Source organism: Paenibacillus sp. FSL H8-0048, assembly GCF_038002825.1.
In the GTDB taxonomy this organism is placed as follows: domain Bacteria; phylum Bacillota; class Bacilli; order Paenibacillales; family Paenibacillaceae; genus Paenibacillus_AQ.
This window is the reverse complement of sequence record NZ_JBBODF010000001.1, coordinates 4379032-4436702: the sequence shown is the minus strand read 5'-3', so window position 1 is coordinate 4436702 and position 57671 is coordinate 4379032. Positions and strand designations below refer to the sequence as shown.

The window sequence follows — 57671 nt, the reverse complement described above, 5'->3', positions numbered from 1 at the left end:
AGACGCGGGCACACGGTTCCGCAGCCGCGAGGACCTGGGGCCTGACGGGCGCGGCGCAGCGCCCGAGGGCAAGAGCCGCCGCAAGAAGAAGAAAGGCGGCGTGTTCATTGGGCCTTCCGTGACGCCAGGCACTGATAAGGCCGCGGATACGCAGAAAGTTAAGCGCAAGAAAAGAAAAAAGAACGTGGACTAGAAGAGCTAGAGGTATTCTTCCTCGCATCGCGGAGCGTCCTCACCAAGCACAAACGTCCATCCAACTCCAAAAAAGGGGTGTCCCAGCCATTTCATGGCTTATGGGACACCCCTTTTTTTAAAATAGTCAATAAATAATTGTAAAGGGAGCTTTACATTTGAAAAAAAATGGTACTATGATAAAAATGTAAACTAATTCAAGAGGATGGTAAATATGGGGGTAGATGATCAGAATTTAAAACATCATATTATTGAGTTGCGTGCAGAGAGGGGTTGGACACAGCAGCAGTTGGCAGATGCCCTTCGGGTTAGCCGTCAGACGGTCATCTCGATTGAAAGGAACAAATATATGCCATCCCTCAAGCTGGCTTTCCGCATTGCTGATGTCTTTCAGAAAAGCATCTACGAAGTGTTTGATTATGTGGGGGGAGATTAATGTGGACGTTTTTTCTCGTGTGAATTCTATTTTTGCAGTACTGGGTTTTTTGTCCTTTATAGGGATACTGCTTCTCTGTTTGTCTAATATCCGGGACGAACGGGGAATCTATATTCTCAACAAGTTTTTCAGGAGTATGTTTGTCGTCTTGAGCACCAGCTTTTCACTAATTATCCTGATTAGCTCATGGATCGATCCGGGCTACGAGCTGTATCGAAATATGGTGACAATCTTATTTTCATTATCTTTTATAATAGGTCTTTTTATCTGGGTAGGCTTGTGGAGACGGAACTGAGCAGTGTTGGCCAGCAGGTACTAGGGGGGGATGAAATTGGACTAAATGAGCCTAACGGGGCTGGAAGGAGGGCTTTGGGTATGCGGAAATACAGACGGAGGAAACATCTTTGATCTGCTGAGTGCTATTGTAAGAGCTACTAATGACGATAATCAAGTTATTAATATCAGTGCCGGCAGTTACATTCAAATGGATGATGCGGGACAAATTCTATTAGATGCTTATCAGCGTGCGGCAGATTATGCAAACAAAAATCAAGTTATGATTGTGGCTTCTGCTGGAAATCGTGGTCTCGACGGTTCTGATAGTGCATACAATGAAATTCATGTTCCCAGTATGCTTGAACATGTTATTAGTGTGGGTGCGGTAACGAAGAGTAATCGCTTGGCTCCTTATTCCAATTTCGGTTCTTACATTGATTTTGTGGCATACGGCGGTTATTTAGGCGACGACTTTGATACAACGGGAGAGGTGGAGGTAACAGATTTGATGCTTACCAGTTTTCCTAGGCTGCTTCCGAATTCGCCGCTCGATAGTATATTAAATATACCACAAGGCTTTTCACTGTCCTACGGAACAAGTCTGGCTGCTCCTCAGGTATCGGCAGCAGCTGGGCTGCTCATTTCGAATTATTATGATAAGCATCATCAATATCCCCCAAAAAATAAAATCATTAAATTTATGGAACAAAAAGCTGTTGACCTCGGTGACCCGGGCCGGGACAATCAATTCGGTTATGGAGAAGTGCTTGTGCAGCAAATGATCCAATAGAGAAGCTGAACTTACAGGGAGGTTAAATAATGTCCAAATATGAATACAATTATGTATCAATTGCGGTGGGAACGATAAGCGGAAAATTAAAGGAGGATTACAAGCAGGTAATCGATCGATACGCTGCCGATGGTTGGAAGCTGCACAGCCTTGTGCCCATGCCATTTCTGGCCGGTGGACAGGCTTCTGTGCTGGATCTTATTTTTGAACGTATAAAAGAATAATCTCTTCAATCCTCAAGCAACCTGTTAGTAAGCTGCGGAGTCATCATAAAGCACCAGCTATGGCCGACAGCTTGCTTGCGTGAACAATACCGGCTTTGTTACAATATAAGTTGAGTCCTGATGTTCTGCTGTTTTCTGATTGAACTAACAGGAGTTAGATCCAAAGATCTTTTGATACGATGTAAGGAGTGACGCTCATGGGTAAAAAAGCAGACGGAAAAGTGCTTGCCCAGAACAAAAAAGCTTCCCATGACTATTTTATTGAGGACACCTACGAAGCGGGGATGGTACTGACCGGTACCGAGATTAAGTCGCTGCGCAATGGACGGGCGAACATCGGCGATGCTTTTGCCACCATCCGTAACGGTGAGATTCAAGTACACAACATGCACATTAGCCCGTTTGAACAGGGGAACCGCAGTAATCCATTGGACCCGACCCGCACACGCAAGCTGCTGATGCATAAGGCGCAGATTCACAAGCTGCTCGGGCAGTCCAAGCAGGAAGGCTATTCAATTGTGCCGCTGAAGGTCTATGTACGCAATGGTTATGCGAAGCTGCTGATCGGCCTCGGTAAGGGGAAGAAGCAATACGACAAACGCGACTCCGCTGCCAAAAAAGACGCTCAACGTGACATCCAGCGTGCCCTGCGCGAGAAGCAGAAGGTCGCGAGATAACCGGCCCGGCCAGCCGTTCCAGATTCAACCTTCATTTCCGTTAACCCACGTATTAAAGTGATGATAAATGTGCTATACTGGGTAAGTAGATTTTGAAGCTTCTGAACAGCCATCTTATGTCAGATCGCTGTGTACCGGATCGGCATTTGTGCTTGTCATTGATCCGTTAATCCGAAGCGCCCTTTCTAATGAGGGGCCGTTCTTGGATTCGACGGGGATAGTTCGAGCATGAGTAGCGAGTAGTGGGGACGCGTCCGCTTCATCAACGCTAAAGCCTATTAAACGGCAAACAACAAAACAACTACGCTTTCGCAGCTTAATAACCTGTGTGCGTGCTTCTACCCTGCATCGCCCATGTGACAGGGATAGGGGCTAACAAGTAGTGGGATACGCTGTCTGGTCTCCGCCTGGGGTCAGCAGAAGAAGATAATCAGGCTGACCCGAAGGGGACCCGGTTACGGGGGGCTTCTAGGGTGACATCAAAACTGTAACTACACTCGTAGAAGCTTATGTGCCGTTATCTTCGGACAGGGGTTCGACTCCCCTCGGCTCCATCCTGTAAATCCACAACATTCAGTTTAAAGATGACATCTACATGTTCTTTGTAGATGACGACCTTCTTCACGTAACTGCCGATGAACTTTTTGATCTCCGGTATGTTGCGGTCAGCAATTTCATCTTTGAACCGGGAAAGCAGTTGTCGCAGAGTATCCTCTGTGATGGCTGCTTTTTCTTTTATAGGAGGTTTGATCTTTGAGAGCTGCTGCTCGATTTCTTCTCTTTGTTCCTCCAATGCATTCATTTTCTCCAGAAGGGCGGAATTCGCAAATCCATCCGCCACTGCTTTGACGATGTTCTCCACTTGCCGGGTAATCCCATCCAAGGCTTTGTTCAAACGTACTTGCTCGCCTTTTTGCTTTTGATCTTTCGAGGCTTGGAAATCATTTAGCTGCTTTACGAGAATCGGAATCGCCTGATCGTTGAATATGTTCTCCTCGAGTTGTGCCAAGACGTAGTTTTCAATGTATTCTCTTCTTAGTTCCGGGTTTTTGCATTCCTTGGTCCGATCTCTGTTGCCGCAGCGATACGTTACATACTTGAGCTTATTCCTCCCGCTGTACTTGACGTTTCCGGCCATTGAATACAAAGTGCCGAGTTGTTTAAGGCACTCTCCGCAATAGCACAATCCGCTCAGCAAATACATTTCTTTTGCCTTATAGGAACCAGGACGCCCTTGATTATTTTTTATTTTTTCCTGAGCGGCCCAGAAGTCTTCTTTGGATATAATCACAGGCATACCACCCTCAATCCGAATGACGTCTTCATCCTCCTTTTTGCGGTTGCTATTTCGTTTGCCAGCGGCATCCTTGCTGTCTGTCAGGTTGTAGATATATACTCCAGTATACTTTTCATTGTTAAGAATGACGGGAAGACTGCCTTTGCTAATAGGCCGTCCATAGCGGGAGCGGTATCCTTTCTCTGCAAGCTCCCTGACAATCTGATTGTAGCCGTGTCCGGCCAAAAACATGGAGAACGTCGTCTCTACAATCCCCCGCTCCTCTTCATTAATAAGATAACGCTTCGTTACTGGGTCAACAGAGTATCCTATAGGAGGAAGTCCGCCTGTATGCTTACATTGGTATGCCGTTTCCTTCATGCCTTTCATTACTTCACGGGCAAGGTTTCTGGAGTAATACTCAGCCATTCCCTCAATCACTGATTCCAGGATACCACTCTCGGGGGAATCGTCCAGGTTCTCGGTGACACTGAGGAGTCTTACTCCGTTCAAATTTAATTTTCGTTTATAAAAGGCGCTGTCATAACGATTTCTGCTGAAACGATCTAGCTTGTGCACAATAATATAATCGAACTTGTTATTCCCGCTGTCGGCTATCATTCTCTGAAATTCGGGGCGCTTATCTGATGTGGCAGATTTGGCTCTGTCAATATAAGTCTCTACTATGACATATCCTTTCTGCTTGCAATAAGCTTCAATAGCCCGCAGTTGCGCGTCAATAGATTCCTCCCGCTGGTTATCTCCAGAGAACCGTCCGTAGCTGCCTACTTTTTTAATCATTGCTTTCTCTCCCCTTGAGGTATGATTTGCAACAGTTCCCTTTCGGGAACCATTGCAATAGTAAGGAATTTAACGAGGGCGCTTTAAGATTTTATCCAGTAACTCAATTGCAGGTTCGTAATAATTTTCGGGTTTCTCCCGGGTTTTATCGGACTTCTTCCAGGAGAAGGAGTCAGGTTGTGTGGCATATTGATTCAAATTCTGACGCGAGACGCGAGTAGTGTATAACATATGCCTATCACCTCTTACTCTTTTTGTTTGCGATGGTCAATAATTTCAAAGACAAGCTGAGTAACGGCAGTTATGAGGGCGAGGATCGCTTTCTTCATTACATCAGCCCCCGTTCTTTCAAGCTGACAAAACTGCCGTCACCGATGATGATATGATCTAATAGCTCGACTCCAAGAATTTGCCCACTGTGAACCAGCCTATTGTTCATCTCAACGTCCTGAGGACTTGGATCAGGTACACCAGAAGGATGATTGTGGCCAGCGATAATAGCTGCTGAGTTAGCCAGGATTGCCAGCTTAAAGGTCTCCCTTGGGTGGACCAGAGAGGCATTCAGAGTACCGCAGGAGACTTGGTGTAATGCAGTAGGCTCATTCTTGGTGTTCAGGCAAAGGATACAGAAGCATTCGCGGTCACAATCCTCAATGAACTGACGGAACAACTCGGCAGCATCTTCAGGCTTGCGAATGGCCCTTTGAGAATAGAGTAGCGAAGGCTTCTCCCGTACCATGCGAAGCGACACAATTTGAATGCGCTTGGCGATTTCTTTTTTATTCATGTTCAGGTGTTCTCCCTGCCTGTTCAGTCAGCCAGTCCAGTGTCTCGCTGTCCATAATGGAAGCCGGAACGATATACTGAGCCAGCCAGTCGTTGTCCAGCAGGATACCCACTCTAAAAGCCAGGGTTTCTGTAATTCCAATAGTCTCGGCGTACTCCAGTCCCATAGAATGCACTTGCAGCAGTATCCTCAGAGAGTCACCGGGTTCACACAAAATGAGAGGATTCCGAAGCAAATGATCTTGCTCATCTCCTGGTTCTGCCTCTGACTGCAAGCTTGTAAACAGTTCAGAAACAAAGTTGCAGAGGTCCTTCGGGTAGATTTCCGGCATTAGAGCATTTAATTCATTCAATTCTTGGATGATAATCATAATCTTGATGTTGCCCCTTTCAATAATTAATTTGGCATCAAGATCATGATATTTATATCAAAATACAGTAAATACAATTTAGAATATTTGGATAAACAAGTCGCGCTCCAGCTGTAGTAAGCGAAAGAAGCGAAAGTTGCGACAGCAGGGTTGCGAATAGATGGAGAAACTAACTTTCTCTTTTTTCGATTTCGATCACCTTCGCAAAGCCTTTATTCCGAATATCATAATAGATACCGTATTCCTCCAGATTGGACCGGATCTGCTGCAAACGGATGCTCAAAACATGTGCTGCCCTGGGCCATAAGCGAGAGCGAGTATTGATTTTCTTGCTCAGGGCAATCTGCTCCAAGACATCTAGAAGCTTGGATACAGAGCCTTCCCATAGACTTTGCTCCTCCATCAAGAAACAGATTGCCGTGGCAACGGGATTTGAACTCATGACTTCTTCGTTTATCCGGCTGCGATTCTTCTCGTAGGCTTGGAGGAATAAGTCGCCATCAACGTTGGCAGCTTGAGCAATGGCATATCCCCAACGGGTGAAATCCGCCATACGACTTAAGGCTGACAAGTGAACTTTAGGATAAGTCACCATTGCCTTGCTTATGAGCTCGAATATAGCACCCAGAATAAGAGGCTTATCCGCTTCGAACGCTCTCCAAATCTCCGCCTCTTCCATCCGGTCATGTTCGTCTATACGATCCAACTCGAGAAGGATGGAACGATCCAGAAAATCCGAACGGTTGGCTACAACACCGATACCGTTAAGTGTCAGACAGCCTTTGAAGGAAAGAACGGTTTCATCATCATCCGTAAACAACTTTCGTTTTGAAATGCTGCCGCCGGTTACTGCCATGCAGAGAAGATCACTGGTCTCTGGCCGTAAAGTATCCATATTGTCGAGTGAGAGCATGAACTGCCTGGATAAAGATAAGGCCAGGTTTGTCGTCCCTTTGGGCATGAAAGCTATGTCTTGGTGAGAGGGATCAACAATCGAACGAATCATTCTTGCAGTAGTTGTTTTAGCAGCACCCTTCTCCCCGGAAAGTATAAGAGCAGGATGTGAGATGTTAGGAATGAAGCAGGTGACCAAGTAGATCATGAACAACAGGCCGTCCAAATCATTTTTAATTCGCAGATGATTGAGAATGTTGCTCAGTTTACCTCCGTTTTCGGGAGTCACCTGTGTTTTTGTTAAAGTGTTTCGTTGAAATAACAGAGGATGCTCCCTTGTGATTTGGTATCCTTGCTGGGTAATCTGCACATGCTGCCATTCTGAGTCAGCCAGGTCGTAGTATATAATACCCTCTGCCTCGGCAACACGGAAGAATAAGGGATGTACTTGATTCCTCATATGAGCCTGTGCCTCAAGTAACTGTAAGGTCTGTCTGATAGCCTCAGCAGAAGGGGGAGTTCCTTTCTCTTCAAAATAGCGAATGAACAGCCACTGTTTAAAAGATTTACCTCCAACTTTATGAACTACCTTTGAACCGTTTGATTCAATTGAGGCGTAAGGTTCATGATGCTGGTCCAAAAAAAGATTGGCTACCGAGGCCATGCGGATGAGAGCATCGGTTGGATTTTCTTTGGTATCCTCTCGGCCCACCTGAGTAGACTTATCGTCGGGTTGACTGTGAATGTCTAGCATGATGCCCCTCCTTTACATATTGCTCCACGGATGTGATTCCGGCGGAACAGGCCCAGTTGGCTTTCTCGGACGATTTGGTGGCGCTATACCTCTAGATTTCGGGACTTTTTTAATCATGGGAGAGGGCTGCACAATTGCAGTTACGCTATTCTCAACAATTTCTTCTACCATTGACGGAGCAGCACTTTGTTGCCTTTCCTGCTCGTTGGTCCGAATAAGTAGTTCCACGTTTACTGGACATTGGAGTGGGCGGAGATTGGCTATAGTACTGTAAATCCTGCCCTCTCGTTCTTCCTCTTCAACAATGATTTCCGCAGTTCGTCCGACGAAGCATTGGCAGTCAAAATCTTCCCCTATCTCCGGAAGAACATCGAATTGCGAACATAGATTATACATAGGGTCGCCTATATCCCAAAGTAGTAGAGTTTGTTTTTCGGTTGTTATATGCTGTTTCCCGATCTGAAATTTTACCTTCAGCATCAGAATCCCTTCAGTTTCAGAAGCATCCGGTGCAGATCCGTCAAGGATATCCCAGTCATAAATTAATCCGGAATACGCTCCAGCAGGTGGTCTGTTTATAGTGCGCGTAATTATCTTCTTCATTTTTGATTCCTCGCCCCTCATCATTTAAAGTATGTTATATTAAGGGCGAGTCCAGGATGCGACCCTGGACCCGCAGTGATTGTGAGCGGCCCGGCATTACGCCGGGCTTTTAATCTTGATCCCAGTCGTTTTCCGGGTATCTAATTCTGGATAATTGAAGTTCATCAGCGTAGATCTCTTCAGTTGATCTGATGGCAAAGGTACCGTAATCCATTTGGCTGAAATACAGGGTGAGATCAGCCTTTGGCAACCCGTGTGCTTCCAGCAAATCAGAGATTTTATTCTCTCTTAAGGCCACAACGTTGAGCATATCGGCGAATTGAACCATTGGGTCACGCTCGATGTCGTTCAAGCAGGTGATGCTCACACGTTCGGTTCCGAGGTGCACCGTTGCAGCATAGTAGGGATAGAGGCTGAGCAAGAAAGGACGCAACTTTTCGATATCGCATTTGAATTCGGTAGGAAAAGTAATTCGAATTCCTTCTTCTAGTGGTGCGTTGTTTTCTTTGAATAAGTTTTCGTACTCGGTTTCGTATGACATTGATATCACTCCTAATCATTTTTTTATTAATTTTCAAACAGTGCAGTCGCAAAGTTTATTTAATTATCAAGGAGCAGAGGCGGTGCGAAAGAGCGACGATGACTAGCTTAACTGGAGTTCATATATTGCATTTCCATTCTCCTTTTTGATGATGAATTGTTGTTGCACGTTTATCATAAAACAAGATGCACCCTTTAGGAATTAAAGGTGCATCTCGTAAAAGTCTTAATTGACATATTTCTAGACTGTGGTATTATTTTCTGTTAGGATTTTTATTTTTGGTTCAAGATGAGTTGCTACCCAATAGTCCAACCCTTCATTGATATCTTTATAAACCTCAATCAAATCTTCATATTTCAGTACATTGAATTTAATTCCAATATCTTTAATTTTATTTATAACATCAATATGTAGCTCCTCTGCCTGTACTTTGGTGATTAACTGTAAGGTTAATTTCCATTCTTCTCGTAGTTCAATATCTTTGATGTCCTTAACGATTGAATTCATTCTAGAGAGGAATTCTTTTGTGTTTTGATAAATTTCCTCTACAGATTTTCCAGTAGGCCTTTTTGAAGTGAGGGCTACTAAATACGATTCCCCCATTTCTTTTAATAACTCAATAATAATTACCTTTTCCGACTTGAAAAATACAATTTTATTATCATCTGTTTTAAATGTCTTAATATCAGCACCTATATACATAAGGAATTTTCTTAGTCTTAAATACGCTGCTTCATAAGTGATATGAAGGTCCTTTGATATAGTCTGTAGAGAGACAATCCCTTCTTTTTCTTGTTTTTTTTCCAGTGTCAGTATCTCTGTCTCTTTCTGTTTCTTTTTTTTCAATTTTGATAACTCCTCGCCTTCGTATAGTTGTAACAAAGTGCATACTACCATTTCTTGAATGGAAATGTCGATGAAGGAAGGCGCAACCAAAGGGATAGAATAAAAAAACAATCTGTGTTTAATTGTTGGTTACATCTAGGGAAACACACAGAGGCAACCACAACTTTAGGAAGTGTGAAGGTTAACATATCTAAACCAATAAAGTCAGCCCGTAACTAAAAAAACGAAGCAGCGCATTCTTTAGGAAGGCACCACTTCGAATTTAATCAAATATTCCATGGTCTTACAGTTAGGAGTATAAATCTATTAACTTGGCCGTCTCTCCTTTATCGGTAACTATTCTGATAAAGTAAGAACCTGGGATTTCCACAAATGACTCTCCCTCATTATTCGTAAATGAAGAAAGTGGAATTAGTAATCCCTCGTATCCATTATTAGAAATGATGGTTTTAGAATTCGGTGTAAACGTGTAATCCTGAATCTGCACGCTCTTGATCTCCATGCCGGTCAAATAAGGATCAAAGATTTTCAGTCCATCGGGACTGAGGGTTAGTTGCAGGCTGTCCATCTTCTTCTGCATTTCTGCTTGCAGTTCGGGAATAACCACCGTGCCACCCTGAGAACGAGTCGAGCGGATGTCATACTCCTGAGACGAACTGAGCAGATTTCCCGCGATCAGGAAAGTCATGGATTCAGTCTGCTTACGACCTAAGGTATCCACCGTGTCTACGCTTCCACTACCCACCGGAATCCCGTTCACGGTGATATTATCCCCAGCCTTGAGCGCAGCCGTTCCAGGGTAGAAGATCTGAAAGTACACGCTGTCCTCCCAACTCTCCGTGGTCTCCCGATACTTGCCGCCAGCGTGGGCAATGACTCCGGTTACGGCCTTGCCGTTGCTCAGGCTGATTTGCTGAATACTGTCGATCTTTAGAAAAGTGAAGTTGACAATCGTGGAGCCGTACTTGGCCCAATCGCGGGCAATGTCGTTCACGGAAACAGCCTTAGCTACCTTATCAAGCGACAAAGGATCAGTGGCCGAACCGAAGAAAGCTGCCTGGTTATTAGAGATCGTCTGTTTGGCACCGGTACTGAGCTTAATTCCTCCAGCATATTGATTAAGGGCCAGTGACAACGTGGCAATCCCGTCCGTTGATGTGGAAGCAACAGTGGCAGTTCCGTTTGCAAGGACCACCGTGTTATTTTTGAAGCTCACACTGTACCCGAAAGCTTCGGCCACCGCCCGGGCTGGAAGATACACCTTATTTTGAATGGACTGAGCGGGCACCTCCAACTCTTTAAACAGCTTCCCGTTCTTGTAAACTTGCTTTTTGCCGACAGTCACACTCACCGTGGTATCTCCCTTGATTGCTGTGACGGTCTGCGTCTTGGCATCCCACTTGATTTGGCCGACACCCAGGGCGTTGAGCAGCTCCCGCAGGCCGAAGAATGTGGTGCCTTGACGGATGAAGGACTGGCTTGTGACTACCGTTCCGTTGACGTTGAGCTTGACCGAAGCTGCGGAGACTGTGCCACTTAGAAGAGTTAGAGCGGCGATGGAGGCAATAAACAATGGTTTGAGTTTTTTCATGAAATGATATGCTCCTTTGGTATTTGATATGCTTTGAACAATAGCCGAGTGAAACTCGAACTATTGCTCAGCCTTGACTATTGAACTGAATTGAAAAACTCCTTGATCGACCTGGAGGGCGGTGTAAGTCCATACGTTGTCAGTCGTTTTCTCAGTACCATCCGCTGAAATGACCTTGATCTGCTCGCGGACCTTCATCGTGAGCGTGCCAGTCTCCTCATCGTAGGATGTTGATTGTATCTCGTATTCTGCCAGTTTTTCACGGGTGCCCTTCTCGCTGAGTGTTTGAACAAGTTTTTGCTGCTGGATGTAGAGTTCACTGTCGTACAGCAAATGAATCTCCACCAAGGAAAAATCTCCGGTGTTAACAGCTTCAATTTGGGAGTTTAGGTATCCCAGGTAGTTGTCCTCAAAGATGAAGTCGTCAGACTTGCCGTTGCCGCCTTCGATGGCTGGAGTGTTCTCCACAGGTTTAGGTTCAGCCGCTGGGGGAACAACGGTTACGTTCTGAGAGGCTGACAATCCGCCTTCAAATGATGTAATCCGGTATACGGCGTTTTGTCCCACATTGAAAATGAGTTCGCTCACTTCCTGGGGTTGGACGACGAAGCCAACGCGGAGTGTTCGCTGACCGCCTGAAAGGACAGAAGCTGTCTGATTGTCAGCGGTCTCTACGGTTTCAGCTGTCGGATCGTACTCTAGAAGCTCCTTATTAACCGTAAGCAGGTTAAATGCTCGTCCCGAAACGTCCAAAGGCTGGTCAGTTCCGTTTTGCAGCGTAATGTCAAACACCAAGTATTCATGATCAAAGACGTCCTTGGTAATCTCGGCCCTGTTAATGCTAATGGCAAGACCCTTATACCCATCTTTCCAGTAATGTCCAGTGTTTGCCGATTGTGTTGTAGAAGTTGTGGTATCAGGCGAAGGCGGGATGTTGGATGTTGCTAGTGGTGTGTTGGCCTGATTCGGAGAATTCGTTGCTGCTGGGATGGAAGCAGGGCTTTCTTTCTGTCCACAGCCAGACAAGAGAAGCAGGGATATCAATAGAGTTAAAGGTAATAGCTTCATAATTAGATGTCTCCTTAAAAATGGTATGGAAAATTAGTCCAAACAAGATCAATCACATTATAACATCAGTAGTTCTTTTGGGGTATATTTTTAAATAAAATACCCTATCGTCCCTTGGTGCCTTTTCTTTACTGAAATAAGGTTGGCATAGGGTGATGATCTTGAGCGAAATCATGAAAAAGGTCGGACAAGGAATTCGACATTTCCGCAAACAACGCAAAATGAGCCAAGAAGAACTTGCACATTTGGCTCAAGTACATGAAAGTTACATGGGGAAAATAGAAAGATCAGAGAAGGTTTGTTCTATTGAAGTGCTCGAAAGAGTCACAGGTGCTCTTGGCATTTCATTAGAAGCGTTTTTTCGTTATGTCCAACCTCTTGATAGTGTCAGACAAGAAGAATTTACAATGGAAGAGATTGTTGATCAATTACGAGGGCGTAATGAAGAGGAGCAAAAAAGGGTTTTGAGAGTAATTAAAGCACTATTTGAGGATGATCGTAAGGAATGAGTTAAAGTTAGGGTTGTGATATATACCTCTGATTAATTTGTAGCTTCTCTCCCTCATGAAGTAGGTAGAAACGCATGTCTCTTGTGGACTGGTTGGCCTGTTCAGTAAAGGCGCGGCTGATCTCAGGCTTGTCAAACACCCAAAAGTCTCTTTGCCGTTGCTGGCTAAAGAGGCTTATAAGTGCGTAATTGAAGCTGGCCTCGTTGCAGATTCCGGCGGTTCCCACAGGCAGCATACCAACAACCTGGCCCACAGTGAACTCTGTCGCGGAATTACTCATTACCTCCAACGAAAGAAGGAAGCAGGCGAACAGTACATCGCAGTTGGCGCGCCCGATGATCTGTTCCGTCCTGAAGCGCTCAGAAGTAAGTCCATCCCATGTAAAAGTGCGAATGGTGGGTTCTGTGGTCCTGAAGTCCGGCGACACCAACTTGTAGGCATGCCTGTTGCCGTAGGCCTTCAAGAAACGATCAAGCTTGATTCGTGAATAGTCTTTATAAGGCAGTTTGGGGAGGATAGATCGAAAAAAGATTTTGTAATCCTCTAGATTGGTGTATTCAAGCCCCGTACTTCCCGCTTGTTCGGAATGACTTATTTCCTGAAGTAGCTCCCGCATAGCTTCCATTCGGTGGCGGTCTACAAGTTCGAAATCTTCCGGACGTTGAAGGTGCAGTAAAAATGCTACTGCAGAAAAGCCAGTGTTCCAATCTGGAAGATGATCCTGCCAGAAGCGAAATATCTCCTGTGACTCTGCCGAAGCTATTGGCAAGAACTCCTCCCAAATTTTAAGAATTGCAGAGATTGTACGCGACACGGAAGAAGGTAGGCTCTGGCGTTGCCAGCATCCGAAATGCCATCCCAGAGCCTTTTTGAGAAGGGGCAGCGGCACAGTGGACGGATCACAGAAAATAGGATACCAATCCAACATTGGTTCTGCAGGGTACCTAGCGTAGGGAAAACGCGTCAGATGTCCGTCGATACGATCTTGAATGAGGGCTAATAAGGCCCGTTTTTCTTTTTCGTTTAGCGTGTTCATATGTTGCTCCTTCCAAATATGCGGTGGTTTGGCTAATCATTATTCCTCATTTGGCTCCTTGAAATAATTTCAAAAGGATCCTCTGTACTCTTTGGCCGCTCAGCCTCCATAGCTTTGTGTATCTCTAATTCTTCAAGTGCTGCCTTTTTGGCTTCTTCTGAGACCCACAAAGGAGTGGCTAAAGCTGAAACCCATTCTAAAGCTAACTCATTCGGACTCCCCTCAATCAGGGGCGGTTCATCAGCCAGAGCCTGCTCATCAAGCAGACGAAGTTCTTCTCCTTCTTGAATAATATCAAGTTCGGTCCCATCCCAGTATGGATTGATTGAATTCCCCTCCCAGTAGGTCAGTGCTACTCTCAATCTCCAGATTGTTTCTTCGGTAACGTTTTTGTCTGTCATCCTCCGGATGGCAACGGCCAGCAGGTGAATGGAGCCGTCGTAATCCAACGTCTCCTTTAAAAACTCCAACATCCCTTGTCTCAGTGATTCGCTTGTGTAAACATCATCATTCATACCAATCTCCTCCTGAAATTATACTTTCAAATATATGATATTTATTTATGGATTGAGGCTCTACAGAAAAAGGCTTATATTAATAAATGGCCACTTACTCAGAAAAACAGCGCTAGAACTTTTTTCGCTATTGATGGTACTTTTGCTTTGAAGGAGGATTTCGAAATGATGTATTGGAGAAAATTATATGTATCAACTGGAGAAATGCCGGTTGAAAATGCGATGAAGATTTCTGTAAAAGGCTTATCATATTTAGTGAGTAAGATTCTTAAGTAGCTTGATCTGCTTAGGATTGTTTTCAAAACTACAATTATGTCCTAAATCATGGTAAACTTTATCTGTGTCAAAAAGTTACTAAGTTTAATGGGGGCGAGAAGTGATATCCTCTCACCCTAACAAAGATCGACAGGGTGAACGATTTGGCAAAGATGATCGAGTGCGCTCAGGCTAGATTTGTTGGACTACTATACATCTTGGATAACCGTGTATTCTCAGGTTTCGTTGCTTCCGTATGAAACAACACACTTGAGCATCTCCTCTGGCGTTAAACAAAACACTGCAGAGGCAAAAAGGGCAGCAATTTCAGGCTTTTGGACGCTCAAGGGCAAAGCTACCCTCTGATCATTGAACTTACGGCTGAGAATTAACATAATTTTTAAAGCATTTATCTTTCAGGAAAAATATTATTATCTTAATGTGATTTAAGATCGGAGATTAAAACATGTGGATATTTGACCGATCAAGAACGACATATGCAGAAAGTGCGAATAAATTTATTAAGGCTATTAGTTATAGATATTCAGATGAAGTTTTTAAGGCAATAGCGAAGTTATTTAAAGTAACATTAGAATCGGCAAAGAATACTTATGCAACACCAATTTTCCATCTTGGAGTTGCATACAAAGTAGAAGTTGATAAATATCGCTTTGGAAAAACAGAGGTGAACCCTGCAATGGTGGGAACTTCAAATGTAGAGTATCGTTATACAGATCCAGCACTTTTATTATTATCTGGAAAAATAAATCTCGAAACTTTTATGTTAATAAACATTATTAGATTTCAAGTTTTGAATTCCACTCTAGAAAATCCGAAATTTATTGAAAGAATAAATAATAAAGTTCTTCCTTTACTTTTAACAATACAAACAATAAAGCAGTTAGAAAAAATAGATCCTCGACAAGCATATATTTCTGAAGCTGAAATAGGTTTACTATATCAAAAGACCGATCATAGTGACATGGTTGAATTTGCAAAGACAATAATAACGTATAGGGAAGATCCTAATTTATCGTTACCTCCAGGAAAAAATCCAGACGCTTTTTTTAACTTGTTTGACTCTACAGGAGTCGTTAAAAGCTGTAAACAAGTTTGGATAAATGGTCAAAGAAAAGGGATTTTAGTGTTAGCTGCAAATCGAAAAAATATAATTGAAAAAATTTTGTTAGATCCTCCAGAGTTTATACCGATAACATGGAATGACAGATGGAAATGGGCCCACGCATACACTAAGTTACCCGCTAATCTTAATAATTATTTACAATCTGACAAGCAGCCTGTTTTAATCAGAAACCTTCCACCAGATTCCCGCTATGATTCAAATACTGGAACACTCTTTCTGTATTCTATTTTTGGAGCACAATTTAAAATTGATGATTTAGTAATATGGAGCAATCCGATCTCAGATCTGAAGGAGAATGTTATATATAAAATTAGCAACTACCCCTCTTTCCTTCAAGATGGTACAGTAGCTATAAAAATAGTAGAAGAATTTAGAAGTTCTCAAAGTAAGATAAGTTATTAGGAGGTTTTGGCATTGGAATATAACGTTGATCTTACAAGCGAGTTTATTAAGGCAAATGAATTAATAAAAGCAAACGAGAAAGAAATTTCTTCTCATCGTCTAAAGCCAGTATATATTTATGATAATAAAGAAGAGCTTGCCTTAAATGAAGACCACATCAACGAACTTTTTATTTTCAAAAACCAAGGAAAGATTATTTTTAAAGCAATCCAGAGTGGGGGGGCAATACGCCTAGAACAGTTTCGTATTTTGAGAAGACCCATCGAAGAAATATTAATTTAGGGGGCAATATATATGCCAGAGCAGGTTTTTCTTGACCAACTAGAGAAAGAAGGGTTTTGTTCAACTACTGATATTGAAAATGATTACAGTATGTCGTTAACCGTTCAGAATGACCGTTTATCTTTACTCTCAAAGGATGATTTAAAAAAAAGGGTAGAGGAGATATCCGAAAATTTTGCTGTTGCTACTGAAAGTATATATTCTATTTACTATGGGCTAATAATGGGGAATATTATATTAGAAGGTCCACCTGGAACTGGGAAGACAACACTAGCCAAGGTAATTAGTGAGGAATTGTTTAATGTTAGATTGGTTGAGAGTACTGCTAACATAGAATGGACGGTATACGATTTAGTAGGAAGGAAAACACTAGAGATAGTAGATGGTAAGGAACAAATAGTTCCGGAAAATGGTCATATTACAAAAACAATAATAGAGTGTTGTCAGCAAATATCAAGTCATGAAGAAAATCAACTAGAGCCGCAAGCAGAGTGGCTGCTAATTGATGAAATAAATCGCTGTAAAATTGATAGAGCCTTTGGTGAATTCTTTACTGTTTTAGGTAGCGCTAGCAATCAATCGATTGTTCTATCACATCAATACAAAGGAAATCAAAAGCTCTATGTTCCCAAAAAATTTAGAATTATAGGAACTATGAATTCTGTAGATAAATCATATGTGAATTCATTTTCTCAAGCATTTGCAAGAAGGTTTCATTTCGTAACTATTGATATCCCTAAAACGGAAGAAACTCTAGCAAGGGAAAAATTGATTACTTTGAATACTGCTGTTAAAGAGATTTCTTCCTTAACGAGTTTTAACCGACAAATAATTGATACAAAATCTACTGAAGTTGAAGTAAGTACTGCTCTTGATAAAATAGACTCTATAATTCATTTGCTGCGGTTCGGTGATGGGGATGATTGTCCTGCCATACTATCAGTTGGAACTGCACAGATAATTGATATAAAAAAAGCCTTTCTATTGAAATTATTACTTGATGATGAAACGGAAATATTATCAGCAATAGTATGGGCAATTTCCACAAAACTCTTAGCTCAGCTAGACTCAACAATAATCTCTGAAGATGCTCAGTTGGCATTTATTAATGCTATTCCTAGAGAACTGAAAGGAATAAAAGAAGATGTCCAAAGAATATGGGGATTTCACGAATGAGCAGAGATATAGGATTATTGAAGAGTCTCTAACCTTAATTAGCACTTATTTTGGAAAGGACACAGAGCCTTTAATCCATAAGTCCCAATTATTTTTGGGGGAATCGAACAGTTCTAATATTGATTCTTTTGAATATATTAGAACAAGATTTTTCTTGGCAAAATGGGTATCTTTTAAGACGATTATTGGAACACTTGACTCTATTTTTTCCTCCACCTATGAACCTATAAGAGAAGAATTTGTTGGAAAAATTCAAGGGAGTCTGATTGTTCCAGAATATGTGTCAAATAAATGGAATAATGTAACCGTCAAGAGTTATCCTTGTCTTATCTCGTCTGAGAATTACGAAACACCTGAAAATGCATTTTTGTACAAGGTTATTTATTGGTTTTATAGTATTTTAAAAAAATTGCCATTGCCTAATGACTCTGGGGAATTTTTTCTTCAAAAAAAGTACCTTCAAGAATGTGCCAATATGCTTCATCATCCAGTTATGAAGATAATAGTGAAAAGTAAATTTATGAAAATGAATATAAATGATCTCATCAGCATAACTCAAACGAGAAATAAACAAGGTAAAACAAAGGATTTTAGAAAGATATCATATATAATTCAGTGGTTTCAATCGCTTAACTGGACTTCCATAGAGAATGAAGGTATTGAATCTTTGATTCTTCTTTTTGGGTCTAGTTCTAAAGTATGGGATAAGCTTTTTGAAATATGGGTTATGTCTATGATTAGTGACTCTATTCATGATATTAGTATGAAAAAATACAAAACAAAAAGGGTCATTTCCCCTCTGGATCAAAGAGGTCTACATTCCGTAACAAAAATCATTACTGATGTTTGTGAGATTGATATTTACTATCAAAACTCAAGTCTTGTTCAAAGTCTGTGGCGATACGAAGATGGAGCAAACTTAAGGGGCATACCAGATATTGTAATAAAGGTGCAGGGATCCTCGAACTTTACTGTTATTTGTGATGTTAAGAATATTAAGTATTTTCAACGTAAAGATGCAAATACAGAGAAGTACAAAATGTTAGGGTACTTCGAAAACTTTCGAGGGTCATTAAATCATCAACCTATCGGTCATTTGTTTCTTAGAAACGATAATCAGTATTTAAATGATAAGCTCGTTACAAAAGATAAAGCCAGCCTGTCACTTCATACAGTATCTCCTAACAGTTCAAGCATAGGATTTGAAAAATTTGCTTCTGATTTGTGGAACTTAATTGAAGACAATTCTCTGGTGGGAGTGAAAAAAGGACAGGCTTTGGATAACAGTGAAAATTCTTTGATTAAGAGAAGTGATGAAGCTCACAGAATTGCTGAACAACTTGTAATTGAAAAGCCTCAAGAATTAAAAAAATGCAAAAACATCTTAATGAATTATGTATTTCCCTCTACTTGGACTTATTTTTCAAAAGAATGCCAAACATTATTAGGTATGGCTGAACTTTTATATCAAGATTTACATGTGAAGTGTGGGGAAGATCCTGACATTGATTGGGGTCCAGTCGTACTAGAATACTGTAGGGCGGTTGAATACTTTTTTAATCATGAAATTATCAGTCCGTTTAAAGAATCTCCTATGTTTAATAGCTACTTAAGTGCTTCAAATATGACAGATACTAAATCTTATGAATATATAAGAAATAAGAGAACATTAATGTTCGGAGAGTTAGCAAATTTCTTTATAGAAACGGATAAAACTAATGGTGGTATTTACAGTTATCTTTTAGGAATAAATCATTACTGTCAAGACCTGAATTTTTGGGGGGATGAGTTAGGAGTTACGTTAAGAAAAATAAATAAAGAATACCGTAGAAAAGCTGCACATATCGATTTACTTACTTTTAAACAAGTTTCAGATTGCCGTTTGAAGATTTTAGGTAGTGGGGACACCAAGGGGTTATTACCAAGTCTGTTTGAAAATCTTAAATAATAAGAGGAGTGATGTTAATATTAACATCACTCCTCTTATTATTTTTTTAACCATAAAACAGTATTTTCTTTAATTAATTTACCGCTGTTTTTTTTGTTGTCACCAGTGACACTGATAGAAAATTCGTCGTTAATTGAGAAACCAAGATTACGTGAAGACTCAATTAGCATTTTTGCAGTGTCAATTATTAAATCTTTATCACCGGCCTTTGTTAAATTATTACCTATTACAATAAAAGCAGAACCCTTTTCCTTGAGTAAAAAATGCATGTTATTAAGAAATTCAGTCATTGATGAAAAGTAGCTATAGAGTAATGAGGCCATATTTTTACGTCTAAAGCCAACAGAAGATTCTTTGTTTAATTTGTAAATCTCAGTAATAAGATCAATTGCGTAAGGAGAGGTAATATTATCGAATAGTCCCTTTTCAATGCGAGATTCTAATTCACTTTTTGTCTTATTTCTTATTTCTCTGCTTCCTATTAGATCTTCTTCAATAGGATCCCTTTTTTTAGAGGATAAACTCATTAGTATAAGTAAGCTTAATCTATTAGTATCTATATAGGGCAATGCGGTAGCGTAGGGTGGACTTGTAATCACGGCATCTATACTACCCTGTGTAAGTCCATGAGATGTAAAACTGTCAGTCTTTCTGCAATCACCTGACCATATTTTAGATTGATAAAAAATTGAAGGAGAATAATCAACAGAACTGAAGTAGCTTTCAAGCTTGGAAATTTGTTTTTCTAAATTCTGTTTAAACATATATACGACCGGCGAATCCAGTAAAGGTTCTTTTCTTCTTCTTATTCGTAGATCAGTTGGGTCTTGTTGTGATATATCTCTTATTAAATTGCTAACTATTACCTCTAGAAAATTTGAAATTCGATTATCTGGTATTCTATGAATCTTTTCAAACAAAACTCCAAGTTTATGAATAACTTTTTTTGGAAACCAGCTTTCAAGTTCAGCATGTGCTTGAGTGTCTAAATGATTGTACAAATAATTAGAGGTGGTGATACAATCATCGTGTTCTAATGTTCTTAAGAAATTCTTCAACGTATTTAATAGTATTATTGGATTCATTCTTAATATTTCTGTTTTTGCTTTCGAAATTTTAAGAGCTAAGGGATTGATATCACATCCATAAGCTTTATAGCCTGCCAAGTAAGATTCGAGAATAGTAGTACCGCTACCCATAAATGGATCGAGTACTGTACTTCCTTCTTTTAAATTCGATAAAGATAAGAGACTTTTACAAAGTTGAGGGTAAAATTTACCTTTATACTCATGGATGCCATGTGTCACATATTTTGATTCTTTACGCAAAGATTGGTTATCTAGGGTGTCGCCATTTTCTACGATACTTTGCCAAGTTGATACAGGTTGTAAACTAGGAGAAGTTACTTTGTGAATAAATGTAAGCTTCTTTAATCTATCTATATTCATGGAACTAATAACAGCGGACCATTGTTTTTCTCCAGATTGTTTTAAATCTATTGGGGATAGCTTCTGAAGTTCACGTTGTAAAAGTTCCTTCTCAAATGCCCAAAGTTTGTATGGAGCTTCATGCAATTGTATTTCTATATCTTTGATGGGTTTTCTTAAAATCACAATTGATTCACTTGTTGCTCGCCGAGCGTGACTTTCAAATGATCTGCGGCTCGTTGGTAAGTTTCTAGATATCGTACCGATGTATTCAAAACCTATTCGTAGAGCTTCTTTTATATAAGCCTCTGCAGTATTATATAAGATTTTATTGAAGACAGAGTCTCCAACAACAAATACTGCAAAGCGTCCTGGTTTTAAAGCCCTATAACAGTTTTCTAGACATGGGGTGATTTCAGACATATAGTCTTCAAAACCGGTTTTTTCTCTTTGATGACGTAAATGTGAGCCTATCTCCACTTTTCCAAACTGAACAGGATCAAAACCTAACCAAAACATTCTAAAGCGGTGATATAAATGATAATCAGTTACATTTGCATAAGGTGGAGAAGTAACAATGAGATCAATCTGATTCTCTAAGATGGGACTGTCCTTGCTGAGTGGATCTCGTAAATCATATGTTTCAAACGTAGCCTTTTTCCCTCGGAGTAGACTGCTACATGCAAGTACTTTTGAAAATACTGTGTCCAGATCCCCAATAAAATAGCGAAGAGTTTCTTTTTTCATTAACTCTTTAGGTTTACTAGCATACCTTGTTTCACTTTCTTGATTAGAAACCTTTGAAACAGTTCTTGATAAAGCAACTTGAGCAATAACTTTGCAGTTTGGTGAAAGGTTTTCTATGTGTCCTTTTATTAATGCTAATTCTTGAATAGCATTAGGATGGAACCATTTTTCTATGTTTGGAATATCAGGTATTTGTATTTCCATATCTAAATAATCATGTTCTATTTCTAAAATATCGAATAGCCATTGTCTACATAGCTGTAATTCTACTTGTTCTTCATCCGTCAAAGTAATGGTCTTGCATTGTCCGATAATACTTGCTAATGGATTAGCATCGGTACTGATAGACCGACGGTCTAATAATAATGCTTCTAAGGCTGTTGTTCCTGAACCGCCAAAAGGATCCCATATTAATTCACCAGGAAGACTCAACGCCAAAATCATATTGCATGGTATCTGAGGAATATATTTTGCAGGGTAAGGGTGTATATCATGAGTTAAGTAAGAAGTATCATTCTCTGGAAAGTCCCAATTAATATTGTTCAATTTGTTAAATACATCATCCCTTGAAGATAGATCAGATAAACTATCCGGTGTGTTTAAATATCGTTTTTGAAGCTCCGTGACATACTGATTTACTATGGTTTCACTCTTAGTATTAAACCATTCCGTTGTACTGGATCCATATTTTGATACGTGCTCTTTAATCAGTTGCTTACGAATGTCAGAGGATTCAATGATGAATCTCTTATTATTTTCAGACAAAGGGATGCTCCTTCCGATTTAAATCTGGGATTATTATAATATAGCCCAGATTTTTTTGCAACGCGCTAAGAACTATAATTAGTACAGAAAGTCTAATTAGGCATATAATTGTATGGATTGATCTTTCTAATAAATCCATATAATTTAAAATCTATGCAGATTATCTTACTGCATAGATGCTTTATAATCAAGAACATTTGTTCTTCTTTGTGGGGTAGACATTATTATTATCTTGACTCTTTCAGAATTCTACTGCTAGTGATCCTGATATGGAAATCTATTGTATATGCTAAAGCAAAAGGCTAGTAATGGTACGCTTTTGAATGCGGATGTAGTACAGGAGATTGCCGTGGTTCCTAAAAGAAATGATATCGTTGATATTATACGGGGGGTAGTTGGTTCACTGCTGGGATAACGTACAGATTTTAATGTGAAGTACGTCGCTTGTGTCTTAGTGACGCTTTTGTCCATGCTCTTTTATTTTTGTTGAAGTGGGAGTGCAGGTTTCATTCATCCACAAGCTATATGCTTTGCAGAAATATCAAAATTTTAGAGTTTACGCACATCTTTAAGGACATAATGAAGAGCATCTTCAAGATTGACAAGAAGAGGAGTGGGTGTTATTCTTCTTCGAAGAGGTTCTTGAAGGATATCTTCAAGGATAAAAAGATCAAAGGGAGTGATCTACGATGGAGTTATTCCAATGCAAAACATATCCTCTAAATGTAGAGGATAAATTTAATGAGTTTGTGACCGGAGGATTTATTGCAATTGGTTATCCTGGTTTGGATGATTTATGCGGTCTAAACAAACAGGAAATCCGCGAACGTTTAGAGCGTGTGTATCATGAAAATCCGGCACGAACTCGTTATCATCTTGGGATGGTTAATGCTTTTTGTAACAGCATGTCGCCTGGAGATTTCGTTCTTATTGAGGATCGAAACAACGGCAACGTTCATGTTGGTGTGTTAGGGGCCTATAGTTTTAAGGGGAATTTGGATGACGTGGGCTTATCACATCAGCGTTCTGTCGATTGGAAAGCAGTCATTCCTCGAAGTGAATTGACAACTGAGTTGAAGGAGTTCATCCGAAATCGACCAAGCATAACACAGTTTAAGCATCCGATTGAGGTCGCTAAACTTGAAAGATACCTCAATCAACAACCAGCCACTTTAGGCGCTGAAACCAATGAGTTACTGAGCAAGGCTCTTTCGATACTTTCCGAAGAGATGGATTCAAAGGATACTGAGAGGAAAATACGCGCTGCAATAGCATTGTTACAATATTTGAAGAGCTAAGGGGTGTGTCTAATGGTTCTCAGTGTTGATTCGGTAAGGAAGTAAACTATGTTCCTCATCGTATCGAGTACACGAAATGGTTGAAGAAGCTACAAAAATTCGATAATATTGCTTATGATCAGGTATGAGAGGCATTTAATATTATAACAGCTAACATCCTGAATCTTTAGGATTTGGTCGTTACGGAAAGTTGAATCCTTGCCCTTACAAAACCAAAATGGTTAATTTTGGACAGAGGTTCTTCGAGGTTCTAAGCCTGATCGTTTCTTATGGTTATGCTTTTGATGAAATAATATTTTGCAAAAAGCAGATGATAACGATTGATTAGGGTTACTGGTAGGAATATTGTCATTATAAGGGAGGGATATATGACCATTACTTGTGTTCTTTGTAACGGTGATTTAAAGAAAGATGATGTTGGTATTTACTGTTTTGATTGTGGAGAAGATTACGTTATGATTGATTCTTTAGAGAAACTCAAAAAGTGTGTTCTTCCTAATGAAAGTATTGCCTATATACATACTACCAGAATTGGCCGATTTCCTTGTGACATGAGTCCTGTTATAGTTCAAAAGTGTAAACTCAAAAAATGCAAAGTGAGGTCAGTTGAAGAAAGAGCGAAGTTAGATGCAAGAAATGAGAAGACACGTCAAAAAAGTGCAGAAAAACGGATACGTTCAAGAATACTCCAAAATACTGACCTCCCATAAGAATATCAAGCTACCTCCCCAAACAACCTCAGCATCACACGGCGACGAATTGTGGATTTACCAAGCCACCCCTCATTTTCTAAAATCCCTTTCCCGGAAAGGGTTTAAGCCCCTTTTGGGAAAGGGGTTCAACATGCTCATCTTGGAATATATTGATCATGGTCTGCATTCTGGATAAATTAATATTAATGCGTCTTTTGACGCTTTTGTCGGTACTGACGCTTTTTTGCACTTTGTAATATAAAAGGGGAGCATAATGAAAAACTTCGCTGAAGAATTAGTTTATTGGTACTTACGATTCAATGGTTTCTTTCCACTAACAAATTTCGTATTGCACCGTCAAGGATTACTTGATGACCATCAGAGTGCAGATGCTGATCTTCTTGCAGTTCGCCCGAAGTTTGTAGCGGAAGAGGTTGGCGGGGAACACCGTGATGATTATCTTTTCAGACATTTTAGCGCCCAAACCAATATTGGTGTGATGTGTGAAGTGAAGTCGGGTAACAACGTTAATATAGAAAAAATACATCTCAGAAGAGAAGATCGAATAACTTACTGCTTAAGAAGATTAGGATTCTTTCCTGAGAATAAAGTAAGGTATCATACAGAAGTTCTCAAATCCCATAATGTATCAAAGGGACAATTTCATGAGGTGGGAAAGCTCTTAGTGACAAAAAGAGATATGAATATACCTGGTTTCATATGTTTAACGATGGAGCAGGTTGAAGCTTTCATTTTAGAAAGGATACGCCTTTATTCGCGTGAAAAAAATGGGGCAAAACTTCACTTTGATTCTGATATGCTCCAATATATGATTTGGAATAAAGGTGTGTAAGTAGTTTCATAAGATTAAGCTGATAATGAAAAGGAGTGGTACCCGGATGATATCAAAACCGTGGCCGCATTTATAGAAACTTGCACTGGCATGCTTCGGACAAGGGTTCAACTCCTCAGCTTCTAAAGTAGAAGACATTTTGAAATATGGGGGAATGCGTCGTTATAATAATCCTCATATCAGAAAGGCGAGCGAAGAGTCTTTCATGCAATTAAATGCCTACACAGTAGTTTGAACGAGACTCAACGAGAATTATATGGACTTATGGAGGAGGCCATGAGTACAGAAGAGGGACTTGAAGAGGAGGAAGCCTTTGTTGTCGGATTTCTAGAAGGATACCGCTTTATAAAAGAGCTCCAAAGATCAGGCGGAGGTCTGACTCTGGTTTAGAAGATACCACCCGATATGCTATTTAACCGGAGGTGTCCAAGATGCGATGGGATGAAGTTCAGGAGCGTTTTCCGAATGAATGGGTCGTTCTTGAGGCGACCAAGGCCTATTCTAAGGAAGGCCAGCGTTTTATTGAAGAGATGTCCGTGATAGACTCCTATGAGGACTCTACCAAAGCATTGAAGCGGTATAGTGAACTGCACCAGGATGACCCTCACAGAGAGTATTGTTTCTTTCACACCTCCCGTCCTGAGGTTGTGGCACGTGAACGATATGTGGGGATCAGAGGGCCGAGATGAACATAACAGAAATTTATGGGCTTCCCTTTGTAAGCATGACAGTTATGTTTAGGGGGAGAGAGTTAAACCTTAAGAAGGTGCTGCTTGATACAGGTTCTGCCAGCACACTTTTGACGCGGACATCGTACAGGAGATTGGTATGGTTCATGAAGAAAATGATATCGTTGATATTATACGGCGTGTAGGTGGTGTGGAGTATGTGTACACCAAATGCCTGGACTCGATTATAGTCGATGAAGCAATACTTAAAGATTTTCAAGTGGAAATCGGGAACATGGATTATGGCATGGAGATCGACGGAATCCTTGGATTTAACTTTTTGAAACATTCGGGCTCCGTGATTGATACAGGAGAAATGCAATTGAAAACTAACGTTTGCTAAACGGCTATCTCGTACAGTTCCAGCAGCAACCCCCGCCGGATTGTGGCTCTGCATGTCCACGCCTCGGCTCCATATGGAGTAAAGTAGAAGACACCTTGAAGGGTGTCTTTTTTCATTTTTGCGGTTATTTTGGACTATAAGACAGCCCCTGGCCCTATAATAAAAACAGCAGCAGCCATAGACGTAAAAATAATGTTATGGACTAAACAAATTGAAATGGTCTACATGTAAGGCCATGAGATTAATTTAAGCCTGAAAGGTTTGGGAAATAATAGTTGACTTGAGAAAAGCAAGAGAGTATATTTTACTTGTATATTTAGATAACTATTTAAATATCTAATAATTAACACTAGATGAAGTGGCTTAGTGAGGGGGTCAAAGGAACTGGGAAATTAGATTGGTTTTTTTATTCAATACATATGGACTGCAAAGGAGAGTTTGATATGGTTTCTAACGTTACGATGATAAGTATCGTGTTTCAAGGGTGTTTTGTTATTTCGTTTGTTGTAGCACTATTTTTCATTATGCGAAAACGCGAGCGTTTTTCAATTCGGGCGGTATGGGTTGGTGCTCTTGTTTTCTTTGTGTTTTCACAGGTACTGGAGAAAATCTTACATATCATAGTCTTACAAGGCAAAACGGAGCCACATGGTTTACTCGCCAATCCGTTACTTTTCGCAGTGTATGGGGCACTGGCAGCTGGGATTTTTGAAGAGGCCGGCCGATATTTCGGGTTCCGCTTACTGCTTAAACATAATCGGAAACGAAGAGATGGCATTGCATACGGACTGGGCCATGGGGGATTTGAAGCCATATTTATTGCCGGAATGTCCTCGATTCAGACGCTCGTATATGCCGTAATGATTAATACGGACAAGCTCGAGCGGTCACTGGGCGGGAAAGCATCACCCGGTGTATTGGCAGATATTAAGAGCAAGCTGCTGAACGCTTCATTTTATGATTTTCTTCTGGGAGGATTAGAACGGATACCCGCACTTTTTATTCAAATTGCTCTATCGCTTATTGTCCTGTACGCAGTGCGTGCAAAGAGGAAAATAGTTCTGGTGTATGCCATTTTATTGCATGCTCTTATTGACTTCACTCCGGCTCTCTATCAGGCGTACCCAGGGAAAATTAGCCTGTGGTTTGTGGAGATTCTCCTGCTAATAATCGGAATTGGTGCTTTCTGGCTGATCAGCCGCTCGCGCAAATGGCAAATTTGGTCGATGGAACTAAACTAACGGGCAGTTTTCTATAAGACGATCGATTCATTCAGGGGATTGCGGGAATTTCAAAAGTGGAATATAATTAACATATTGGCTTACTAATTAATGATTATATTAATTCTATTGGAGTGGATGTATTATGTATCCCCATCATCAAGCTGCCATTGATGCCATCACCAACAAGCTTAAAGCCAGACCCGACGTACAAGGGATCATCATCGGAGGTTCCGTGGCGCATGGCTTTGCGGGCGAAACCTCTGATATCGACATTATGATCGTCCTTTCTGAAGAGGATTACAAGAAAGCTTGTTCCATCCATAAACTTGGGTATTTCGAAACGGAATCCTGTTCTTACGAAGGCGGTTATGTGGACGGGAAAGTTGTATCCGCTTCCTACATCAAGAAAGTGGCCGAATCTGGCAGCGAGCCTGCTAAGTTCGCATTCCAGGATGCGTTCGTCACCTATTCCAATATCGAGGGGCTCAAACAGTTGGTCCAAGATGCTCCCCGATACCCGTTGGAGAAAAAAGCAGAGAACATGCAGAAGTTCTATGCACAATTCGAAACCTGGAAATGGTATTATTACGAAGGACTGAAACGCAACAATCGTTTATTAATCGACTACTGTTTGACCCACTATACCTTTTTCGCAGGCCGGTTGATTTTGCTGCACAACGAAACGCTATTCCCTTCTTATAAGTGGTTCTTAAAGGTTCTGGAGGGGGCCCAAAAGAAGCCGGAGAATTTGTTGGCGGACATCCATCGGGTACTGGAAGAACGAACGCCGGAAGCCGTAGAAAATCTGTACGAGAGTATTGTGAAATTTAATAACTGGTATCAGGCAGAGCATCATTGGACGGTTCAGTTCATGATGGATAGCCAGCTGAACTGGATGGACGGACCGGTTCCGGTTCTCGATTTATAAACTGCTTCGCTAACGGAGTAAATCAGAAGACACCTTATCAGGTGTCTTTTTTCATCTCTGTAGATGTCTTATTATTTCCCCAAAACATAACAAGCTGTCTCCCTCGGATGGCTGAGAGGAAAATGATGGCCATAGGGAACAACATCAACCTTACCAAGCTGTGCTGGAACGGAATAGCGCCGATCTTGGTCTCCCCAAATAATATGAAGATTAGGCTTTGGTACATTGGTGAAATCCCCTTGATAGTTTTTCGACAGGAAATGGTTGAGCTGAAGTGTGGTATTTACAATTCTAGGCGAAGTGAAGCTGCTGCGTACTTTAGCAATATAATGCTTCGGAATGCTCTCCCTAGTTTCAAACAGACCGTTACCAATTAAATAACGTTCTAATGAATTAGCCGTTGCTGACTTTAATGCCCATTTGCTCATAAATGGAGGGATATTGAACGCTTTAGAATTTTTTTTGGCAACAGGTGGCTGAAGTAAAGTAATCGTATTCTTCGTATCCAGGTACTCTCGCCCTAATGCTTCCAGCAGAATAACCGCTCCGAAGGAATGGCCAATCCAATGTGCGCCATTAGAAGCTTTTTCTGATAACTGCTTCACTACATTCAAATAGAGATCCAGAAGATTCTTTTCCCGCTTAAAAGGGGAACGTCCTAAACCCGGGAGATCCGGAATCCATACCGGCTGACCCGTTTTGTCATGAAGCTCTAGTCCTAGAGGAAATAAATCTTCTCCATCACTGAGCAAACCGTGGAATAAAATAAATGGCTTGCCCTCACCTGGTATTTGATAAATCACAGTGTTCCCGGTTAAGGTTCGTTCAAATGCAGGATGCTGCTGGTCATTCGGGTACATCAAGCGATAATCCAAATCTGCGACTACGGCCGGGAAAAAATTCATAACACTCGTCTTAGTAAACCAATTGGCTCCCATGACTTTTTTCGGTAAATCATTTGCAAACTTTCTATTAGTAATAAAGTTCAGTCCATCCGACGGAATTTGTGTGATTTTACTAATCCCGCCATTCATAAGTGCCTTCATGAAGCGAAGGGGCACAGAGATTGTAGGTGCGGTCATATTCATACTTTCTGACATCACGCCTAATAATTCAGATATATCCGGGTCCTGCGGTTGGTCTGGAACAAGTGTATAGGTTTGAATAGACGATGGCTCCCGCGTAACAACCTGAACAATAAACTTCGCCAGCGCATCGTTTGCAATAAGTGGTAATTTATACCCCTTGCCTCCAGGGATAACCGGCATCAGCCCTCTGCGCATACTCTCCACAAGCAAGCCTAGGCCAGCTACCTGCTCCGTACTCCCTGTTGTACTGCTGCCGACTACGGTAGGCGGATTAATCACAGACAGCGGATAGCCTACCACGGAGGCCTGTTGGCGAATGTACAGATCTGCTAGAAACTTTGTTCGTTCATAAGGATTTTTTATTTTCAAATAGTCGTGCCCGTCTTGGAACACATCAATCGCAACCTTGCTATTATCATCATCAAAGGGGCTCATATATCCAACGACATGAATAAATTGCTGCAAACCCTTCAATTGATGGATGCTTTTAGCGAATTCACTGATATGCTTGGCGCCGTTTAGAAATACATTGGTTGCTTCCTGCGTTGTCGCTTGAATATCCATTTGTCCGCCGGCGTGAATAATAACATCCGTGCGTAGTACCCTCTCCTTATCTTCATCGCTTAGACCTAAATCCGGTTTCGTCAAATCACCTTCAATAAAGTACAGGGCTGCCTCGTTGAAATACCCTTTATCCTGAAAGACACGTGTTGCTTTACTCTTCGACCTCACTAAAAGAAAAATCATAACCTCCTCTTTAAGCAGCTCCTCCACGAGTTGCCTCCCGATAAAGCCTGTTCCACCTGTTAAAAATATAGTTCTCATATCATCCGCGCTCCTTTTTAGTACTGATTGGTACTAACTATGTGTAAAAAAAATGCCTCTTATCGAAGCAAGTTGAAAAAGTGGCTGGCTGTTTGCGTGATCACTGTTGCGTCCTTCAATGTCTCTGCAAGAAACAGCGCTCCTTCCAGATTCGTTATAAAAAGTGCCGCTACCTCGTTGATATCAATCGTATCTCTAAACTCGCCTTTTTCTGCTCCTTGCTTAAGTAATAGAGAGATTTTCATTTGTAAGCCTGTAAAAAAGAGCCCTATTTTTTCTTTAATGTGCGTAGCTTGTGCCGGAGTTTGAATATAAAGCGTAATAAACGGACAGCTCCCCTTATACTCTCTGGACTGAACGCCCTGCGATAAATGCTTTAGAAACATCTGGACACGCTCTTCCACAGATAATTGGTTCTGGGAAAGGATTTCATCCATTGCACGCTCATACGTCTCAATCCAATAATCCACGACCCCTGCTAACAACTCTTCCTTATCTGCGAAGTGATAATACACATTCGATTTGGACACTTTGCTTACACGTACTAATTCATCCATGCTGGTATAAGCAAATCCCTTTTCTAAAAATAAGGCTGCCGCGACTTCAATCACACGTTTTTGATTCATTACTTTTACCTTTGTCATGATTAGAACTATACAGTACTAATTCGAGTGTTGCAAGTATTCTCATTTTTGCATAACCCCCATTTATCCTCTATAATTGTAGGCTACTATGCACCCAGTCAGGAGGAAATGATGAATTTTATTAAAGAGAACCTAGCAGGATATGGCGTTAGCGAACAGATGAGTGTGTATCTCTCGAACATCATTATGGTCTTATGTATTGCTGTACTCTCTGTAGTGGCTAATCTTGTAGCCAAAAAAATCGTCCTGAAGATCATCATTCGGATGATTAATAACAACCGGTATACGTGGGATAATATCTTTTTGGAGAAAAAGGTGTTTCACAAGCTGTCGCATCTCGCACCGGCCTTCATTATCTATTACGCCGCACCTGTATTCCCGCTGTATCAGTCTCTCATTACAAAGCTCGCCTTAGCGTATATGATTATCGTAATGATCACGGTGCTCAATGCTCTGCTTGATGCCATCGATGCTATTTACCGTACGTATGAGGTGTCCAAGATTAGACCGATCAAGGGCTACATCCAGGTTGCAAAAATCATTATGTATATCATTGGTGCGATTGTGGTGATTTCGAACCTCATGGGCCAGAATCCGCTGATTCTGCTTAGTGGACTGGGCGCTCTGTCGGCTGTTCTTATGCTGGTCTTCAAGGATTCGATATTGGGCCTCGTGGCAGGGGTGCAATTATCCTCTAACGATATGGTCCGTGTCGGCGACTGGATTGAAATGCCTAAATATAATGCCGACGGCAATGTAATTGACATTACGCTGAATACGGTAAAGGTGATGAATTTCGATAAAACCATTACCATGATTCCTAGCTATGCTTTGATCTCAGATTCTTTTAAAAATTGGCGGGGCATGGAGGCTTCCGGCGGCAGAAGGATGAAACGGAGTGTCTGTATTGATACGAGCAGCATATGTTTCTGTACTAAAGAAATGATTGAGGAGTTCCGGAAGGTCCACTACCTTAGCGATTACATCGCTACAAGAATAGATGAAATTAACGCCTATAATATCGAGCATCAGATCAATATGGAGAGCAAAGTGAATGGGAGACAGCTCACGAATATCGGGGTATTTAGAGAATACGTCCAAGCATACCTGCGCAATCATCCCAAAATTCATAAGGATATGACGCTCATCGTCAGACAGTTGGAAGCAGGAGACAGCGGACTGCCCTTAGAAATTTATGCGTTCAGTAATGAGACGACCTGGGGTGTGTATGAGTCGGTGCAGTCGGATATTTTTGATCATATTTTTGCGATTATCCCTCTGTTTGGACTCCGCGTTTTCCAGAACCCGACGGGTCAGGATATTGTTAATTTAAAAGAGAGAAGGGAGTATTCGGCGGGGTATTGAGGATATTATTATATGAAATATCACAAAGAGACCCTTCGGGGTCTTTTTTCACGTTGATGTATTCAGAAATTTAATGGGTTGTATCTGTTTATATAGTATTACCTATACTCATAATGTTAATGACATAGTTTTGGATGAACTTATCATAAAAAGTTAGTGATAATCATAAATTAATAATTAGTGATATTGAAAAATTACAAAGTTAACGTTAGAATGGGGGAATAAAGGAGATGAATCTTATGAGTAAAGCTCTTTTCGATCTTACCCAACAACAAATTAACATAGGCTATAAAGAAAAGAATGAAGGGATTCTTGAAAAGGAGACTGAATTTCTCTTCAATAAGATATATAAAACGTTCATGGTTGCTTTTTCAGACAAGATTGCTGCGATTAAAATGGATATGCAGAGTTTAAATCTAACACCTAGCTATCTCTTTTCTGAGGAACATAAAAACAATTTGAATAAGTGGCTTAGCCGATTCTCACAAATGGAATTTCCTACATCGGATCTGGAGTTTGGGAAACTGAAAATAGATTTTGAGCATTGGTATATGCAGCTTGGCGGAGAAAAGATGGAATTTGTTTTTGTTGAACACTATCTTATGACACCGTCTGAAGCGGCTGCTGCTTTAAATATTTCTACGGTCACTTTGCAAAAATATATTAAACAAGGCCTAGACTGTGTCGATACGGAAAAACATCGTAAAATTCCAAAGTATGCTATAGAACTTCTTAAAGATCCTATCTACGGCATACGTATGCAGATCCTTGCGCAGGAAAAGAAAAAGGGGAAGCAGACGAAAGAGGAGCGGGCTAAAGAAATTGCTTTGGAGCTGATGGATCTTCAACTAAAATATAAAGGTAAAACGTTTAAGGATGCATTTGCAGACTACAACGGTGATGAAATGGATGATCCAACGGATTACCATCGGTGGTTAGACCTCGAAGAGGAATTGGCTGAAATTATGAAGCTCAGCGGAGGTGCAAATGACGCAAAGTAAGATTGAGCAATTAGCTCTCAAAAAACTCTTACCCGCGAATCTTTTTAGTATTACAGCTCAATTCGGTCATTTGCTTGAGACTTATCCTAATGTTCCAGGGAATTCAGGTATATATGGTAATTACACGAGAAATACAAATAAGTTAGATGTGCTTTTTCCTTTAAAAGAACATCCTGTACACGGCATTACTGGTTTACATGTGCTGGAATCATACGATGATGCTGGTTATGTTCGAAGATACACATATAGCTGGAAAATTATCATTCCAAAGATGGGCGTGAGTCTGCATCATATATCGGCTTGGGGTAACGATCCTCATGATTCCCCAAATACACCTGATGAGTTCAAGGTAATTACAGAACCACATCACCATCACCACATTCCTGGTAATAGAAGGCACAGAAAAGAGAACTGGGATGTGCATACTCTGGAAGAGGCGTTTAATTTTATAGAGCCTTATATAGTTAATGGTACCGAATATAAAGGAAATATTTAGAGAGACCGTCTTATGGCGGTCTTTTGATCAATTGGGTAGTTGTTCTTAAATGTTGCTTATACATCATACTGGGAGGTGCTTAAGATGAATGAACCCGGATTAGAAAAGGCTATGGACACTTTGCAGTATTTGAGTCAGGATTCTGAGGCCAGACGGTTGTATGAGGCTAGACAGAAGTATTTGCATGATGAGGTATCTATGGTTGAGGGGGCAAAGGCTGCAGGGATTATGGAAGGTAAGCTGCTAGTCGCTCGTAACTTACTGGCAACAGGAATGGATTGTGCTAATGTTGCTAAGTTGACAGGCCTTAGTGAAAGGGAAATGAAGTCTACAGAGCTTTAAAATTGTTAGGTTTAAATTTTGGAGATTCGCAATGAAATTCAAGGACACTGGAGAAATTGTTCAGGTCCTTTTTTTATTGTAGTTTTATCGCATATTGTTAAAAAAGTTTTGTTACTAATTTTTTGGATTTACAAAATAATTATTTCAACATGGTTACTGCACTGCTCCATCACGGCAGTAACATCCTGCTTCCAGTCACGCTTGTCGAAATCCATAGCTAACAGCCAGCAGGTCTCATCCGGCAGCATAGGGTAGATCCCAATGGTCCGGTCTTGCCGTGCATCCAGATGGGCGGACAGAACTTCGGTGCTGAGCGGCAAAAAGCTCTGATGCTTACATACGGAGCATTTCACGCGGGGCTTCTCACAGACAGCAGTCCACTCATTGGCGAATGCTGGTGAATACCCGGATTTACCCTGCTTGTTGCTCCAGCGAATCGGGTAGACATCTTCTCTGCCGCGGAAATAACTTTTATATAGAGCGAGTTTGTCATCTACAGTGGAGTACTGATGAACATTAGATTGGGCAACAGATGCAGCTACCTCGGGGCTGGATTTTTCAGGAAAAGGGGTCGTTTCGCCCTCCTCCTTTGTATGTCCCAGAAGAGCTCTTAACCGGCTGATTTCCAGCTCAAGTTCCTTGATATATGCCAGCGCCGCCTTATATTTGTCCTCGATATTGTCCATTGATAGGTCCTCGTGTTTTCTTTATAGTATACCTTGAAAGCTTTTAAAGAATGAAGAAGCCCCTCATTAGTGTATAATAAAGCAAACTATAGCCCTATCCCTGATCGGAACGGATAGGAAGCTGAGGAGGAATCGTTGTGGCCAGCATCAGACAGAGAATTGTTCCGCATCTATGGTATGACAAAGAGGCGGCAGAAGCCGCCCGCTTTTATGCTTCTGTGTTCCCGGAATCCAGAGTTACAAGTGTGAACACCATTCATGATACGCCGTCCGGCGATGCGGGTCAGGTCTCTTTTGAGGTCTGGGGGCAGCCGTTCATGGCGATTAGCGGAGGTCCTTATTTCAAGCTGAATCCGGCTATATCTTTCTTTGTGAATTTTGATCCATCTCGGGAAAAGGATGCAGCAGAGAGATTAGATGAGGTGTGGGATAAGTTAGCTGAAGGCGGCACAGCCCTGATGCCGCTTGGTGAATATCCCTTCAGTAAGCGTTACGGCTGGATTCAGGATAAGTTCGGAGTGTCCTGGCAGCTGATTCTCACGAACCCGGCAGGGGAAGAGCGGCCTGCGATTATTCCTTCCTTGCTGTTCGTCGGGGATCAGTGCGGGAAGGCCGAGGAGGCGATATCCTTCTACTTATCCGTATTCAAGGATTCGCGGCAAGGGAATATTGCCCGATACCCGGCAGGCTCAGGGCCGGATCAGGAAGGAACGATTATGTTCGCGGACTTCATGCTGGAGAATCTGTGGTTCACGGTAATGGACAGTGCGCATAATCACCAGTTCAGCTTCAATGAAGCCGTCTCCTTCATGGTATCCTGCGATTCTCAGGAAGAGATTGACTACTACTGGGACAAGCTGTCCGCAGTTCCTGAAGCCGAGCAATGCGGCTGGCTGAAGGATGCCTTCGGTATCTCCTGGCAGATTGTTCCTGCGGAGATGAACGAGATGATGAAGAAGGGCACGCCGGAGCAGCTGGCGCGTGTGACGAAGGCTTTTCTGCAGATGAAGAAGTTCGAGCTTGCGGAGCTGCGTAAGGCCTATAAGGGAGAATAAAAGCGGCAACTTGCTGGAATATCAACATTAGCGATAAGGAACACCTCCTTATCGCTTCTTTGCGCGCAAATATAAGAATGTATAGGTTTCACTTGTCCTACACCTTCTGCCCGCCATCCCCCGCACGGTACTTCTTCCGGTACTGGGCGGGAGTCATGCCGTATACCTTCTTGAAGCTGGAATAGAAGGTGTTCAGGGACGAGAAGCCGAAATGCTGCACGATGGGCTCGATCGGCGAGTCGGAGGCAATGAGCTCCTGGCAGATGAAGGTTAGCCGCTTCTCGGATATTTTATCGGTAATGGACTGGGTGGTCTCTGCTTTGTATAGACTGCGGAAATAATTGACCGACAAGCCCAGATGATCGGCCAGCATGGTGGCAGACAGATTCGGGTCGGTGAGATGACTCTCGATGAACTGGTCTACCTGTCCGATCAGGGCGATATTCTTGGATTGGCTGCGGGCCGCCGCAATGTCCTCGAGCGTCTTGGTAATCAAAGCCTCCATCCAGGGCATGACGTTATCCATCGTTTCCTGCCGGATGATCTGCTTCTCGATGGACGTCAGCCCCCACGGGCTGGGCAGCGGCTGGGCGGAATGCTCCTGGATGAGCCGGCGGATGTCCATGAACAAGGTGATCAGAGACATTTTACATTCAAAATAAGGCAGTTCCCGCAGCTTCACTACCGCTGAGCGTAAGACCTCCAGAATGACGGCGGCGTCCCCCTTGAGTATGGCCTGGGCGATCTGCCGCTCCTGGCTCACAGGCAAATGATATAATTCCCCGGGTGCAGCGGGCAGCCATTCCTTCACAATGAGCGACCGGTGTCCGAACCGGAACCTCTCCTGCGTCAGATCATAGGTCTCCAGATACACCTCATGCATGTCGGTTAAGCCAGGCAAAGTCCGGCCCCAGGCCACAGTGGTTCCCACGGACAAATACTGCTGGATCAGCTGCCCTGCCACTTGCAGCTCCTTCGCGAATTCCTCTGACAACGGAGCCGATAAGACTACAGCCACGTGGTCGTCTCCCATATCTACCGTCTGCAGCTTGTGCCTGGACGATTGCAGCGACTCCTGAATGATATTGGACATCGCGAACCGGAGCAGCCGCCGGTCCTTCTCCGGGTACACTCCCGAGAATTCCGCGAAGTGGTCGATCCGGAAGATGGCTACGGACAACTGATCGCCCGGCAGATCAATCCCCCATTCCACGAATTGAGCGCGGATCTCCGCTGCCGAATGGTACGTCTCCCCCAGGAAATCCCTTAAGAACCGCTCTCTGCCCAGAAATTTATTATGCCGCCATTGCTCGGTCAACTCGTGAATCTGATTATGCTGCGAGGTGAAAACGCTGGATAAGTATTCGAGTTCATTGGCGTTCGCGCCAAGGCCCGGCTTCTCCGCCTGATGCTGCCGCATGACCCGGCTGATCAGCTCCTGAATGGGTGAGTACACCCGTTTGGAGATTAGAATAATCACCGCGAGGGAGGCTGCGAACAAGACGAGGAACAGGATCAGGCTGGTATCGCGCAGGACCGTGATTTTATTCAGAATGGCGGACTTCGGGATCATCTCAATGAAGGTCCAGTCCTGGATGCCCTTAACGGAGGAGTCGGCATAGACCACCAGCTTCTCCCCCTGATCCTGGGGCTGGAACAGCTTCCAGCCGCTGGCTCCCTTCATCCCATGGCTTCTGAGCTCGGCAATCTGCTGCGGATTCATTGGCGTGCTGCTAAAAATCGTCTCGTCCCGGTCATTCAGCACGGTGATCGACCGGCTCGCGAAGTTAGAATTATTCTGCAGCAGGGTCATGAGATTATGGGTATCCACATTCATGACGAACGCGGAGATAGAGCTTCCTTTTTCATAAAATCTTACAATGGTCATTACTTCTTTGGGTGTGTTCCCGGTAAGGGGGAGGGACAAGGTTCTCGGAATAAGCACGCTGTGGTTCGCTGTCTCCGGGTCGCGTAAGCGCTTAATAATATCCTGATCGTAAAAAGCTGCGGTATCATTTAACCCAAGTCTGGAGTCAATGACCGTATTCGTATAGCCGTTAATGAGATAGACGGAATCAATGGAGGGGTTGCCGTTCTTAATATCCATCAGCTGGCTCCATACCTCATAAGTCTCGAAATCGCTGTAATGATCGGAGAGCGCATATACCTTAAGCGCGCTGTCATTGCTGGAGGAGAAGCTGAAATCAAGCGCCCATTCCATCAGCCGCGACGTATTCCGGGCCCCGTTCACCAGGAGGGATTCTGAATGATCGCCGATTTCCTCCAGCAGTGTCTTGGAAGATTGCCCATAGAGCAGTACGAAGGAGATCCCTAAGACCAGAACGTTCGCACTGACAAAGTAAAAAATAAGCTTCATGTAGGTAGGGTGCCGCTTCAGCGAGGCGAAGAACGGTTGTCTGAATTTCATGGCTCTGGAACCTCCGTAATCATAACTGTCCGGCTCATTATAAGTAGATTTATTATAGCACACAGGTTATTTTCGTCTGCCGAATCGTTTGTTTTGGGAAGAGTGTTGTTTTTGGGAAGGCGGTAAATCTGCACTTGCGGGAAGGATCGGCGTTTCTCGGAATTGCTCAGGGCGCAAGGGCTTGATAAGGTGACGGCATAGATAACGGGATGCTCTTCAGGCGATTACCGGTCTTGAGGAAGGGGGGATATACAAATGAACTACCCGCTTAGCGCAGGTAAACGTTCAAAATGGAGGCATATCACGCAGAATCCTTTTCTGTATGTGATGGCTGTACCGGGGCTGTTGTTTTTCCTCGTGTTCAGTTATTTTCCTATATACGGGATTATGATTGCCTTCAAAGATTATGATTTTGCCAAGGGGATCACGGGGAGTGACTGGGTAGGGTTTAGGAATTTCGATTACTTTTTCACATCAGATGACTTCTGGGTTATTCTGCGGAACACACTGCTGCTCAACGTGCTGTTTATTGTGTTCACGACAGTGGCGGCCGTTCTGATTGCCCTCATGTTCAATGAGATCCGCAACAAATATTTCAAACGGATCTCGCAGTCGCTTATTTTCCTGCCTTATTTCATGTCCTGGATTGTGATCGGGATGATTGTCCAATCCTTGTTCGGCGGGGAAGAGCCCATGATTAATGTCTGGCTGCAAAATATCGGTATGGAGCCGGTCAACTGGATGTTTGAGTCGAGCCTTTGGCCTTATATTCTGACAGTGATCCGGGTGTGGCAAGGAGCCGGTTATCTCTCAATTATTTTCCTGGCCGCCATTACGGGGATATCGGAGGATCTATATGAGGCGGCCCGCATTGACGGGGCTTCTAAACTGCAGATTGTGACGCGCATTACGCTGCCGCTGCTGGTTCCGACGATCATGATCATGACGCTGCTGGCCGTGGGCAAAATTTTCAACGGTGACTTTGCGATGATCTATGCCATCATTGGCGACAACTCGATGCTGTATCCGACTACCGACGTCATAGATACCTTTGTCTTCCGCTCAATGCGGCAGCTGCACGATTTCGGCATGTCTTCGGCCGTAGGCCTGTTCCAGTCAGTTATGGGTCTGATCTTTGTCATTGCTGCCAACTGGGTCACCCGCAGGGTATCCAAAGAATCTGCTTTATTCTAGGAGAGGTACTATGATACAGAAACAAAGCGCTGCGGACCGCACCTTTACGGGATTCGCCCATACGTTCATTTTGCTGTTTACTTTATTTTGTCTGTTTCCTTTTCTGCTGATGATTGCCGGCTCCTTTACGGATGAGGAGGAGCTGATAGCACACGGCTATACCCTATTCCCGCAGAAATTATCGCTGGCCGCCTATAAGGCCGTTCTGCAATCCGATGTGCTTTTTAACGGCTATGGCGTCACTCTGTTCATCACCGTTATCGGGGCCTTAAGCGCCTTGTGCATTTCCGCCATGCTCGGCTATTCACTGGCGAACAAACGGAATGTTCTGCAAACGCCCTTTCTGTTTTTTTGCTACTTGCCTATGCTCTTCTCGGGAGGGATCATTCCGTTCTATATTGTGGTCAGCCAGTGGCTGCATTTGCAGAATACGATTTGGGTGCTCATACTGACGATGTTATGCCAGCCATTCCTTGTCTTCCTGCTGGTCAGCTTCTTCCGCACCATACCTGAGGAGCTGGAGGAAGCCGCCAGAATCGACGGCGCGAATGAGATGAGAGTGTTCTTCCAGATTATGATTCCGATCTCCAAGCCGATTCTGGCTTCCGTCGGCCTCTTCTATGCGCTGAGCTTCTGGAATGACTGGTTCATGGGACTGATGTTCATCGACAACGAGAAGTTATTCCCGCTGCAGCTAATCCTGCGCCGGATGGTCTCCAACATGGAAGCGGCCAGGAATCTGATTCCTTCCGGTGCAGCGATTGCAGTGACTCCACCGACATACGGGGTGCGGATGGCGACTACAGTACTGACCATCGGCCCGATTGTGCTGCTGTATCCGATGCTTCAGAAATATTTTGTCAAAGGTCTAACGGTAGGCGCTGTCAAAGGGTAAGTTATTCAGATTGTCCATAGATACGGGAGGGTTACGAGATGAGGTTAAACAAATGGTTCGGCACGGCAACAACAGCGGTATTGGTGTCGTCACTGGTGCTGGCAGGCTGCGGGGGAAATGCGAAGAATGAAGGCAGTACGGCGAATTCTACGAATTCCCCTTCCAGTTCGGAGGGTGCAGCGCCTGCTTCCAAGGAAGTAGTGACGCTGAAGGCTTATTTCCCGGGAGATAAACCTGCGGGGTTCGATGCTGTACTGCAGGCGGTTAACGACAAGCTGAAAAAGGATAATATTGGAGCGGCCCTGAATATCAACTTCATGCCTTGGACCGATTACGGGAATGCAGTATCCGTGAAGATGTCTGCCGGGGAAGAGTTCGATATGTATCTGGATGCCCCTTGGCTGTCCATGAACCAGATGATCGAAAGTAAATCGTTGACGGAGCTGGATGCGGCAGTGGCTGCACGGCCGGAGCTGAAGGCGTCCATTCCGGAGGAAATGTGGGAGTACAACAAATTCGGCGGCAAAATTATGGGGATTCCGCTCGGCACCACTCAGGGCCAGCTGTATGGCGTACTGATCCGTAAGGATTTACGCGAGAAATACGGTCTTCCCGAGCTGAAAACGCTGGATGACCTGGAGAAATTCCTGTATGCAGTCAAGGAAAATGAGAAAGACATCAAGCCTTTTGTCATTAACGGAATTAAGGCCGATAAGCTGCCATTCATCCTGAGTAACTCTGCGAATCTGGCGCAGGATGAAGTGCTGGAGATCGGGGTCAACATGTTCTCGTATTCGATCAAGGATAAGAAGGTCATTGGCCAATGGGAGAGTCCGACGATTGCCGATGCTTATGAACGCGTTACCAAATACTACAAGGATGGAATTATCTCCAAAAATATTGCCCAGGAGCAAAATGCCGAGACGCTGTTCAAGCAAGGTAAATATGCGGCGACCTACTATGCAGCGGATGGGGTCGAGGGACTGAAATACTCGGAGATGCTGAAGGACGGCAGCGACAAGCTGGAGATTTTCATTCCGAACGGGGAGCAGGCTAAGCCCTATACGGCTTATCAGCAATGGAACTTCCTCTGTATCCCGACAACCTCCAAGCATTCTGATGTCACTATGGATGTAGTGAACTGGCTGTCGATTAAGGAGAACCATGATCTGATGGAATACGGCATTCAAGGGAAGGACTGGGAGCCTGTCGGCGATTCAAGCTATAAGGCACTGTCCGGCTATACCTTCCCTGGGTATGTGCTGACCTGGCGGCCGACGCTCAACCGAACACCTGATACCATGATGCAGGATGACAAGAAGTGGTTCGACTTCTCGACCAACACGTCCAATTTCACGCTTAGCCCAATCGCAGGCTTCAACTTCAACGCTGAGAAGGTAAAGACAGAATATGCCAAAATCACGCCGCTGCACGATTCGATCTTCCTGCCGCTAAGCCAAGGCCTGATCCCTGCGGCAGAAGGAAAGAAAACGATGGAGGATAAAATGGCCAGTCTCGGCGGGCAAAAAGTAATTGATGAAATCCAGGCACAGATTGACGCCGTTACCGCCGGGAAATAACAGCACTTAAACCACAGAAAGAGGTCACTCCAATGAAAATAACACGCAGCGCGCATAATCCGCTGATTGAAGCGAGGGATGTTGCTCCCTCCCGTCTTGATTTCCAGGTGCTGGGCGCGTTCAATGCAGGCGTTGCGCAGCTACAGGAGGAGACGATCCTCTTGCTGCGCGTTGCCGAAGCGCCAATACCGGACCGGGCGGACGAGGTGCTTGTTCCCCGGCTGAATGAAGCAGGGACGGAGGTGCAGGTTGAGCGGTACGACAGGAATGATCCGGGCTATGATTTCTCCGACTCGCGCTTCGTCGCCAAGGACGGACAGACGGTGATGCTCACCTCCTTATCCCATCTTCGGGTAGCGCGGAGCCGGGATGGCATTCATTTCGAGGTCGAGCCGCAGCCGGCCCTGTTCCCGGAGCATCCGCTGGAAGCATGGGGAATCGAAGATCCGCGGGTGACCCGGATTGGGGACACCTATTACATCACTTACAGCGCAGCCTCCGCGCGCGGTGTCGGCGTCATGCTGGCGGAGACCCGCGACTTCCGCACCTTCAAGCGGCGCGGGCTGATGCTGCCTCCCGAGAATAAGGATGTTATGATTTTCCCGGAGAAAATTAACGGCAAATACTACGCGCTGCACCGTCCTGTGCCGAAGTCCTTCGGCGCGCCCGAGATGTGGATCGCGGAATCGCCCGATCTCGACCATTGGGGGAACCACAGGTTCCTTATGGGACTCGGCGAACAGGGCTGGGATTCAGCCCGCATGGGCGGCGGGGCGGTTCCGATTCGCACACCTCAGGGCTGGCTGGCGCTGTATCATGGCGCGGACAGCAGCCACCGCTATTGTATGGGGGCGGTACTCCTGGATCTGGAAGACCCCTCCCGGGTTCTTGCGAGATCGCGTGTCCCTGTGCTGGAGCCGGAAGCTTCCTATGAGGTGAACGGATTCTTCGGCAAGGTCGTGTTCTCCTGCGGCGCGTTGCTGCTGGACCAGACAGTCCGTATGTATTATGGTGCGGCGGACGAAGTGATGGCTGTGGCGGACATCCCGCTTCAGGATATATTAGATACTCTTGTGTAAGGTGAGGAAGGCAGTGGGAGCTGCCTTCCTTAATCTAAAGTTTAGAAAGCGCTAACAAAAGTCTGGTGCAGATAAGCGAAGGAGCGTGTACATGACTGGTAACATGCAAAGCAGGATCAAAAGATGGATATGTCTCATGATGGTGGGTTTGATGATCTCGACTCTCGGGTTCAATTACCCTGTATCGGCGGCGGATAGCTCATCGCAGGAGCTGGCTGAAATGAAGCTGATGAAGCAGCGGGCGGTGGATTTCTATATCTCCAAGGACATCATCAATGACGGAACCAATGGCCGGGTGGAATGGACTTTTAAATCACAGGCCGGAACTTATTTATCGACTCAAAAAGCGGATGGAAGCTGGGTGGATGTAGATTATGCGAATACCACCTCCAGCGCGAACGGCAGAGCGTGGTCGCCTTACCTTGCGCTGGACCGGATGCAATCGATGGCCCAGGCTTTTGCAGATCCGAAGGGGCCTTACTATCACGATGAAGCCATGTTAGCCGGTATTCAGAAAGCGCTGGATCACTGGTTCAAGGTCAAGCCGACCTCCGTCAACTGGTGGGAGACCGGCATCGGCAAGCAACTGCGGCTGAGCAAGGTTGCACTATTATGCGAAGGCTATCTGACTGCGGAGCAGGCTGCCAATATTATCGAAACGTTAGACAAAAACCCCAACACTGTCGATGGTGCCAATTCGTCCTGGTACAATCAGAATTATATGATCCGCGGCTTACTGCTGGAGGATGCCCAGAACGTCCGCAGCGCGGTAGAAGCGTTCAACGTGCTCTCGGCTGTGACAGAGACGGTAACGGGAATTCAGTCCGACATGTCCTTTTTCATGCATGGGAAGACGAATTACACTACGGGCTATGGACGAAGCTTCGCCAGAGATATGTCCTTCTGGGCCTATGTGGTCTCGGGCACAAGCTTCGCCTATAGCCAGGCGGCTATTGATTCGTTATCCTCCTATCTGCTGGATGGAACCAGATATCTGGTGCGAGGTGATGTTGCCGATCTGGGGATGGGGATGAATGGGCCGGAGTGGCCGGATTATGAGAGCTCTGCGCTGACCTTCTATGAAGATCCGCTGGAGTGGATGCAGGCGGCTAATCCGAAGCGGGCGGATGAGTTCACTGTTTTCCTGGATAATATCCGGGGTGTTGGCACGGTCTCGGGCAATGGACAGGATGCGAACAATATGACGCAATGGCAGACCCTGGTCTCCTCTCATATGCGGAAGGATTACGGAATTACAGTTAAGATGTCCTCCAGCACAGTCAAAGGGGGCGAATGGAGAACCATTAACCCAAGCGGATATAATCTGCTCTACTGGACTTCGCAAGGCGCTACTGCTATCCAGAGAACCGGGGATGAATACAGAAAAGTGTACCCGCTGATGGACTGGAATCATGTTCCGGGAACAACAGCTCCCTACGTTTTCACGAAGGAGAATAATTTCAATAACCCGAAGACCTTTGTAGGCGGCGTGACCAATGAGCGGTACGGAGCCACGGCGTTTGATTTCAACAAGCTGAGTACCAGCGGGAAAAAGGGCTACTTTTTCTTCGATGATGAAATGGTAGCACTAGGCGCAGGCATCACTTCAACGAATGCTGCTCCGGTCCATACGACGCTGAATCAGAGTCTGGCTGCAGGCGATGTGCTGGTAGACGGTAAAGCAGTGATTGATGAAACGTTGCAGGTAAACGGCGGACGCTGGGCTTATAACGATAGTACCGGGTACGTGTTCCCGGATAAGACGAATTTCCAGGTGAAGCAGGAGACGAAGACCGGGAAATGGAGCGATGTGGTTACTGGCAGTTCAACGGAGCCAATCACTAAGCCGGTGTTCTCGATGTGGCTGGATCATGGCGTGAAGCCGGTCAATGCCTCCTATCAATACATTGTATTGCCGGGTAAAACCGCCGGGGAGGTCGCCAGCTATGCGGAAGCAAGCCCGATCAGTATTCTGGCAAATACACCATCTGTGCAGGCGGTCCGGCACCGTTCGCTGGGTATTGCGGAAATGCTGTTCTATCAGCCGGGTACAGTCACGCTAAGAGAAGGATTGACCGTCACCGCAGATAAACCGTCAATGGTGATTGTCGATGAATCCGCGGACCCTGTCCACATCTCGGTGGCGAATCCCGAAACGCCGGGGATTACAGTGAACGTAACGCTGAACCGGAACGGAGATCAGACCACGACCACATACAGACTGGGCAAAGATACGTTTACCGGCCGGAGTATGACGCTGAGCGAGGGAGCTTCTATCGACGACAGAGGGTATGATCTCGCTTACAGTAAGGGCACGGTTGCTTCCTCCAGCGTGGGCAAGCAATTTGACTCCAATGCTACGGATCTGTACAGAAGCTCCAGTTGGAGCTCAAACGCTTCAAATGATGAGTGGATTTATGTGGATCTGCAGGATCAATATATGATCAATAAGGTTAGATTGCATTGGGAGAAGGCTTACGGCAGAAGCTATAAAATTCAAGTATCCGATGATGCGGCCACCTGGAAGGACGTTTATGCGACCTCCATGGGGGATGGCGGAATCGACGACATTTCCTTCGGTAAGACCAGCGCCAGATTCGTCCGGATGCTGGGCGTCCAGCAGGGGACAGGAGACGGCTACTCGCTTGCTGCATTTAACGTTTATGAAGCGGTTGTTCCTAACCTTGCGGAAGGCCAGACTGCGATTGCAAGCTCGTCCAAAGCGGCTGATGTGTCGGCAGGGAATGCAGTAGACGGCTCATTGACGTCCCGCTGGGGGTCTAACTATGCCGATCCGCAGTGGATTTACGTCGATTTGGGCTCCGTTCAGGCGATTTCCAAGGTGATGCTGCATTGGGAGGACGCCTATGGAAAAGAATACCGGATCGATGTCTCCGATACGCTGGACGATTGGAAGACGGTATATAGTACGTCCAATGGAGACGGGGGGATCGACGAAATCTCTATCGATCCGGTGAATGCCAGATATGTCCGGATGTATGGAAATCAGAGAGGGAGCAAGTACGGATACTCGCTCTGGGAATTCAAAGTATTTGGACCAGAGACGCAGCAAAGCGTTCCTGCTAGGGTACAGCTTGCGGCAACCCCATCTTCTGTGGTGCCTGGAAGCAAAGTATCCGTTACGGGTGCTGTCTATGCCGATGGCGATCTTCCGCTGTCCGGTGTAGAGGTTGAACTCACAGCCGCCGATGGAAGCCTTGAACCTGCCAAAGTCACTACAGATGTGTACGGCAAGTTCAGTACGGTGTTTACTGCACCGTCTGTTCCCGGCAAGGTATCCATCTCGGCCCTCCTACCGGCAAGTCCATCTGTGACAGGGGCAGTTACCGTATCCGTAGAAGAAGAGGCTGTGCCTGTATCAGCCCGGATTGAACTGGAGGCCAACCCGTCCTCCGTATCCGCTGGAGGCAAAGTGTCCGTTACGGGAACCGTCTATGACGGTGAAGAGCTACCGTTAGCCGGTGCTGCGGTCCAGGTCACGGCAGCTTCAGGCAGCTTTGAGCCTGCTGTTGCCGTCACGGATGAGCATGGTCAGTTTAGCACAGTCTTTACGGCACCGTCTGCGGCCGGGGATGTGGTTATTACGGCTGTACTGACCGGCAATCCTTCCGTGACGAATACGCTTACCGTATCTGTAAGCAAGGCGATACCAGTCCCTGCTCTTATTGAACTTCAGGCTGCACAGTCTGCCGTAAATACCGGAGATGACGTATCCATTAGAGGAAAAGTCTTGGGCAGCGACAATCTTCCGGTCTCCGGCCAGGAGGTTAGACTCGCAGCTTCTTCAGGCAGCCTTGAGCCTGCTACTGTCGTAACGGATGAGCACGGCCGGTTCAGCGCAGTCTTTACGGCACCTTCCACGCCTGGAGAAGTGTCGGTTACGGCGGTCTTGAGCGCCTATCCGTCCATTACAGGCAGAATCAGCGTTTCGGTCAATGAGCGTTCGGGCGGCGGAAATGGCGGCGATCCTGGAGTCGGAACGCCAACGTCTCCGTCAGTACCAGTACCGCCGGTTATTGTGGGAACGCCTGGTAAGCCGGATGAGAGCCCGCTAACCCCGGTTACTCCTCCTGTGGCTGGTCCATCTCTCACCGATATTGCCGGACATTGGGCCGAAGCCAGTATCCGGGAAGCGGTTAAGCAGGGCATTATTACAGGTTATCCGAATGGCTCATTCCAGCCTAACCGCAACGTGACCCGTGCTGAATTCACGGTCATGCTGGCGAAGGCGCTGAAGCTTCAGAACACAGAAGCAGCGTTGTCCTTCAAGGACAGTGACCGGATCGGATCATGGGCCAAGACAGCCGTTGCGCAGGCGGTAGCTCTGGGAATCATCCAAGGGGATAACAACAGCAATTTCCGCCCGGATGCGCCTGTAACCAGAGCGGAAATGGCCGTCATGCTGGCAAGAGCATTACAGCTGGCTCCCGTTGCCCGCTCCGCTGGATTCACGGATGACCGCGACATCCCCGCCTGGGCAGTTGGAGCAGCAGCCGAGATGAAGAAGTCAGGACTGATGCAAGGCAAAGGCAACAACAGCTTCTTCCCGAAAGCTGCCGCAACGCGGGCTGAGACGGTTACGGTTCTGCTTAAAATATAAGAATGTATAGGTTTCACGCTATACATTATCCTTCTATTTCTCGCTGAAACGGTACCGCCCTTTAAAAGGACGGCAATGCCGTTTCCACTTGGAATGCTGGAGGCTAAGTAAACATAGCCAACCTTTCATTGGTATACGTTAGAACACAGCAAAGCAGCGATTCTCCTGTTAATAGGGAATCGCTGCTTTGCTTATGCTATAATTTAATCAAGTGTTTTTGGGCTTAGAGAAAATTGGATAAAGGATGCATTGACCAACCATGTATGAGAATCAGACTTCTATGCACCACAAGCTCTTTATTATCGGCGCAGGTGCTGCCGGACTAATGGCCGCTGTTACTGCGAGTGATATGGGGATCGATACGGCCATTCTGGAGAGTAACGACCGGATTGGCAAGAAGATCTTAATGACAGGCGATGGCCGCTGCAACATTACGAATGAATCCACTGTGACAGCTGAGGATGAAGCAGCCGCTTTATCGCACAAGTATCACAGTAATCAATCCGAATTTCCGCTTGCGGTAGTGCAGCAATATGGCGTCAGCCAGACGATTGATTTTTTCTCCTTTCTTGGGCTTCCGCTGACAAGACTCAAGGGGGGCTTGATGTATCCGATGTCGCTGCAGGCAGCGGCGGTACTGGATATTTTCCAGCTGGCGCTTGAGGATCGGAATGTTCCCGTATACCTTAAGAATAAAGTGGTGGATGTTACGGCTTCGGCAGATCATCCGCGCTTCACGATAAAATGCCTAACGGAGACAGAGGAAGAGGTTGTGTATACCAGCGACTATCTGCTTCTGTCTACGGGTGGCAACACCGGTCCCAATGCAGGAAAAGAACCTCCCGGTTATACCCTTGCCGAACGTCTGGGGCACACCGTGATTGAGCCTTTTCCGGCCATTGTGCAATTGAAGCTGCAATATCCGAATATGAGGGCGCTGTCCAGTATCAAATCTCAGGGACAAGCCCATATCATTGTAAAGGGTAAAGTCATCGGCAGTGAACAGGGTGAAATAGCCTTTACAGACTATGGTATCACCGGTCCGCCCATTCTCCAGCTAAGCAGGAAGGCTGCGTATCATCTGGCCAGAGGAGAACAGGTGAAGTTATCGGTGGATTTGATGCCCGGCCGCACAGAGGAAGAGGTAGTCGATTTCCTAGAAAAGCTCTGGGAGACCTTTGGGCACCGAACCGTGGCGGATTCCCTCGTGGGTATCTTTAACAAGAAGCTTGTTACTGTCCTGCTTAAGGAGACGGGCTTAGATCAACAGCCACAGCTTCTTTGCCAGAATCTCAAGCTGAATACTAAGGAGAACTTTTATCGCCTCTTGAAGCGTTGGGAATTTAAAGTGACGGATACCAATGGCTTTACGAATGCGCAGGTAACAGCCGGCGGCATTGATACGTCGGAGCTCACCCGGGGAACGCTGGAATCCAAGCTGGTGCCCGGGCTGTATTTGGCCGGCGAAGTGATGGATGTGGACGGAGATTTCGGCGGCTATAACCTGCAATGGGCCTGGAGTTCCGGATATGTGGCTGCCATGGCGATCGCTAAGTCCATTCAATAAATTTATTAGGAAAAGGGATGCATCAATTAACATGTATAAGGATCAGACTTCTAGGCACCACGAGCTGTTCATTATCGGTGGGGGTGCTGCAGGTCTAATGGCTGCAGTTACAGCGAGGGATCAAGGTATTGATACAGCCATTATTGAGAGCAATGACCGGCTCGGGAAGAAAATCATAACAACGGGTAACGGGCGGTGCAACATTACGAACCAATCCACCGCTACAGGTACGGATGAAGCGGCTGCTCTATCCGTCAAGTATCACAGCAATCAGGCAGGCTTCCCCATACATGTGCTGCGGCAATTCGGTGTCCGCCAGACCATCGATTTTTTCTCCTCGCTCGGGCTTCCTTTTATGAGCTTGGAGAATGGCCGGATGTATCCGATGTCGCTGCAGGCGGCTTCGGTGCCGGGGGTGTTTAAGCTGGCGCTGGAGGACCGGAATGTTCCCGTCTATTATAAACATAAAGTGCTCGATGTGGCCGTATCGGCGGGACATCCGCGGTTCGCGATAACCTGCCAGACGGAGACAGAGGAACAGGTTGTGTATACCAGTGACTATCTTTTTCTATGTACCGGCGGTCTTACCGCTCCCAAAACAGGAACAGACGGCTCCGGTTATACGCTTGTCCAGCGTCTGGGGCACACTATGATCCACCCGGTGCCAGGCATTGTACAATTGAAGCTGGATTATCCGTATTTGAAGGAACTGTCGGGCATCAAATTTGAGGGAGAGGCCCATGTTATCGTAAACAATGAAGTCATCCGCACGGAGTCTGGCGAGATTCTATTTACGGACTACGGGATTTCGGGTCCGCCTATACTTCAGCTAAGCAGAAAGGCTGCGTATAATCTCGGCATAGGAGAATCCGTGACCCTGTCGGTTGATTTGATGCCGGAGCGCACGGAGGAAGAGCTAATTGATTTTCTGGAGATCCACTGGGGGATCTTCGGACACCGGACCGTTGCCGATTCCTTCGTGGGCATCGTCAGCAAGAAGCTGATTCCCGTGCTGCTGAAGGAGGCTGGAATTGATCAACAGCTGCATTTGCTGTGTCAGGATCTATCCTGGAAAACCAAGAAAATATTCTATAAACTATTGAAGCGTTGGGAATTTAAAATCACCGATACCAACAGCTTCACGAACGCCCAAACTACAGCCGGTGGCATCGATACGGCGGAGCTCATCGAAGGAACGCTGGAATCCAAGCTGGTGCCGGGGCTCTACTTGGCCGGTGAAGTAATGGATGTGGACGGAGATTGCGGCGGCTATAACCTGCAATGGGCCTGGAGCTCCGGATATGTCGCTGCGATGGCGCTTGCTGATCGGCGTGCCCGTACCACGTAAAGGGATAGAGAGTGATGCAGTACCAGTGAAGACACCCTTAGGGGTGTCTTTTCTATTTCTCTTTGAGTTATAAATTCGGGGGAAAGGATTAACAATTACTCCCTATTGATCCGATAAATATATAGATACATATTTTAACTTTGGAATGGAATTGTGGGATAAATCCCAGAATATCTTGTCAAGCGGTTCATTTCATTATGTTGATAGCTTTACTTATGGTGGTACATGTAGCATCCAATAAACTGTAGGGGGATTTTCAGAATGAAGTTAGTTAAAATGAGGAAGTCTGTGTTTGTTTCATCTATTGTAGTTTCAAGTCTGCTATTTGGCACAGTAGGGGTGTTTGCAGGAAATGGGGTTGAAGCAATCAAGGCAAAATTGAACCATGATATCAAGTTTGTCCTTAACGGTTCCAAATGGACTCCAAAAGATCAATCGGGTAATAATTTATCTGCTTTAGTCTATAACGGTTCTACATATGTGCCCTTAAGATCTGTGTCAGAAGCTCTTGGAGCGGATGTTAATTTTGATGGGGCTTCTTTAACTATTTCGATTGATGGTTCAGGTGATAGTGGTATTCCTTATAAGGATACCAGTACGGCATCGACTCCCCAAGAACCGGCTAAGCAAACTGTTAACCCGACTGTGACCAATACACCATCTCCAGCGGCAACGACGTCGACTGCTTCGGCTAATGGCGGTAAAACCCTTAGTTCTGCAATTCCAATAGGCAAGTCGGTTACATTTAATGACCCCTATAGTTATGATGGTCTGTCGTTCACAGGAAACTACACTGTCTCCGTAAGCTCAGTAAAGTCAATCTCAAGAAGTGAAATTGCAATTCTTGGTTTCAGAGAGCCAGAAGCCAATGCTTTGATTGAGTATAAATTGGCTAAGGTGAAGTTCGTTATGAATAATGGTAAGATTATCTCTGATGATAAAAACGAAGGCACTTATGTTGCTGTTGATTTTGTACCACAACTGTGGGGTTCTAAAACTTCAGACGGAGACAGTATCGTCGGTGTGAAGAATTCCGGTTTCACCGGCTCCCTGGATGATGCTATCCGTGACGCAACGGATTTAAAAAAGCTTAAGGCGGGTGAAAGTTACAGCTACACTGCAGAAGGTCTTGTAATCGTACCGGTACATAAGGGTGTGGCGAACTATCTGGCCGTCCAGCTCAGAGACAATAGCGATTATGACAAGTCATTCTTCTACTTCAACCTTTAGTCATCAAGAGGGCTAAGTAATCAAATATGTTTTTCGTTAGCTAAAAGGGGTACCTCTAAAGCCAAATTATGGCTTAGAGGTACCCTTTGTTTCTTGAATACGAGAGAAAGAGAGAATCAAAGGGTTTGATAAAGAAATGTTCGGTCGATTCTGGGAACAATGCAGACAAGAGGGTTTGACGGAGTTGTTCCGTAACAGTCATAATTGTTCTTGTCTTCACGAAAAGGAGGTGTCACAAGTTGCCGATAGAACCTAAGAACCTGTCCACTAAGCAAAGGTTTGTAGAAGCGCTTATGAATGAATCACTTGTGGATCTGCAGTCCATTCCGAAAAGCGATTTGCATAACCACGCCGGACGCGGAGGGAACATTCGATATATTAGCGAGTGGGCGCATGTTGACATAGAGCCGCCGGCGGAACCGTTCCGATCGTTGCAGGATATGCAGCAATGGTTTGTTGAATCTGTGAAACGGCATTGCCCTGGTATTCAAGGTTATTTGAAACGGATTGAAGCTTCCTTTGCGCAAGCGGCTGACGACCATATTGAGAGATTGGCATTAAGCTTTGGAGTGGATGAGGTGGATACCTTGGGAGGAATGGAGCCATTTATGCGGATCATGAATGAATATCATCGCCGGTGTGCTCCTGCAACACAGTTTCTCCCGGAGCTGGCTTTGGACCGTGCCTGCAATGTAGATGAAGTGTATAACCGGTTAGATGAAATATTGGCTTACCGCTGGTTTCGCTCCATTGATATTTGTTGCGATGAATTTGCTCAGCCGATTACATCCTTTAAGTCCATTTACCAAGCTGCGAATACGGCGGGGCTGGCGCTCAAGGCTCATGTGGGGGAGTTCGGAACCGCAGATGATGTTATGGAAGCTGTTGAGGAGCTCGGGCTTCATGAGGTTCACCATGGAATTGCAGCCGTCCGTTCGCCCCAAATTATGAGCTGGCTTTCTGCTCACCATATTCAACTGAATGTCTGTCCTACTAGTAATATCATGCTTGGTGTAGCGGAGAACTACGGCAGCCATCCTATTCGGAAGCTGTATGATTGTGGGGTACCTGTGACGATTAACACCGATGATTTACTGATCTTTAATCAAAGCGTTTCTCAGGAATACATGAATCTGTATCAAGCAGGATTAATGACAGCAGAAGAGCTGAACGAGATTCGTATGAGAGGACTTGGGGCGTTTTTCGATGTGTTTGAAGAGGATCTGGGCATTCTTGAAGATCTAAGGGATCGTTGATAGGACTAGTAGCTCATCAGATCTAAACGTGAGAAAATTACTTTAACTCATGGCTTGCTGAGGGTTTACCGCGCCACGTTTAGAGTGCAAGGGGAGGCTTAATTGCAATTTGTACAGCTAAATCGCCTTATGTGCCGCTAAATCTCCGTTTAGTTGTATTTCCTGCAATTAAAATGCCTCTAGTTCTGGATTTTCGCCCATATGGGCAAATTTAGTTGTACAGACTACAATTAGAAGAGGAACTCCACCCGTTTAACTGTTTTTAGTTGCACAGAATACACTTACCCCTTTTTTTTCGCTACGAATTCAGCTTCATCCCTTACCACATTTATGGAATGAAGTCACTTGTTTAAATCTGATGTGGTACTAGATAAAGGCAAGGTGTCCAAATGGCTGATGAATATATCTGGGTTATTTTTGTTGCTGAGCAGAAGAGCGGAGAGCTGGTTGGAATGGATGCGATCCATCATGAGCATTTTCATTTCAAGGAGATGGACGAGTAAGTTTAACTAAGTCAAGGAGGCTTCTTATATGAGCGCAGCAGAGCTGCCTTTGAGCGATGGCCCTAAGATCCGCAAAGAAAAAATAATTGCATCAAAGATGATCCGTATCTATTGCAAGAAAAAACATCATGGGCAGGAGCTCTGTGAGGAATGCTGGAATTTAAATGAGTATGTTATGAAAAGACTCTCCTATTGCAAATTCGGTGATGAGAAGACTGCTTGTGCGAAGTGTCACATTCATTGCTATACACCGGCTTACCGCCAAGAAATCAAGCGCGTGATGCGTTTCTCAGGACCATGGATGCTGCTGTATCATCCGGTAGAATCCATAAGGCATATCCCCATACCGGAGAAGTTAAAAAAAAGGTTGTCACGATAGCCGGCAGGCGACTCCAGCTAAAAACAACCAAGGAACAGGATGGCCCTGCGCCTTGGCTGTTCGTGGTTACATATATCCCTGCCCCAGCCACTCCCGCTTCAATATAGCGAACTGCTGCGTGTTCTCGTACTTCGGCGTTCCGTCTTCGTTCGTGGTGAAGGAGATGAATTCGAGGAAGCAGCCCTCCCGGCGCATCCCCAGCTTCTCGCAGAGATTCTGCGATCTGGAGTTGTCGTCCTCGACGTAGGCGTAGATGCGTCTGGCTTCCTGCTCCAGAAAAAGATAGCGCAGCAGCGCGCGGGCGCTTTCGCTGGCATAGCCGACGCCCTCGTAGGCCGGGTTGAAGTGCCAGCCTACGCTATAGGTATCGGGCTCCTCTTTCATGCAGAACAGATCGCCAATGATTGCCCCGGTCTCCTTCAGAGTGACGGCCAGATGGGAATCGTCCTGACTCCGTTCGCTGGCAGAAGCGAGGGCTTCTTCTAACGTGGATAGGCGTTCGCTAAGGAAACAGTTCACCCGCGGATTTGCTAAGTACTCCAGCATCCCCGGTGCATCTGACTCCCGGAAGTTTCTGATGATTAATCGCTCGGTACTGATGTCTTGCATGATGGTTCCTCCTTAAGGTTGGGGTTGTGGGGTATTTACCGGCAAGCGGATGTGGACGGAATACTTGCTTCCAGTGCTTGTAAACGTGATTTCGCCCTTATGCTGGCTGATGATTTTGTGGCAGGTCTTGAGGCCGATCCCGGTGCTATGGATTTCATGGGCCGCCCTTTTAATAGCATTCGTGATATCCATCAACAGCCAGCGGCCTTCAATCCTATACGCAATAGTGACGGGGTCAGACGTATCGGCATACTTCGTAATGTTGGAGAAGAGATTGTCGAATACCCGCCTGAAGGAGATCAGGTGAAGCTCCACGCGGAAAGGGACAGGGGAAGGCTCCCATGCTACCTGTAAGCCGTGATTCTCCAGCAGCATCGACTGCTCATCGATTAACTGATCCATGAGCTGAATCCCATCGTAGGACTCGAATTCCAGATCATTCTCCTCTGTGTTATAGACGGTGAAATATTCAAATAGCTTGTCGGACAGATGCTTGATCTGATAGGCTTTTTTCCTGCTGTTATGAATGTATTTCGCTAACGCTTCCTGATCCTGATACTTCTTGTATTCAATGATGTCAAGGTAGCCTACCAATGCGGTCAGCGGTGTCCGCAGATCGTGGGACATGGCGGTGACCAGCTCGCTGTTGGCCAATCTGGCCTGCTCCTCGCTCTCCAGGCGCTCAATGAACGACTTCCGCATCTCATTGATGCTCTGGGCCAGCGACGACAGCTCGTCCTTCCCCCTCAGTGTAATCGGATAGTCCAGATTCCCGCCCTCCAGAATTTTAATCTCCTTCTCCAGCACGCCAATGTAAGAGGTCTTCTTGTTGATGAAGAACAGGACCAGGATGATGAAGAATAGGAACGACAGAATCACACCCAGAATCGTGATGAGGTTGTAATACTTGTATTCAAAAAAATACTCCATATACACCTGAGCAGCCGTATCCGCAAAGGTAACCGTGGAATACTGGGATTTGCTGAAAATGTTAGGGTCCGGCAGGAACCTCGTGTTCTCGGTCTTGATCGTGTACCCGTCGGTAGAGTAAAGGAATTGGTTATCCTTATAGAGATAGAGGTTCACGTACTTGGCGTCTCGGACCCATGCGGCGATCTTCGCGTCATCCTTAAGCGCAAGATGCTGCCCGGAGATATATTCCTGGAGTGCCGGAAGGGCTTGCTCTTCTTGCTTGTTAATGAACGAGCTTCTGGTCCGGTAATGCTCCAGCAGATCTTCACCTGTGGACTGCAGCAGCAGGAATAATCCTGCAGAAGCCACGAACGAACCGATCAGGCACAGGATTAATTTCAGTTTCAGCCTGTTCCACCGCAGCTTGTTATTCAATCCGGTACCCCTTTCCCCAGACGGTTCGGATGAATTTGGGATTCTGCGGGTCCTTCTCCAGCTTCATCCGCAGATTGCGGATATGAACCATCACCGTATTGTTGCAGCTATAGAAATAAGGCTCGTCCCATACACTCTCATAGAGATTCTGCGCCGAGAAAATCTTGTTGCGGTTGCCGGCCATCAGCGCCAGCAGCTTGTACTCAATTTCGGTCAGGGTAAGCTCCTTCCCGTTCATCAATACCTCGTTGACTGCACGATTAATGCTTAGCCCGTTGAAGGTAATTACATTCGAGGGGGAGGAGGTATCCTCCTTGCCTTTGTATACATAATATCGCCTCAGTAAGGCCTTCACCCGAGACACCAGTTCGGTGTAGGAGAAGGGCTTGGAGAGGTAGTCGTCGCTTCCGGCCGAGAAGGCCAAGGTTTTATCGGAGTCTTGAGTCTTGGCTGTCAGGAAAAGAATAGGTGCACTGGTCATCTCACGAATCTCCACGCAAGCCTTGAAGCCCGATTTCCGGGGCATCATAATATCGAGAATAATCAGATCGATGCTATCGTCTACTTTATTCACGGCATCTTCACCGTCTACAGCCTCAATGACATGGTATTGCTCGCTCTCCAGGAGCACCCGGACAATCTCCCGGATCTCGTAGTTGTCGTCGGCTATGAGTATGGTCTTCGCAGGACTCATCATTTTTCCATCCCCCTCCTTTCACGAGCACTTGCCGTGCTTACATTATAGATTGTCCATAGCGCTTAAACCACCGGATGACAGGCGACTTAAGAATTCTTAAGGAATTCCATGCCCGGATCTTAAGAATATCCACCTAAGCTGGAGGTATGTTAAGCCAGTGAAGAGAGGGATTCGAATGGATTGGTTATTACACAAAAAGCGGGTCAGCAAGGTTCTCCTCGCTTGCGCAGGCCTTGTGACCACGATTGTATTCATCAGATACCTGCCGGAGCTTCTGCGACTGACGATGTCGCTGGATGCCTTCCGGGATTATATCCTTTCTACAGGAAAGCTAGGTCCGGTTATGCTGGTTCTCTTCCAGATTCTCCAGACGGTGATCGCACCCATACCGGGAGAGGTCGTTCAAATTGCCGGGGGATACATCTATGGGACAACGTTAGGGGCAGTCTACGTGACTGGGGGGATGATGCTGGGGGCGATGATTGCCTTCTATTTCACCAGATTTCTGGGCGGGTCTTTCATTGAGCGGCTGCTGCAGAAGGACAAGTTCAAGTGGATGCGGGGGATGATGGATAATAAGAAATTCTCAATCTTCCTGTTCATTGTTTTCATTATTCCCGGATTCCCCAAGGATATGTTCATCTATGCCGCGGGATTGACGACGATGAAGCCCCTAAGATTCTTTATGATCCTGCTCATTGCCAGATTCCCGTGGCTGCTGGCCTCCGTGAGCGTCGGGGCTAATATTTACGATAAGAATTATGGCCCCACCATCGTCATTTCCGTTATCTCAGTCCTAGCCTTTATCCTGGGACTAATCTATAAGGACAAGCTAATCGACAAATTATCTTCCTTCAAAGGCGGCAAAAGCGAGTCGTAATCAGCGCCCTTCGATTTTGACCACAGGTGTGCACAAGAAGGTCAGCGTCAGCTCAGGAGGCATGCATTGGTTCTGGTACCATTCATAATTCGGTCTTGAAGGGTCGGCTCTCCAGCCGCTGGCGGGCAGCCATTCCTCCATCCAGCGGTCCCAGGTGGG

Annotated in this window: 53 protein-coding genes, 1 other RNA gene and 1 pseudogene (2 of these 55 only partly in view); 35 read left to right on the top strand and 20 right to left on the bottom strand. The window is 44.9% G+C overall.

The window, feature by feature from the left end:
• The 6 genes from rnr to ssrA form a co-directional block, all read left to right on the top strand.
• Positions 1 to 193, top strand: the 3' end of a protein-coding gene (rnr, locus tag NSU18_RS18785; protein ID WP_341151068.1) for a ribonuclease R. The gene continues 2744 nt to the left of window position 1, outside the view; only the last 193 of its 2937 coding nucleotides appear in the window; its start codon lies off the left edge, out of view; the stop codon is at positions 191 to 193.
• 213 nt (positions 194 to 406) lie between these two features.
• The gene (locus tag NSU18_RS18780; RefSeq protein WP_340750312.1) at positions 407 to 628 is read left to right on the top strand and encodes a helix-turn-helix transcriptional regulator; all 222 of its coding nucleotides are present in this window, start codon (positions 407 to 409) and stop codon (positions 626 to 628) included.
• Between the two features lie 340 nt (positions 629 to 968).
• The gene (locus tag NSU18_RS18775) at positions 969 to 1694 is read left to right on the top strand and encodes a S8 family serine peptidase (RefSeq protein ID WP_341149791.1); all 726 of its coding nucleotides are present in this window, start codon (positions 969 to 971) and stop codon (positions 1692 to 1694) included.
• A gap of 29 nt (positions 1695 to 1723) precedes the next feature.
• Positions 1724 to 1918, top strand: coding sequence for a DUF4177 domain-containing protein (locus NSU18_RS18770; RefSeq protein WP_341015299.1), 195 nt, complete (start codon positions 1724 to 1726; stop codon positions 1916 to 1918).
• Positions 1919 to 2115: 197 nt separating this feature from the next.
• Positions 2116 to 2595, top strand: a complete 480-nt coding sequence (smpB, locus tag NSU18_RS18765; protein WP_341015298.1) for an SsrA-binding protein SmpB — start codon at positions 2116 to 2118, stop codon at positions 2593 to 2595.
• Positions 2596 to 2787: 192 nt separating this feature from the next.
• Positions 2788 to 3152, top strand: a transfer-messenger RNA (tmRNA) gene (gene ssrA / locus NSU18_RS18760).
• On the opposite strand, the gene NSU18_RS18755 is transcribed toward ssrA, so the two are convergent.
• The 9 genes from NSU18_RS18755 to NSU18_RS18715 all read right to left on the bottom strand — a co-directional run bounded on the left by NSU18_RS18755 (position 3113) and on the right by NSU18_RS18715 (position 12126).
• Positions 3113 to 4672, bottom strand: a complete 1560-nt coding sequence (locus tag NSU18_RS18755) for a recombinase family protein (RefSeq protein ID WP_341149790.1) — start codon at positions 4670 to 4672, stop codon at positions 3113 to 3115. The genes ssrA and NSU18_RS18755 overlap by 40 nt on opposite strands.
• 328 nt (positions 4673 to 5000) lie before the next feature.
• Positions 5001 to 5459, bottom strand: a complete 459-nt coding sequence (locus tag NSU18_RS18750) for a JAB domain-containing protein (RefSeq protein WP_341149789.1) — start codon at positions 5457 to 5459, stop codon at positions 5001 to 5003.
• Positions 5452 to 5625 carry a hypothetical protein gene (locus tag NSU18_RS18745; RefSeq protein ID WP_341149788.1) on the bottom strand — a complete coding sequence of 58 codons (174 nt, stop codon included), beginning with the start codon at positions 5623 to 5625 and terminating at the stop codon, positions 5452 to 5454. The genes NSU18_RS18750 and NSU18_RS18745 overlap by 8 nt, the downstream gene beginning before the upstream one ends.
• 373 nt (positions 5626 to 5998) lie before the next feature.
• Positions 5999 to 7477 (bottom strand): hypothetical protein, encoded by a 1479-nt coding sequence (locus NSU18_RS18740; RefSeq protein WP_341149787.1) that lies wholly within the window; start codon positions 7475 to 7477, stop codon positions 5999 to 6001.
• A 12-nt stretch (positions 7478 to 7489) separates the two neighbouring features.
• Positions 7490 to 8080, bottom strand: coding sequence for a hypothetical protein (locus tag NSU18_RS18735; protein WP_341149786.1), 591 nt, complete (start codon positions 8078 to 8080; stop codon positions 7490 to 7492).
• Between the two features lie 109 nt (positions 8081 to 8189).
• On the bottom strand, positions 8190 to 8621 hold the full coding sequence (locus NSU18_RS18730; protein ID WP_341149785.1) for a hypothetical protein: 432 nt from the start codon (positions 8619 to 8621) through the stop codon (positions 8190 to 8192).
• 240 nt (positions 8622 to 8861) lie between these two features.
• Positions 8862 to 9467: a hypothetical protein gene (locus tag NSU18_RS18725; RefSeq protein ID WP_341149784.1), complete on the bottom strand. Its 606-nt coding sequence runs from the start codon at positions 9465 to 9467 to the stop codon at positions 8862 to 8864.
• 289 nt (positions 9468 to 9756) lie between these two features.
• Positions 9757 to 11058 (bottom strand): copper amine oxidase N-terminal domain-containing protein, encoded by a 1302-nt coding sequence (locus NSU18_RS18720; protein WP_341149783.1) that lies wholly within the window; start codon positions 11056 to 11058, stop codon positions 9757 to 9759.
• Positions 11059 to 11118: 60 nt separating this feature from the next.
• A complete protein-coding gene (locus tag NSU18_RS18715; RefSeq protein WP_341149782.1) occupies positions 11119 to 12126 on the bottom strand; it encodes a TcaA NTF2-like domain-containing protein in 1008 nt (335 codons plus the stop codon).
• A gap of 173 nt (positions 12127 to 12299) precedes the next feature.
• On the opposite strand from NSU18_RS18715, the gene NSU18_RS18710 reads away from it, so the two are divergent.
• Positions 12300 to 12635: a helix-turn-helix domain-containing protein gene (locus tag NSU18_RS18710; protein WP_341149781.1), complete on the top strand. Its 336-nt coding sequence runs from the start codon at positions 12300 to 12302 to the stop codon at positions 12633 to 12635.
• A 7-nt stretch (positions 12636 to 12642) separates the two neighbouring features.
• Here NSU18_RS18710 and NSU18_RS18705 read toward each other — a convergent pair whose 3' ends face one another.
• Both NSU18_RS18705 and NSU18_RS18700 read right to left on the bottom strand, forming a co-directional pair.
• Positions 12643 to 13671, bottom strand: a complete 1029-nt coding sequence (locus tag NSU18_RS18705) for a hypothetical protein (RefSeq protein WP_341149780.1) — start codon at positions 13669 to 13671, stop codon at positions 12643 to 12645.
• Between the two features lie 32 nt (positions 13672 to 13703).
• The gene (locus tag NSU18_RS18700) at positions 13704 to 14186 is read right to left on the bottom strand and encodes a hypothetical protein (protein ID WP_341149779.1); all 483 of its coding nucleotides are present in this window, start codon (positions 14184 to 14186) and stop codon (positions 13704 to 13706) included.
• Positions 14187 to 14907: 721 nt separating this feature from the next.
• Here NSU18_RS18700 and NSU18_RS18695 point away from each other — a divergent pair.
• Genes NSU18_RS18695 through NSU18_RS18680 form a run of 4 tightly spaced genes read left to right on the top strand, consistent with a single transcriptional unit; the run spans position 14908 to position 19393 of the window.
• Entirely contained in the window at positions 14908 to 15987 is a 1080-nt protein-coding gene (locus tag NSU18_RS18695) for a hypothetical protein (RefSeq protein WP_341149778.1), read from the top strand.
• A gap of 12 nt (positions 15988 to 15999) precedes the next feature.
• The gene (locus NSU18_RS18690) at positions 16000 to 16269 is read left to right on the top strand and encodes a hypothetical protein (protein ID WP_341149777.1); all 270 of its coding nucleotides are present in this window, start codon (positions 16000 to 16002) and stop codon (positions 16267 to 16269) included.
• A 12-nt stretch (positions 16270 to 16281) separates the two neighbouring features.
• Complete coding sequence (locus tag NSU18_RS18685; RefSeq protein WP_341149776.1) at positions 16282 to 17445, top strand: AAA family ATPase; 1164 nt, start codon at positions 16282 to 16284, stop codon at positions 17443 to 17445.
• On the top strand, positions 17414 to 19393 hold the full coding sequence (locus tag NSU18_RS18680; protein WP_341149775.1) for a hypothetical protein: 1980 nt from the start codon (positions 17414 to 17416) through the stop codon (positions 19391 to 19393). The genes NSU18_RS18685 and NSU18_RS18680 overlap by 32 nt, the downstream gene beginning before the upstream one ends.
• A 38-nt stretch (positions 19394 to 19431) precedes the next feature.
• Here the strand turns inward: NSU18_RS18680 and NSU18_RS18675 are convergent, their stop codons facing one another.
• On the bottom strand, positions 19432 to 22332 hold the full coding sequence (locus NSU18_RS18675) for a DNA methyltransferase (RefSeq protein WP_341149774.1): 2901 nt from the start codon (positions 22330 to 22332) through the stop codon (positions 19432 to 19434).
• 689 nt (positions 22333 to 23021) lie between these two features.
• Between NSU18_RS18675 and NSU18_RS18670 the strand changes: the two genes are divergently transcribed.
• The 8 genes and pseudogenes from NSU18_RS18670 (at position 23022) to NSU18_RS18635 (ending at position 28397) form a co-directional block, all read left to right on the top strand.
• Positions 23022 to 23630, top strand: coding sequence for a hypothetical protein (locus NSU18_RS18670; RefSeq protein WP_341149773.1), 609 nt, complete (start codon positions 23022 to 23024; stop codon positions 23628 to 23630).
• 368 nt (positions 23631 to 23998) lie between these two features.
• Positions 23999 to 24340 (top strand): hypothetical protein, encoded by a 342-nt coding sequence (locus NSU18_RS18665; protein ID WP_341149772.1) that lies wholly within the window; start codon positions 23999 to 24001, stop codon positions 24338 to 24340.
• A 256-nt stretch (positions 24341 to 24596) separates the two neighbouring features.
• Positions 24597 to 25175, top strand: coding sequence for a hypothetical protein (locus tag NSU18_RS18660; RefSeq protein WP_341149771.1), 579 nt, complete (start codon positions 24597 to 24599; stop codon positions 25173 to 25175).
• Between the two features lie 183 nt (positions 25176 to 25358).
• A pseudogene (locus NSU18_RS18655) lies at positions 25359 to 25565 on the top strand (hypothetical protein); the annotation flags it as partial.
• A gap of 41 nt (positions 25566 to 25606) precedes the next feature.
• Complete coding sequence (locus NSU18_RS18650; protein ID WP_076135290.1) at positions 25607 to 25864, top strand: hypothetical protein; 258 nt, start codon at positions 25607 to 25609, stop codon at positions 25862 to 25864.
• A gap of 139 nt (positions 25865 to 26003) precedes the next feature.
• The gene (locus NSU18_RS18645) at positions 26004 to 26246 is read left to right on the top strand and encodes a hypothetical protein (protein WP_341149770.1); all 243 of its coding nucleotides are present in this window, start codon (positions 26004 to 26006) and stop codon (positions 26244 to 26246) included.
• A gap of 443 nt (positions 26247 to 26689) precedes the next feature.
• A complete protein-coding gene (locus tag NSU18_RS18640; protein WP_341149769.1) occupies positions 26690 to 27487 on the top strand; it encodes a YhfC family intramembrane metalloprotease in 798 nt (265 codons plus the stop codon).
• Positions 27488 to 27611: 124 nt separating this feature from the next.
• On the top strand, positions 27612 to 28397 hold the full coding sequence (locus NSU18_RS18635) for a nucleotidyltransferase domain-containing protein (protein WP_341149768.1): 786 nt from the start codon (positions 27612 to 27614) through the stop codon (positions 28395 to 28397).
• A 71-nt stretch (positions 28398 to 28468) separates the two neighbouring features.
• Here NSU18_RS18635 and NSU18_RS18630 read toward each other — a convergent pair whose 3' ends face one another.
• Both NSU18_RS18630 and NSU18_RS18625 read right to left on the bottom strand, forming a co-directional pair.
• Positions 28469 to 30310 (bottom strand): alpha/beta fold hydrolase, encoded by a 1842-nt coding sequence (locus NSU18_RS18630; protein ID WP_341149767.1) that lies wholly within the window; start codon positions 30308 to 30310, stop codon positions 28469 to 28471.
• Positions 30311 to 30369: 59 nt separating this feature from the next.
• Entirely contained in the window at positions 30370 to 30936 is a 567-nt protein-coding gene (locus NSU18_RS18625) for a TetR/AcrR family transcriptional regulator (protein ID WP_341018505.1), read from the bottom strand.
• Between the two features lie 129 nt (positions 30937 to 31065).
• On the opposite strand from NSU18_RS18625, the gene NSU18_RS18620 reads away from it, so the two are divergent.
• From NSU18_RS18620 to NSU18_RS18605, 4 genes are all read left to right on the top strand, one after another.
• Complete coding sequence (locus NSU18_RS18620; RefSeq protein WP_341015292.1) at positions 31066 to 32319, top strand: mechanosensitive ion channel family protein; 1254 nt, start codon at positions 31066 to 31068, stop codon at positions 32317 to 32319.
• 239 nt (positions 32320 to 32558) lie between these two features.
• Entirely contained in the window at positions 32559 to 33320 is a 762-nt protein-coding gene (locus NSU18_RS18615) for a DNA-binding protein (protein ID WP_341015291.1), read from the top strand.
• Entirely contained in the window at positions 33307 to 33816 is a 510-nt protein-coding gene (locus NSU18_RS18610; protein ID WP_341015290.1) for a hypothetical protein, read from the top strand. Before NSU18_RS18615 ends, NSU18_RS18610 begins: the two co-directional genes overlap by 14 nt.
• An 84-nt stretch (positions 33817 to 33900) precedes the next feature.
• A complete protein-coding gene (locus NSU18_RS18605; protein ID WP_341149766.1) occupies positions 33901 to 34158 on the top strand; it encodes a hypothetical protein in 258 nt (85 codons plus the stop codon).
• A 128-nt stretch (positions 34159 to 34286) separates the two neighbouring features.
• On the opposite strand, the gene NSU18_RS18600 is transcribed toward NSU18_RS18605, so the two are convergent.
• The gene (locus NSU18_RS18600; RefSeq protein ID WP_341149765.1) at positions 34287 to 34844 is read right to left on the bottom strand and encodes a TOTE conflict system archaeo-eukaryotic primase domain-containing protein; all 558 of its coding nucleotides are present in this window, start codon (positions 34842 to 34844) and stop codon (positions 34287 to 34289) included.
• 137 nt (positions 34845 to 34981) lie between these two features.
• Between NSU18_RS18600 and NSU18_RS18595 the strand changes: the two genes are divergently transcribed.
• A complete protein-coding gene (locus NSU18_RS18595) occupies positions 34982 to 35899 on the top strand; it encodes a VOC family protein (RefSeq protein WP_341015285.1) in 918 nt (305 codons plus the stop codon).
• 97 nt (positions 35900 to 35996) lie between these two features.
• On the opposite strand, the gene NSU18_RS18590 is transcribed toward NSU18_RS18595, so the two are convergent.
• A complete protein-coding gene (locus NSU18_RS18590; RefSeq protein WP_341149764.1) occupies positions 35997 to 38327 on the bottom strand; it encodes a helix-turn-helix domain-containing protein in 2331 nt (776 codons plus the stop codon).
• Positions 38328 to 38582: 255 nt separating this feature from the next.
• On the opposite strand from NSU18_RS18590, the gene NSU18_RS18585 reads away from it, so the two are divergent.
• From NSU18_RS18585 to NSU18_RS18540, 10 genes are all read left to right on the top strand, one after another.
• Positions 38583 to 39521, top strand: coding sequence for an ABC transporter permease (locus tag NSU18_RS18585; protein WP_341015283.1), 939 nt, complete (start codon positions 38583 to 38585; stop codon positions 39519 to 39521).
• A gap of 10 nt (positions 39522 to 39531) precedes the next feature.
• Positions 39532 to 40416, top strand: a complete 885-nt coding sequence (locus NSU18_RS18580; RefSeq protein WP_341015281.1) for a carbohydrate ABC transporter permease — start codon at positions 39532 to 39534, stop codon at positions 40414 to 40416.
• Between the two features lie 38 nt (positions 40417 to 40454).
• The gene (locus NSU18_RS18575; RefSeq protein WP_341149763.1) at positions 40455 to 41996 is read left to right on the top strand and encodes a DUF3502 domain-containing protein; all 1542 of its coding nucleotides are present in this window, start codon (positions 40455 to 40457) and stop codon (positions 41994 to 41996) included.
• A gap of 32 nt (positions 41997 to 42028) precedes the next feature.
• On the top strand, positions 42029 to 43075 hold the full coding sequence (locus NSU18_RS18570; protein ID WP_341149762.1) for a glycoside hydrolase family 130 protein: 1047 nt from the start codon (positions 42029 to 42031) through the stop codon (positions 43073 to 43075).
• Between the two features lie 136 nt (positions 43076 to 43211).
• Positions 43212 to 47696: a polysaccharide lyase family 8 super-sandwich domain-containing protein gene (locus tag NSU18_RS18565; RefSeq protein WP_341149761.1), complete on the top strand. Its 4485-nt coding sequence runs from the start codon at positions 43212 to 43214 to the stop codon at positions 47694 to 47696.
• A 259-nt stretch (positions 47697 to 47955) separates the two neighbouring features.
• The gene (locus tag NSU18_RS18560) at positions 47956 to 49263 is read left to right on the top strand and encodes an aminoacetone oxidase family FAD-binding enzyme (protein ID WP_341149760.1); all 1308 of its coding nucleotides are present in this window, start codon (positions 47956 to 47958) and stop codon (positions 49261 to 49263) included.
• Between the two features lie 31 nt (positions 49264 to 49294).
• Positions 49295 to 50611, top strand: a complete 1317-nt coding sequence (locus NSU18_RS18555; protein WP_341149759.1) for a BaiN/RdsA family NAD(P)/FAD-dependent oxidoreductase — start codon at positions 49295 to 49297, stop codon at positions 50609 to 50611.
• 261 nt (positions 50612 to 50872) lie between these two features.
• Positions 50873 to 51841 (top strand): stalk domain-containing protein, encoded by a 969-nt coding sequence (locus NSU18_RS18550; protein ID WP_341149758.1) that lies wholly within the window; start codon positions 50873 to 50875, stop codon positions 51839 to 51841.
• A gap of 239 nt (positions 51842 to 52080) precedes the next feature.
• Positions 52081 to 53097, top strand: coding sequence for a hypothetical protein (locus tag NSU18_RS18545; protein ID WP_341149757.1), 1017 nt, complete (start codon positions 52081 to 52083; stop codon positions 53095 to 53097).
• A gap of 531 nt (positions 53098 to 53628) precedes the next feature.
• Positions 53629 to 53979, top strand: a complete 351-nt coding sequence (locus NSU18_RS18540; RefSeq protein ID WP_341149756.1) for a nitrous oxide-stimulated promoter family protein — start codon at positions 53629 to 53631, stop codon at positions 53977 to 53979.
• A gap of 66 nt (positions 53980 to 54045) precedes the next feature.
• Here NSU18_RS18540 and NSU18_RS18535 read toward each other — a convergent pair whose 3' ends face one another.
• From NSU18_RS18535 to NSU18_RS18525, 3 genes are read right to left on the bottom strand one after another with little or no spacing between them, the layout of a single operon-like run.
• The gene (locus tag NSU18_RS18535) at positions 54046 to 54588 is read right to left on the bottom strand and encodes a GNAT family N-acetyltransferase (RefSeq protein WP_341149755.1); all 543 of its coding nucleotides are present in this window, start codon (positions 54586 to 54588) and stop codon (positions 54046 to 54048) included.
• Positions 54589 to 54600: 12 nt separating this feature from the next.
• A complete protein-coding gene (locus tag NSU18_RS18530) occupies positions 54601 to 55935 on the bottom strand; it encodes a HAMP domain-containing sensor histidine kinase (RefSeq protein WP_341149754.1) in 1335 nt (444 codons plus the stop codon).
• Complete coding sequence (locus tag NSU18_RS18525; protein ID WP_341015265.1) at positions 55928 to 56632, bottom strand: response regulator transcription factor; 705 nt, start codon at positions 56630 to 56632, stop codon at positions 55928 to 55930. The genes NSU18_RS18530 and NSU18_RS18525 overlap by 8 nt, the downstream gene beginning before the upstream one ends.
• Before the next feature lie 175 nt (positions 56633 to 56807).
• Here NSU18_RS18525 and NSU18_RS18520 point away from each other — a divergent pair, with 175 nt between their 5' ends.
• Positions 56808 to 57512, top strand: coding sequence for a TVP38/TMEM64 family protein (locus NSU18_RS18520; protein ID WP_341149753.1), 705 nt, complete (start codon positions 56808 to 56810; stop codon positions 57510 to 57512).
• Here NSU18_RS18520 and NSU18_RS18515 read toward each other — a convergent pair whose 3' ends face one another.
• Positions 57513 to 57671 carry the end of an AraC family transcriptional regulator gene (locus NSU18_RS18515; protein ID WP_341015263.1) on the bottom strand. The gene runs 750 nt beyond the window's last position, so 159 of the gene's 909 nt are visible here — the last part of the coding sequence; its start codon lies off the right edge, out of view; it ends in the stop codon at positions 57513 to 57515. It lies immediately after the preceding gene.

What these genes read in the sequence shown, in the direction of transcription:
- NSU18_RS18780 (WP_340750312.1), top strand. Translation starts at nt 407, where the DNA reads ATGGGGGTAGATGATCAGAATTTAAAACATCATATTATTGAGTTGCGT.
- NSU18_RS18775 (WP_341149791.1), top strand. Translation starts at nt 969, where the DNA reads ATGAGCCTAACGGGGCTGGAAGGAGGGCTTTGGGTATGCGGAAATACA.
- NSU18_RS18770 (WP_341015299.1), top strand. Translation starts at nt 1,724, where the DNA reads ATGTCCAAATATGAATACAATTATGTATCAATTGCGGTGGGAACGATA.
- smpB (WP_341015298.1), top strand. Translation starts at nt 2,116, where the DNA reads ATGGGTAAAAAAGCAGACGGAAAAGTGCTTGCCCAGAACAAAAAAGCT.
- NSU18_RS18755 (WP_341149790.1), bottom strand. Translation starts at nt 4,672, where the DNA reads ATGATTAAAAAAGTAGGCAGCTACGGACGGTTCTCTGGAGATAACCAG.
- NSU18_RS18750 (WP_341149789.1), bottom strand. Translation starts at nt 5,459, where the DNA reads ATGAATAAAAAAGAAATCGCCAAGCGCATTCAAATTGTGTCGCTTCGC.
- NSU18_RS18745 (WP_341149788.1), bottom strand. Translation starts at nt 5,625, where the DNA reads ATGGGACTGGAGTACGCCGAGACTATTGGAATTACAGAAACCCTGGCT.
- NSU18_RS18740 (WP_341149787.1), bottom strand. Translation starts at nt 7,477, where the DNA reads ATGCTAGACATTCACAGTCAACCCGACGATAAGTCTACTCAGGTGGGC.
- NSU18_RS18735 (WP_341149786.1), bottom strand. Translation starts at nt 8,080, where the DNA reads ATGAAGAAGATAATTACGCGCACTATAAACAGACCACCTGCTGGAGCG.
- NSU18_RS18730 (WP_341149785.1), bottom strand. Translation starts at nt 8,621, where the DNA reads ATGTCATACGAAACCGAGTACGAAAACTTATTCAAAGAAAACAACGCA.
- NSU18_RS18720 (WP_341149783.1), bottom strand. Translation starts at nt 11,058, where the DNA reads ATGAAAAAACTCAAACCATTGTTTATTGCCTCCATCGCCGCTCTAACT.
- NSU18_RS18715 (WP_341149782.1), bottom strand. Translation starts at nt 12,126, where the DNA reads ATGAAGCTATTACCTTTAACTCTATTGATATCCCTGCTTCTCTTGTCT.
- NSU18_RS18710 (WP_341149781.1), top strand. Translation starts at nt 12,300, where the DNA reads ATGAAAAAGGTCGGACAAGGAATTCGACATTTCCGCAAACAACGCAAA.
- NSU18_RS18705 (WP_341149780.1), bottom strand. Translation starts at nt 13,671, where the DNA reads ATGAACACGCTAAACGAAAAAGAAAAACGGGCCTTATTAGCCCTCATT.
- NSU18_RS18700 (WP_341149779.1), bottom strand. Translation starts at nt 14,186, where the DNA reads ATGAATGATGATGTTTACACAAGCGAATCACTGAGACAAGGGATGTTG.
- NSU18_RS18695 (WP_341149778.1), top strand. Translation starts at nt 14,908, where the DNA reads ATGTGGATATTTGACCGATCAAGAACGACATATGCAGAAAGTGCGAAT.
- NSU18_RS18685 (WP_341149776.1), top strand. Translation starts at nt 16,282, where the DNA reads ATGCCAGAGCAGGTTTTTCTTGACCAACTAGAGAAAGAAGGGTTTTGT.
- NSU18_RS18680 (WP_341149775.1), top strand. Translation starts at nt 17,414, where the DNA reads ATGTCCAAAGAATATGGGGATTTCACGAATGAGCAGAGATATAGGATT.
- NSU18_RS18670 (WP_341149773.1), top strand. Translation starts at nt 23,022, where the DNA reads ATGGAGTTATTCCAATGCAAAACATATCCTCTAAATGTAGAGGATAAA.
- NSU18_RS18665 (WP_341149772.1), top strand. Translation starts at nt 23,999, where the DNA reads ATGACCATTACTTGTGTTCTTTGTAACGGTGATTTAAAGAAAGATGAT.
- NSU18_RS18660 (WP_341149771.1), top strand. Translation starts at nt 24,597, where the DNA reads ATGAAAAACTTCGCTGAAGAATTAGTTTATTGGTACTTACGATTCAAT.
- NSU18_RS18650 (WP_076135290.1), top strand. Translation starts at nt 25,607, where the DNA reads ATGCGATGGGATGAAGTTCAGGAGCGTTTTCCGAATGAATGGGTCGTT.
- NSU18_RS18645 (WP_341149770.1), top strand. Translation starts at nt 26,004, where the DNA reads ATGGTTCATGAAGAAAATGATATCGTTGATATTATACGGCGTGTAGGT.
- NSU18_RS18640 (WP_341149769.1), top strand. Translation starts at nt 26,690, where the DNA reads ATGGTTTCTAACGTTACGATGATAAGTATCGTGTTTCAAGGGTGTTTT.
- NSU18_RS18635 (WP_341149768.1), top strand. Translation starts at nt 27,612, where the DNA reads ATGTATCCCCATCATCAAGCTGCCATTGATGCCATCACCAACAAGCTT.
- NSU18_RS18630 (WP_341149767.1), bottom strand. Translation starts at nt 30,310, where the DNA reads ATGAGAACTATATTTTTAACAGGTGGAACAGGCTTTATCGGGAGGCAA.
- NSU18_RS18625 (WP_341018505.1), bottom strand. Translation starts at nt 30,936, where the DNA reads ATGAATCAAAAACGTGTGATTGAAGTCGCGGCAGCCTTATTTTTAGAA.
- NSU18_RS18620 (WP_341015292.1), top strand. Translation starts at nt 31,066, where the DNA reads ATGAATTTTATTAAAGAGAACCTAGCAGGATATGGCGTTAGCGAACAG.
- NSU18_RS18615 (WP_341015291.1), top strand. Translation starts at nt 32,559, where the DNA reads ATGAGTAAAGCTCTTTTCGATCTTACCCAACAACAAATTAACATAGGC.
- NSU18_RS18610 (WP_341015290.1), top strand. Translation starts at nt 33,307, where the DNA reads ATGACGCAAAGTAAGATTGAGCAATTAGCTCTCAAAAAACTCTTACCC.
- NSU18_RS18605 (WP_341149766.1), top strand. Translation starts at nt 33,901, where the DNA reads ATGAATGAACCCGGATTAGAAAAGGCTATGGACACTTTGCAGTATTTG.
- NSU18_RS18600 (WP_341149765.1), bottom strand. Translation starts at nt 34,844, where the DNA reads ATGGACAATATCGAGGACAAATATAAGGCGGCGCTGGCATATATCAAG.
- NSU18_RS18590 (WP_341149764.1), bottom strand. Translation starts at nt 38,327, where the DNA reads ATGAAATTCAGACAACCGTTCTTCGCCTCGCTGAAGCGGCACCCTACC.
- NSU18_RS18585 (WP_341015283.1), top strand. Translation starts at nt 38,583, where the DNA reads ATGAACTACCCGCTTAGCGCAGGTAAACGTTCAAAATGGAGGCATATC.
- NSU18_RS18580 (WP_341015281.1), top strand. Translation starts at nt 39,532, where the DNA reads ATGATACAGAAACAAAGCGCTGCGGACCGCACCTTTACGGGATTCGCC.
- NSU18_RS18575 (WP_341149763.1), top strand. Translation starts at nt 40,455, where the DNA reads ATGAGGTTAAACAAATGGTTCGGCACGGCAACAACAGCGGTATTGGTG.
- NSU18_RS18570 (WP_341149762.1), top strand. Translation starts at nt 42,029, where the DNA reads ATGAAAATAACACGCAGCGCGCATAATCCGCTGATTGAAGCGAGGGAT.
- NSU18_RS18565 (WP_341149761.1), top strand. Translation starts at nt 43,212, where the DNA reads ATGATGGTGGGTTTGATGATCTCGACTCTCGGGTTCAATTACCCTGTA.
- NSU18_RS18560 (WP_341149760.1), top strand. Translation starts at nt 47,956, where the DNA reads ATGTATGAGAATCAGACTTCTATGCACCACAAGCTCTTTATTATCGGC.
- NSU18_RS18555 (WP_341149759.1), top strand. Translation starts at nt 49,295, where the DNA reads ATGTATAAGGATCAGACTTCTAGGCACCACGAGCTGTTCATTATCGGT.
- NSU18_RS18550 (WP_341149758.1), top strand. Translation starts at nt 50,873, where the DNA reads ATGAAGTTAGTTAAAATGAGGAAGTCTGTGTTTGTTTCATCTATTGTA.
- NSU18_RS18540 (WP_341149756.1), top strand. Translation starts at nt 53,629, where the DNA reads ATGAGCGCAGCAGAGCTGCCTTTGAGCGATGGCCCTAAGATCCGCAAA.
- NSU18_RS18535 (WP_341149755.1), bottom strand. Translation starts at nt 54,588, where the DNA reads ATGCAAGACATCAGTACCGAGCGATTAATCATCAGAAACTTCCGGGAG.
- NSU18_RS18525 (WP_341015265.1), bottom strand. Translation starts at nt 56,632, where the DNA reads ATGATGAGTCCTGCGAAGACCATACTCATAGCCGACGACAACTACGAG.
- NSU18_RS18520 (WP_341149753.1), top strand. Translation starts at nt 56,808, where the DNA reads ATGGATTGGTTATTACACAAAAAGCGGGTCAGCAAGGTTCTCCTCGCT.